Genomic DNA, 56,645 nt, shown 5'->3' on the forward strand with positions numbered 1-56,645 from the left:
AATCTCAGTGCTCACGTCCCCACCTCCGGCTTCCCAGTTTTGCAGGCCGGCCGGGTCGGGTCCACCACGGCCCTCCGGCGGGCGGCCCGTACCGTAACGGAAGTGACCAACTTTCGCATCAGTCTCGGCGGTGAGGTGGCCGACGCCCTGCGCGCCGGGCGGCCGGTCGTGGCGCTGGAGAGCACCATCGTGTCGCACGGTCTCCCCCGGCCGGACAACCTGCGCGTGGCGCGGCAGATCGAGCAGGCGGTCCGGGACGCGGGCGCGGTCCCGGCCACCATCGGCATGGTCGGCGGCGAGCTGCGGGTCGGGCTCGACGACGCCCAGCTCACCCGGCTCGCCACGGTCGACGGCGTGAGCAAGCTCTCGGTCCGCGACCTGGCGCCGGCGGCGGCGACCGGCGCGGACGGCGCCACCACGGTGGCGGCCACCAGCGCGGTGGCGGCGGCGGCCGGGATCGGTGTGTTCGCCACCGGCGGGCTGGGCGGGGTGCACCGGGAGGCGGCGCACACGTTCGACGAGTCGGCGGACCTGGTCACGTTGGCCCGTACGCCGATCGCGGTGGTCTGCGCCGGCGTGAAGTCGATCCTGGACGTGGGCGCCACGCTGGAGCGGCTGGAGACGCTGGGGGTGGGCGTGGTGGGGTACCGCACCCGCCGGTTCCCCGGCTTCTACCTCACCGACGCCGGCTTCGACCTGGACTGGTCGGTGGACTCGCCGGAGCGGGTGGCCGACGTGCTGGCCGCCCGCGCCGAACAGGGTGTGCACACAGGTGGGCTGATCGTGGCCAACCCGCTGCCGGCCGACGAGCAGCTCGACCCGGCGCTGCACGACCGCACACTCGCCGACGGGTTGGCGGCGCTGGCCCGGGAGGGGATCACCGGCAAGGCGGTGACCCCGTTCCTGCTGGCCCACTTCCACGCCGCCACCGAGGGCGCCAGCCTGGCGGTGAACGTCCGGATCATCCTGCGCAACGCCGACCTGGCGGCGCGCATCGCGGTCGCCGCGGCGACCCGACCCGCCGCCGGCCCGGCATGAGCGAACGCACCGAGCGCAGCGAGGGCCGTGAGCACATGCCCAGCCAGCACCGCATGAGCGAACGCACCGAGCGCAGCGAGGGCCGTGAGCGCATGCCCAGCCAGCACCGCATGAGCGAACGCACCGAGCGCAGCGAGGGCATGTCCGGAGGGCCCGGTACGAGCGGAGCGCCCGGCATCGCCGTCGTCGGCGACGTGATCACGGACGTGGTCGCGATGCTGTCCGGGCCGCTCGCGACCGGCTCGGACACCGCGGCCGGGATCCGGTTCAGCGGCGGTGGGCAGGCGGCCAACACCGCGGCCTGGCTCGCCGGCCAGGGCGCGGCCGTGACGCTGGTGGCCGCCGTGGGCGACGACGAGACCGGCCGCGACCGGGTCGCCGAGCTGACCCGGATCGGGGTGGACTGCGCGGTCGAGCGGCACGAGGGTTACCCGACCGGCACGGTGATCGTGCTCACCCACGGCGGGGAGCGCACCATGGTCAGTCAGCGCGGCGCGAACCTACGGCTGACCGCGCGGCACGTCGAGGCCGCCTTGGCGGCGGCGCCCGACGTCGGGCACCTGCACCTGTCCGCGTACACCCTGTTGGACGTCGGGTCGCGCGGCGCCGGCCTGCGCGCGTTGGCCGTCGCCCGCGAGCGCGGGTTGACGGTCAGCGTCGACGCGGCCTCCGCGGCGCCGCTGCGGCGCGTCGGCGGGTCGTTCCTGACCTGGGTACGCGACGTCGACCTGCTGCTGGTCAACACGGACGAGGCGACCGTGCTGGCCGGTGGCCTGGATCCGGCGGCGCAGGGCCGGGCGCTGACCTCGGTGGCGCACCGGGTGGTGGTGAAGCGCGGCGCGGCGGGGGCGGTCTGGGTGGAGCGCGGCGGCCGGGTGGAGACGGCCCCGGCGCCCGGGGTGGCCGTGGTGGACGTCACCGGCGCCGGGGACGCGTTCGCGGCCGGCCTGCTCACCGCCTGGCTGGCCGGGGCCGGCCCCCGGGCGGCGCTGGCCCGGGCCGGTGACCTCGGCGCCCTGGCCGTGACCACGGTCGGCGCCCGGCCGGGCGCGTGACGGCCGGGCGCGCGCTGATCGGGTGCCGGCTCGGAACCGGGTGTGCCTGACGGCCGATATGCCTTCTGGTCATGTTTATGCCTGAGAGGTATATCGGTTCGTCGGCGAACTCTCCGGTCCGGCGTCCCGGAGCGTGGTGACGACCGGTCAGGGCTCGGCGTCGATGACCTTGTGCGGGCGTTCCTCCGCGGCGAGCGCCATCGGCGGGGTCTCGTCGCGGCCCCGGGGCTGGAAACGGTTGGCCAGCCGGTGCTCCTCCTTGGGCGGGCGGTCGTTCGCCAGCAGCACCGCGAGCCACGGGATGAGCACCATGCCGAGCGCGCACAGCGGCAACCACAGCCAGAGCAGCGGCGCCTTGACGCCGACCAGGACGGCACCCACGACGATGCAGGCGACCCGGATGCCCATCATCAGCACGTAGCGTTTCTGCCGGCTGCTGAGCTGGTCGTCCTGGCTGCGCCGGGCGTCGGTGATCAGGATCGGCTGGTAGGCCTGACGCTTCACCACGGACCTCCTACGAGGGGATACCGCCCATCCTGTCACTCGGGGCAGGTGATCGGCGACAATCCGGTTACGTGTTACGCGCGTGGTACGCTCCGCTCGTGGCCAACCGGTTCAGCTTCACCGACGAGGCGCTGGCGAACCTGCGGGTCTACGACGTCACACCCGGGGAAGTCTGGGAGGCCCTGCACAGCAACCGCCGGGTCATCCGGCACCTGGGCGACGACGTGATGGTGGTCTACGCCACCGACCACCGCGGCCGGCGCCTCGCCGTGCTGCTGGCCGAGGCAGACGGCACCGACAACGACTGGGACATCCTCTCCGCCCGCGAGCTGAGCGACGTCGAGGCCAAGCGCTACGACGAGGCGGTGCGGAGGGCACGCCGACGAGGAGGCGGTCACCATGCACCGTGACGAGGCGACCAAGCGGTTCCACGCCGGCGGCGACGCGTTCGCCGACCTGATCGACGAGACGTCGCCGGCGCAACTGCCCACCCCCGACACCGACGTGCCGATGGTCAGCCGGTCGGTACGCCTGCCGCTGGAGACGTACGAACGGGTCCGGGCCGCCGCCGACGCGCGCGGCATCGGGGTGACCACGCTGATGCGGCAGTGGATCGAGGCGGGCCTGGCCGACCTGGACGACTCGGCCACGGTCTCGCTGGCCGACGTCCGCCGCGCGCTGGCCTCACTGTCCCGCCCGACCGCCGCCTGAGCCCGCACGCGTCACCTCGGTTCGCGACCGCGGGCCTCGCGGGCCCGGTTCACGCCTCGGGGCCGGCCTTGCCGAGCGCCTCCCGCCCGACCGGCGATGCCGACGACTCCGGCGGCCCACCCCGGGCGCGCCACATGTCGGCGAGCGCGACAAGCGCCAGCATGCCGGCCACCACGGCGAGCGCCAGCAGGACCGGCCCGGCCGTCAGCGCCGGCGCGAGCAGCAGCAGGCCCGCCAGCCCGACCAGCCGGGAGCGGGACACCCGGCCGAAGATCTCGTACTCGAAGCGGGACCGGGCGGCCAGGAACAGCGCCGGGCCGCCCACCACGAAGACCAGCCAGCGGGCATCCGCCGCGTCGTACGGGTGGGCGATGACCAGTTCGTAGCCGACCGCCGAGACGAGCACCCCGAGCACCATGAACAGGTGGGTCTGGGCGGCCGACTCAGCCAGCCGCCCGGGCGTGCCGGCCAGCCGCAACGCCTCCACGAGCAGGTGCCCGGCCCGGTGGAAGTAGATCCGCCAGAGCAACGCGGTGACCAGGAACGCCAGCGCGAACGCGGCGGCCGACCGCCCGGAGAACTGCTCCCCGCTGTAGGACACGCCGATCACCAGGATCGACTCGCCGAGCGCGATGAGGAAGATCTGTTGGTAGCGCTCGGCCAGATGCTCCCCGGCGACCAGCCAGCTCCGGATGCGGGACGAACCGAGCCGGGGCAGCGGCCACCCCAGGAACGTGCCCAGGTAGTCCACCGCCAGCGCGACCGCCCACAGCGGCAGGCGCAGGTCGGGCACCAGCGCGCCGGCCAGCCAGAGCGGGGCGGTCGCCACGGCCCAGCCGACCAGCCGCACCGGCACCATTCGCCGCGGATGCTCGCGCAGCGCCACCACCAGCACCAGCGGACGCGCGACCATCATCACCACGTACGCGAGCGCGAACGCCAACGCCCGCTCCTCCAGCGCGCGGGGGAGCGTCACCCCGAGCACCAGACTGCCGAACATCACACCGACCACGACCGCCTGGATGACCGCCCGCTCCGGCTCGTACCGGCTGGTCACCCAGGTGGTGATGGTCCAGACGTGCCAGAGCACCAGGAAGAGCAGCAGCGTCCGGGCGACACCGGCCGCCAGGTGCCCGCTGTCGACGTCGGCCACCAGCCGCTGCGACACCCGGGTCAGCGCGAACACGAACACCAGGTCGAAGAAGAGTTCCAGGAAGGTCGCCCGGCCGGGGCTGGACATGGTGCGCAGCAGCCCCCCGCCCCGCTGCTCGCTCACGCGTCAGCCCTTCGCGGCCTTCGCCTCCGCCTTCATCCGCTGCTTGAACTCGCGCACCCGGCCCAGCGACTCCGGGTCGGTCACGTCGGCGACCGACCGGTACGCCTCCGCCTCGCCGTAGGCGCCGGCCGCCTCGCGCCAGCCCGCCGGGGTGACCCCGAACCGCTTGCCGAGCAGCGCCACGAAGATCTGCGCCTTCTGCCGGCCGAAACCGGGCAGCTCGCCGACCCGGCGCAGCAGCTCCGCGCCGTCCGTCGCCTCCGACCAGAGCCGCGCCGGGTCGCCGTCGTAGCGCTCGACGAGCGCCCGGCAGACCTCCTGCACCCGGGCCGCCATCGCCTTCGGGAACCGGTGCAGCGCCGGCGGCCGGGCGAACAGCGCCACCAGCGCGTCCGGGTCGTACCCGGCCAGCTCCCGGGCGTCCGGCTCGTGGCCGAGCCGCTGCGCCAGCACGTACGGCGAGGAGAACGCCTTCTCCATCGGCACCTGCTGGTCCAGCACCATCCCGAGCAGCAGGGCCAGCGGGTCGCGCCGCAGCATCTCGTTGGCCTGCGGGTCGATGGGTAGGGAGAGCGTCATGCCCCCATCCTGCCGCCCCGGCCGCCGCTCCCGCCGCCGACTCTCCGACACCCGGCACGACGCGGCCCGGTGGACTCCACTCGAATCCACCGGGCCGCGGTCAGCCGACAGGTGTCAGTTGACGACGAAGAGCAGCCGGTTCGGCGAGCCCGTGCCCGGGCTGGTCACCTTGCCGGTGGTGGCGTTGCTGGTCAGGTAGCTGGCCACCTGCGCCGGGGTGTAGGACGGGTTCGCCGACAGCACCAGCGCCGCGGCGCCCGCCACGTGCGGCGACGCCATCGAGGTGCCGCTGATGGTGTTGGTCGCGCTGTCGCTGCTGTTCCACGACGACGTGATCGACGAGCCCGGCGCGAAGATGTCCACGCAGGTGCCGTAGTTCGAGAAGGACGAGCGGGCGTCGGTGCTGGTGGTGGAGCCCACCGTGATCGCCGAGGCGACCCGGGCCGGCGAGGAGTTGCAGGCGTTGGCGTTGGAGTTGCCGGCCGCGAGCGCGTACGTGATGCCGGAGCTGATCGAGTTGGCCACCGCGTTGTCCAGCGTGGTGCTGACGCCGCCGCCGAGGCTCATGTTGGCCACGGCCGGCTTGACCGCGTTCGAGGTGACCCAGTTGACGCCGTTGACCACGCCGGCGGTGCTGCCGCTGCCGGAGCAGTTGAGCACCTTGACCGCGATCAGGCGGACGCCCTTGGCCACGCCGTAGGTGCTGCCGCCGACCGTGCCGGCGACGTGCGTGCCGTGGCCGTTGCAGTCGGTGTTGTTGCTGTCCACCGTGTTGGTGCCCCAGGTGGCCCGGCCGCCGAACTGGCTGTGCGTGGTCCGGATGCCGGTGTCGATGATGTACGCGCGCACGTTGGTGGCGGTGTTCGGGTAGGTGTAGGTGCTGTTGAGCGGCAGGCTGCGCTGGTCGATGCGGTCCAGCCCCCAGGTGGCGCCGGTCTGGGTGCCCTGGACGGTCACCCGGCGGTCCTGCTCGACGTACGCGACGGCCGGGTCGGCGGCCAGCCGGCGCGCCTGCCCGATGCTCATCTTCGCGTTGTAGCCGGTGAGCGCGGCGCTCCACACCGTGGCGACACTGCCGCCGTAGCGCTTCGCCAGGCCGGCGGCCCGCTCCGGCACGGCGGTGCGCGCGGTGCGGCTGTTCGCGGCGCCGACCGCGTCGCCCTTGAGCACGACCAGGTAGCTGCCGCTGACGGCGTCGGCGGCGCCGGCGAACCGGACCTGACCGGTCGGCGCGGCGAGGGCCGGGGTGGAGGCGGCGGCGGTGAGGGCCGCGGCGGCGGCCGTGACGGCGAGCGCGTGCAGCACGCGACGCCGGGGAACGGACACGTCGGGCATCGTCTGGCTCCCTACCGGGCGGGCCGGTTCGTGGCCGGCGGGCCGCCCATCGACGGATGTTGACGGGAATGCTAACCACACATCGATGCTCGTGAAAGAGATAGTTGCCGGGTAATACCGTCTGCCGGCCGGATCCGGCGGGTGCGCGCCGCGCCGGGCGGCGGCCGGGGCAGGATGGCCACGTGGACCGTCACGACATGCTGCTCTCCCCCGCCGGGGTCGACGCGCTGCGCACCGCGCTGACGCTTGCCGATTTCACCGCCAACGGCATCGCCGGGCGGCTCGGCTCGCAGGCCACCGGCGGCGTCGCCCGCAACGACTACCGGGCCGCGCTGCGCGCCACCGAGGACCGCGACCGGCTGGGCACGCTGATCCGGGTGTTCATCTGCGACCGCACCGAGCCGGAGCCGGTGGTGGCCGCCGCGTTGGCGCCGCTGACCGTGGACGAGGCGCTCGCCGGCGGCATCGTCGAGCGGCACGGCGACGGCCTGCGCGCCGGCGTCGACCTGGAGCCGTACGCCGACGACTGGTGGGTGCTCGCCGACGTGCCGGCCAGCGCCCGACCCGGCCGGCCGCTGCACGCCGAGCACGTGCTGGGCATCGGCGGGGCCACCCAGACGCTGATCGGCGCCGCCGTACGCCGCCCGGTGGAGACCGCGCTGGACCTCGGCACCGGCTCCGGCGTGCAGGCGCTGCACCTGGGCACCCACGCCCGCCGGGTCACCGCCACCGACGTCTCGGAGCGGGCGCTGCGCTTCGCCGCCACCACCGCCGCGCTCAACGGGCAGGACTGGGAGCTGCTCCACGGCGACCTGGTCGCCCCGGTCGCCGGACGCCGCTTCGACCTGGTGGTCAGCAACCCGCCGTTCGTGGTCGGCCCCGGCACCACCACCCACGTCTACCGCGACTCCGGGCGGGTCGGCGACGCGATCGGCGCCGAGCTGGCCGCCGCCGCGCCGCACCTGCTCACCGACGGCGGCACCATGCAGTACCTGGCGAACTGGGTGCACGTCACCGGCGAGGACTGGGCCGACCGGGTCACCGGCTGGTTCGCCGGCACCGGGCTGGACGCCTGGGTCATCCAGCGCGAGGTGGCCGACCCGATGGCGTACGTGAACCTCTGGCTCACCGACGTCGGGGAGAGCGCCGACCCGCAGCGGATGGAAGCCTGGCTGGACTGGTTCGACGCGCACAAGGTGGAGGCGATCGGCTTCGGCCTCGTGTCGCTGCGCCGGGCCGGCCACGACCAGCCGATCGTCCGGGTCGAGGACCTGCGCCAGCGGGTCGAACCACCGCTCGGCGACCGGATCGCCGAATGGTTCGACAGGCAGGACTGGCTGCGTGCCCGGGACACCGACGGGCTGCTGGCCGCCCGCTACCGCGCCGCCGACGGGCTCCAGCTCCGTCAGGAGGCCACCATGGGCGACGACGGCTGGGCGGTGGACCGGCAGGTCCTCGCCGCGCCGCGCGGACTGCGCTGGTCCGAGGAGATCGACCCGCTGGTGCTCGCCCTGGTCGGCGGCGCGGACGGCCGGCTGCCGCTGCGCGACCAGCTCGCCCTGCTCGCCGCCGCGCACGACGTGGCCCCGGACGAGCTGGCCGAGGCGGCCGGCCCGATCGTGGCGCACCTGGTCGAGCGCGGTCTCGTCGAGCCGGTGACGGACTGATGCGGGCGTTGGTGCAGACCGTCGCCCGGGCCTCCGTCACGGTCGACGGCGCGGTGGTCGGCGAGATCACCGACGGGCTGCTGGTGCTGGTCGGCGTCACCCACGCCGACACCCGGCAGGTGGCCGCCACCATGGCCCGCAAGCTGCACGAGCTACGCATCCTGGACGACGAGCGCAGCGCCGCGGACACCGGGGCGCCGCTGCTCGTGGTCAGTCAGTTCACGCTCTACGGCGACGCCCGCAAGGGTCGGCGGCCGAGCTGGACCGCCGCTGCCCCGGCGGACGTCGCCGAGCCGCTTGTCGACGCGGTGGTCGAGGAGCTGCGCGCCCGCGGCGCGACGGTGGCGACCGGTCGGTTCCGCACCCACATGCTGGTGGAGAGCGTCAACGTCGGCCCCCGCTCGCTCCTGCTGGACCTGTGAGCGCCCGCGTCGCCGCCTAGAAGAACAGGCCCCGCTGGGACAACGACTGGCGGAGCCAGCCGTCGAGCTGGGCGGCCCAGTCGGTGCGGTCCGCCGTGGCGTGGTCCACGGTGAACCGGCCGAACGCGTCCCGGCCCTCGGTGAACAGGCCGCCCCGCTTGTCCATCTCCAGCACCACCTGCACCTGCTGCGGGTCGGTGACGAAGGTGACCTCGAGCTGGTTCATCGCGCCGGCGTACTGCGGCGCCGGATAGAACTCGATCTCCTGGTAGAACGGCAACTGCTGGCGTACGCCGTAGATGTGGCCCCGCTCGACGTCGGCGCGGGCGAACCGGAAGCCCAACCGCAGCAGCGCCTCCAGCAGCCGCTCCTGGGCCGGCAGCGGGTGCACCGCGACCGCGTCCAGGTCACCGGAGTCCACCGCCCGGGCCACCTCCAGCTCGGTCCGCAGCCCCATGGTCATGCCGTGCAGGTGCTGGCCGTACAGGTCGGTGAGCGGCGTCTCCCAGGGCACCTGGAAGCGGAACGGCACGTCGTGGCGCTGCCCCGGCGCCAGCTGGAACGCGCCGGTGAGCTGGATCCGGCCGAACTCCTGGTTGGTGTTGTACTCCGAGTCGCCGCTCTCCACCTCCACCCGGGTGAGCAGGCCGAGCGAGATCCAGCTCACGTCCGCCGGGTGCTCGCCGCCGACCACCTGGACCCGGCCCTCCAGCTGACCGCCGGGACGGCAGTTCGGGTTGGCCAGCACCGTCTGCACCGACGGCCCGCCCACCCCCATCGCCTGCATGAGCCGCTTGAAGACCACCTGAGTTCTCCGATCGCCGGTTCGTCCCCGGCCCTGCCGGCCGGTTCGCTGGCACGGTAGCCGGACGGGACAAGCGACACCCCACGTTCCCCCCGGATTCGTGTCGGGTCCCCGATCGCCTCACTCCCGTCTCACGCCCCGGTTGCGAAGCTGTTTGTCACCGGCCCCCACCGCGCCGGCGGCACGGGCCGGTACGGCACGTAGGACACGGGGAGAGACAGAGATGACCCAGCAGATGATCGAGCACCAGGACATGGACGTCACCCTCACGGACCTGGACGCCACCGACGACCGCGGCGTCTCCACCGACCTGGTCCGGGCCTACCTGAACGGCATCGGCCGCACCAAGCTGCTCACCGCGGCGCAGGAGGTCGAGCTGAGCAGGCGGATCGAGGCCGGCCTCTTCGCCGAGGAGAAGCTCGCCACCTGCACGCCGGTCTCCGCCGACCTGCGCGCGGACCTGGCGCTGGTCGCGGCCGAGGGACGCGCCGCCAAGGACCACCTGCTGGAGGCGAACCTCCGCCTGGTGGTGAGCATCGCCAAGCGCTACACCGGGCGCGGGATGGCCTTCCTCGACCTGATCCAGGAGGGCAACCTCGGCCTCATCCGCGCGGTCGAGAAGTTCGACTACACCAAGGGCTTCAAGTTCTCCACGTACGCCACCTGGTGGATCCGCCAGGCCATCACCCGCGCCATGGCCGACCAGGCCCGCACCATCCGTATCCCGGTGCACATGGTCGAGCAGGTCAACCGGATGGTCCGGGTGCGCCGCGAGCTGTCCGTGACGCTGGGTCGCGAGCCCACCGTCGCCGAGGTCGCCACCGCGCTGGAGGTCCCCGAGTACCAGGTGATCGAGCTGATCTCGTTCGACCGGGAGCCGGTGAGCCTGGACCAGGCGGTCGGCGAGGACGGCGAGAGCGCGCTCGGGGACTTCGTCGCCGCCGTCGACCCGCGTACCGAGCCGGGCGACGCCGCCGCCAACGGCGAGCTGCGCAACGAGGTCCGGATCGTGCTGGCCACCCTCTCCCAGCGGGAGCAGGCCGTGATCCGGCTGCGCTTCGGCCTGGACGACGGCCGGCAGCGCACCCTGGACGAGGTGGGCCGCGAGTTCGGGCTGTCCCGGGAGCGGATCCGGCAGATCGAGAAGGTGACGCTGCTCAAGCTGCGCGACCCGGAGCGGGCGAACCGGCTGGAGGCGTACGCCTGCTGACCCGAGCACCAAGCCCCGACAGGCCCCGGCGGTTCGCCGGGGCCTGTCGCGCGTGATCGCCGGTGAGAAGGGGCCCCTTCTCTACCGGAGGCGTTAACAAGGGGCCCCTCCTTACAGGCGGCGGGGGCCGGTGTCGGGGCGCGGTGAATCCGGGCCGGTGCGGATGGTGGCGTGCAGCACCGAGATGCCGTCCGGACGGGCCAGCACCGGGTTGAGCCGCAGCGCACGCACCCGGGGCTGCTCGTCGGCCAGCCGCCCGACCCGCAGCAGCAGGTCGACGAGCGCCGCCCGGTCCACCGGGGCGGCGCCCCGGTGCCCGTGCAGCAGCGGCGCGGCGCGCGGCTCGTCGACCAGCTCGGCGGCGTCCCGGTCGGTCAGCGGCACCGCCCGCCAGGCCCGGTCGCCGAGCAGCTCGGTCGCCACCCCGCCCAACCCGAACCCGACCACCGGGCCGAACGCCGGATCCTCCACCAGCTCCACCACGCACGCCACACCCGGCGGCACCATCGGCTGCACCAGCACCTCCGCGCCGAACCCCGAAGACATCTCGGCGTACGCGCGGCGCACCGCCCCGGCGTCGGCCAGGTCGAGCCGGACCGCGCCCAGGTCCAGGCGGTGGCGCAGCCCCGGGGCGGCTGCCTTGAGCGCCACCGGCCAGCCGAGCCGCTCCCCCGCCGCCACCGCCTCCTCGGCCGAACCGGCCGGCACGGACGCCACCACGTCGATCCCGTACGCGGCGAGCAGCGTCGCCGGATCCGCCCCGTCCGGGCCCCACGCCGCCTGCCCGGCCGCCCGGTCGACCCGGGCCAGCTCGGGCAGCACGCCCGGCGGCCGACGCAGCCAGTCCGCGTACCGGGTGACCCGGGCCAGCGCCCGCACCGCCTCCTCCACGCTCGGGTACGTCGGCACCCCGGTCGGCGCCTGCCCGGCGAGGAACGTCGCCACCACCGGCTTGCCGGTGGCCCGCGCGTCCGGCAGCGCCGCCGCGAAGTCCGCCTCCGGATCGGTGAGCTGACCGGGCAGCGGCGGCGCGAACACCGCCACCACGGCGTCCACCCGGTCGTCCGCCGCCGCCGCGGCGAGCGCGGCGGCGTACGCGGCGGCGCCGCCGGTCGGCCCGACGTCGTGCGGGTACCCGTCGACGACGGTCAGCCCCTGCCCGGCGCCGGCGGTCGCGGCCAGCCCGGTCAACGCCGACGAGTTGCCGACCACGGCGACCCGCCGGCCGGCCGGCAGCGGCTGGTGGGCCAGCAGCACGCCCACGTCGAGCAGCTCCGCGACCGTGTCCACCCGGAGCACGCCGGACTGCGCGAACAGCGCGCTCACCGCGGCGGCGTCCAGCGCCGGCGCCTCGCCCACCCCGGGCGACCGGGCCAGCGACGCCAGCGCCACCACCGGCTTGCGCCGGCCGATGTGCCGGGCCAGCCGGGCGAACTTGCGCGGATTGCCGAACGTCTCCAGGTAGAGCGTGATCACGTCGGTGCCCGGGTCGTCCTGCCAGTACTGCAACAGGTCGTTGCCGGACACGTCGGCCCGGTTGCCGGCCGAGACGAAACTCGACACCCCGAGCCCGCGCCGGGACGCCTCGGCCAGCAACGCCACCCCGAACGCGCCGGACTGGCTGAACACGCCCACCCGCCCGGGCGCCGGCAGCGCCGGCGCGAGCGTGGCGTTCATGCGTACCGCCGGGTCGGTGTTGGCGACGCCGAGACAGTTCGGGCCGACCACCCGCATGCCGGCCAGGTGCGCGGCCCGGACCAGGGCCCGCTGCGCCGCCGCCCCGGCCGGGCCGGCCTCGGCGAACCCGGCCGAGATCACCACCAGCCCGTGCGCGCCCGCGTGGGCGGCGTCCCGCACCACGTCGTGCACCGCGTCCGGCGCGACCACCACCACGGCCAGGTCGACGGCGAGCCCGGCGTCGGCCGCCGACCGGTACGCCGGCAGCCCGGCCACCGTCGCCGCGCTCGGGTGCACCGGGACGATCGCGCCGGTGAACCCGCCGTCCCGCAGGTGCCCGAGCAGCGCCGCGCCGACGCCCTGGCCGGTGGTGCTGGCGCCGTAGACGGCGATGCCGCGCGGGGCGAGCAGCCGGGCGATGGACCGCGCCTCGGTGCGGTGCTCCCGGCCACGCTGCACCGCGAGCGTCGCCTCGGTGGCCGCGATCGGGAAGCTCAGGTGCACCACGCCGTCGGCGTACTGGCGCTGCACCTGGTAGCCGAAGTCGGCGAAGACCCGCAGCATCGTCCCGTTCGCCGGCAGCACCTCGGCGACGAAGTGCCCGATGCCGTGCCGGCCGGCCGCGTCCGCGAGGTGCTCCAGCAGCACCGAGCCGATGCCTCGCCCCTGGTAGGCGTCCTCCACCACGAACGCCACCTCGGCCTCCGGCGAGGCGGGACCGAGCCGCTCGTACCGGCCGACGGCCACGATCCGCTCGCCGGCCAGCACCACGAACGCCTCCCGGTCGCGGTGGTCCACCGTGACGAACCGCTTCAGGTCCCGCTCCGGGATGCGCGGATACGGTGAGAAGTACCGCAGGTAGCGGGTGCGCTCGGAGAACCGGGCGTGCATCGCCACGATCGCCGCCGCGTCGTCCGGGCGGATCTGCCGTAGCTGGACGGTGGTGCCGTCGCTGAGCAGCACGTCCACCGGTTGTTCGACTGTGGTCACCGGTCGGTCCTCCCCACCGCCGCTCAGTCGCGCGGGTCGTGCGGGTCGAGCCCGAGCAGCGGGAAGACGGCCTTGCGGGTGGCCGCGACCGCCCGGTCCACCGCGTTCGGCTCGCCGCTGGGCTGCCAGGGCTGGAACTCCGGATCGACGTCGTCGGTCATCCGCAGCGGGATGTCGTGCCCGGGCCGCCGGCGCGCGGCCAGCTCCCGCCACCCCGGCGGGGTGAGCGTGGCCGGGTCCAGCGGCTCACCGGTGGCCACCGCGAGCAGGTGCGTCCAGGCCCGGGGTACCACCTCGACCAGCGCGTACCCGCCACCGCCGGTGGCCACCCAGCGGCCCTCGCACAGCTCGTCGGCGAGCGTCCGCAACGCCCGGTAGGTGGCCCGCTGCCCGTCCACGGACAGGTGCAGGTCGGCCAGCGGGTCGGCCCGGTGTCCGTCCGCCCCGCACTGGGTGACGAGCACCTGCGGCCGGAACGCGCGCAGCACCGACGGCACCACCGCGTGGAACGCGCGCTGCCAGCCGGCGTCGCCGACCCCCGGCGGCAACGGCACGTTGACCGCGCTGCCCTCCGCGCCGGGCCCGCCGGTCTCGTCCGGGAAACCGGTGCCGGGGAAGAGCGCCAGCGGGGTCTCGTGCAGGCTGACCGTGAGCACCCGCGGGTCCCGGTAGAAGATCTCCTGCACCCCGTCGCCGTGGTGCACGTCCACGTCGACGTACGCGATCCGTTCCGCGCCCAGGTCGAGCAGGCGGGCGATGGCCACCGCCGGATCGTTGTAGACGCAGAAGCCGGCCGCCCGGGCCGGCATGGCGTGGTGCAGGCCGCCGGCCACGTTCACCGCGCGCCGCGCCTCGCCCCGCCAGACCGCCTCGGCGGCGGCCACGGTGGCGCCGGCGATCAGCGCGCTGGACTCGTGCATCCCGTCGAAGACCGGATTGTCCGAGGTGCCGAGCCCGAAGCCGGCGAAGAGCGGGTCACGCGGCGCGGCCCGGACCGCGTCCAGATAGGCCGGATCGTGCACCCGGGTGAGCAGCGCGTCGTCGGCCGGCTCCGGCCTGACCAGGCGCACGCCCGGTCGGTCGAGCACGCCCAGCTCGCGGGCGAGCGCCATGGTCAGCTCGACGCGGACCGGGTCGAGGGGGTGGTCCCCCATGTCGTAGGCGAGGAGGGCGGAGTCCCACACCACCACCGTGTCGTCGGCCATGCGGCCATCGTCGCACGTGAGCGCGGACACGCCCACCAACTGCGCACTCACCGACCGGCGGCGCCCCCGGTCGCCACCGGACGGTCCGGGTCGGCCACCCAGCCGCTCCACGAGCCCACGTACAGCGCCGCGTCCGGCCGGCCGGCCAGGTGCAGCGCCAGCACCGTCTGCGCGGCGGTCACCCCGGAGCCGCAGTACGCCCCGACCGGCGCGTCCCCGCGCACCCCCGCCTCGGCGAACCGCGCGCGCAGCGCCTCCGCGGCCGGGAACCGGCCCTGGGTCACGTACTCCGGGGCGGGCAGGTTCACCGCGCCCGGAACGTGCCCGGCGACCGGATCCACCGGCTCGTGCTCGCCCCGGTAGCGCGGCGCGGCCCGCACGTCGAGCAGCACCGCATCGTCGGCGGCGGCGAGCCGGGCGGCCTGCCCGGCGTCGAGCACCGGCAACGCGCCCGGGGTGACGGTCACGTCGCCGGGCGTGGGCTCGGGCGTCGCGGTGTCCACCGGCAGGCCGGCGGCGACCCAGGCCGGGAAGCCGCCGTGCAGCACCCGCACCGGTCGGTGCCCCGCCCAACGCAGCGTCCACCAGGCCCGGGCGGCGGACATCCCGTCGCCGCCGTCGTACACCACCACGGGGTGACCGGCGCGGACGCCGGCCGCCCGCAGCGCGGCCTGCAACGCGGCGGGGTCGGGCAGCGGGTGCCGCCCGGCGGCGCCCGGACGCCCGCACAGCTCGGTGTCCAGGTCGACGAAGACGGCGCCGGGCAGGTGGCCGGCGGCGTGGTCGTCGCGGCCGGGCGGGCCGGTCAGCCGCCAGCGGACGTCGAGCAGGACGGGCGGGTCGGCGCGGTCGAGTTCGGCGGCGAGCCGGTCCGGCTCGACCAGCAACTCTGCGGTTCCGGACATGCGACCCAGTCAACACCATCCGGGGCGGGGGCCGGTCGTGGTGTTGGCAGCTCAGGGGCGGCTCGTGAGACACTGGAGATTCCGGTTCGTTCCTCGCTTACGGGTGATAAAGATAAACGCTCACTCACTGGTCGATACGACCGAAATGTACCTGCGCACCATCCTCGAGCTGGAGGAAGAGGGTGTGCCGCCGCTGCGCGCCCGCATCGCCGAGCGACTGCGGCAGAGCGGCCCGACCGTCAGCCAGACCGTCGCCCGGATGGAGCGCGACGGCCTGCTCACCGTCGAGGGCGACCGACACCTGGCCCTCACCGAGCTGGGCCGCAGCACCGCGGTCTCGGTGATGCGCAAGCACCGGCTGGCCGAGCTGCTGCTGGTCAACGTGATCGGGATGCCCTACGAGGAGGCCCACGAGGAGGCCTGCCGCTGGGAGCACGTGATGAGCGACGCGGTGGAGAAGCGGGTCTACGACCTGCTCAACCGCCCGACCCGGTCGCCGTACGGCAACCCGATCCCGGGGCTGGAGGAACTGGGCGACCCCGGCCAGCCGCCGGCCGAGACCGTCGAGAGCGAGCGGAACCTGGCCTTCCCGGGCCTGTCCGGCTCGGTGGTGGTGCGGCGGATCTGCGAGAGCGTGCAGACCGACGCGGACGTGCTCCGGCAGTTGCACGCGGCGGGCGTCGACCCGGGCGCGACCGTCACCGTGGCGCAGGAGCGCGACGGTGTCTCCATCGACCGTTCCGGCGACCGGGTGCGGCTGCCCCGCGAGGTGGCCTCCCGCGTCTTCGTCGCGGCCCGCTGACCGGCCTGGTCACGGCCCGCCGACCAGGCGGGTCGTGGCCCACCGACTCGCCCGCTGGGCTCACAACTGCCGGGTGTCGATCACCTTGGCCAGCGCGACCAGCTTTCCGGTCGCCTGCGCCACCTCCGCCGCGGCGGTCCCCTCGGGGCTGGTCCAGCGCAGGCTGGCGAGCCGGTCCTCGGCGGCCAGCCAGCCCACCTCCGCGGCCGGGCCGCTGTTCGCGGTCCTCGGCAGCGTCCGCCGGTAAGCGATCTTGCCGAGCTTGGTGACCTTCGTCGCCCCGCTCGGCTGCACGTCGGCGGTGAACGTCGCCGCGTCGATCGACGTGTCCGTCACCGCGAGCGTCAGCTCCGGCAGCACCGCGCCCTGGGCACGGACCACGCAGGTGTGCGTGTCGCCCTGGTCGGTGGCGGCGGCCACGTCGAACGTGCCGCCGGTGTGCTCGGCGATCACCCCGAAGTCGAGCAGCCGGCACGCCCCGCCGGAGGAGGCGGCGGCGACCTCGGCCGCCGGCGGCGGGGGCGCCGGCACGGCCACCGGGGACCTGTCGTCGGCGCAGCCGGCGGCGAGCAGGACGGCCGAGGCGGCCAGCCAGGTACTACGGGCGCGCACGGGAAGACCTCCGCGGTCGGCGGCGGGGCCGGCCCGCCGGAGTTCCGTCGGACACCGTACGGGTCGGTCGGCGGGGACGGAAGGCCCCGGCTAGGTGCCCTTGCGGAGGATTCGGGTCACGACCTCCCCGTCGCCGGGCGTGAAGCATCCGTCGACCGGATGCCCGAGCGCGACCGCGAGCGCGGACGCGTGCAGGTCGACCGTGGCCTCGACGAGCTGCGCGAGGTTCTCCATCGACATCCGACCGCGCCACCATCCCACCGCCCACACGCCGGCGCCCACCACGGCCGCCGGCCACCACCGCAGGCCGAGGAGGAGATAGAGACCGCCCCAACCGGCCAGCCGGCCGGCGGCGGCGAACTCGGCCTGGGCCCGGACGAGGGCATTCCGAACCTCGTCCGGGACGGTCAGCCAGAGCCGGGGCCACGCGGAGGCGAGATCCAGGTCGTACACGGTCCGGATCCGCTCGTCCACCGCGTGCATCCGATCACCCATCCAGGTGGGCAGCCGCGGCTCGACCATCGAGATCCGGTCGCGGGCGGCGGCCAGCGCCGCGGTGTCCGGCACCTCCGGCGGCGGATCCGCGGGGCGCACGCCGCGCAGCACGCGGGCCTTCTCGATCAGCGCCTGCTCGTACCGGGTGACCACGCGCCGCCACCGGCGGCGACGCCGGTGCACGAAGGGCCGCCCGACCGGGCCCCAGGTGGCGGTCCAGGCGTAGGTCACCACCTGTCCCAACCCCTGCGCGAGCGCGGCGGCAGCCACCGCGCCGGTCACCACCGCGACGGCGAGGAGCGCAACCGCGCCGTTGCCGCGCCTGGTGGCCGACTCACCGAGCTGGTCGACGGCGGCGGCCAGCATGTCGACGTCCGACCACCGGCCGTGCCCGAGTCGGCCGGCCACCGCCACCGCGCCGACGAAGACCATCCCGGGCAGCAGGAGAGCCTGCAGCCACCGTTCGGCGAGCTTGCCCCCGAGTGAGGTGACGAACGCCGTCATCGGTCCAGCCGGAACAGCAGGAGCGGACGCGCCCAGACCGCGCACGACGGCGCGGCCGTGGCCCCGGGACGCCGGATCTCCGTCCGGTCACACAGGTTCCCCGGGCAGACGTACACCTCTTCGAGCGGTCGACCGGTGCCGATGGCGGGCAGGCCGGTGAACCCGTCCGGCGGGACCTCCCCGCCGCGCGCGGCGCCGAGCACACCGGTCAGGCCGTGCCGACGCAGGAGATCCGCCACCTCGTCCAGCGCCACCCGGACCGCTTCCTCGGTGGCGTCGTCGGCGCGTAACCGGGCCAGGACCGGCTCCGCCTCCGGACCGGTGAGGTCGACGAGGTCGGCGACGTCGACCATGTCCGCGCAGACACGTGCCACGTCCGCGGCCGTCGGGTCGCTGATCCGGCGACCTGGTGGCCGCTGCACGTGGCTCATCCGCATCCGTTCCCGTCCCGCCGCAGGTGGGTCGACCGCCCGTCTGACCTTCGCCCGGGCGTACGACAGAACCGACAGTAGTGCTCGGCGCCAACGGCTGCGACGATCGACATCGGTGAGTCGCGACGTCAACGGGGAGGGGCATGACATCCGACCACGATCTGGTGGCCGCGCGTCTGTGGGAGGGGGTCCGCCTGCTCCAGGCGTACCCGGACGACCATGATCCCGGCCGGCTGGACCGCGCCGAGTCGCTGCTGCGTTGGGTCCTGCGACACGGGTCCCGCGAGTCCCGCCCGGGCGTCGCGCAGAACCTCGCGGTCGTCGCCGTGCTGAGGTGGGGGAACGATCGGCGGCGACGCCACCTGGACGAGGCCGTCGACCTGCTCCGGTTCGCGCTCGCCGCCACCGACGAGCCGGGCCTCGAATCGCTGTGCCGCTACCAGCTCGCCACGACTCTGCGGCGGTACGACGGCCCGGACGAGTTGGACGAGTCGATCGACCTCTTCCGCCGGCTCGTGCGGTCCCCCACCGACAGGCAACCCGACCTCGACCATCTCGTCGGTGCCGCGGAGGCCCTCCAGGGCCGCTACCGGTCCGGCCGGCGGCGGTCCACCGACCTGGCCGAGGCCGTCGACCTGTACGGGCGGGTGCTCGCCGTGGCCGCGCCGGAGCACCCGCGCCGGGCCGCCTGGCTGCGTGCCTGGTCGGACGGACTGGCGATCCGGTGGGAGGCCGGGGGTTCCGAGACGCTGGTCGACGAGATGGTGGAGGCCTGGCGGGCGATGCTCGACCTGCACCCCGCCGGCGTCCCCGACCACGCCTTCTGTCAGTTCGGCCTGGGTGAGACCCTGCTGCGGCGGTTTCGGCTCGGCCACGATCCGGTGGATCTGGAGGAGGCCGTGGTCCTGCTCCACCAGGCCGTCCGGGCGACCGCGGCGGATGACGGCGACGCCGTGCCGATCAGGGTGGTGATGTCCGAGGCGTTGATGGCCCGGGCCGGCCTGACCGGCGACACCGCGAATCTCGACGCCGCGTCGGCCGTGCTGGAGGCCACCGACGCGGTCGACGACCCCGACCACCCCCACCACGTCGCCGTACTGCTCCAGTCGGCTGGGGTGCGGCTGCTGGCGTACCAGCTCAACGGCGCTCTCCCGGCCCTGGACGAGGCGATCGGCTACGGACGACGGGCCCTCGCGGCGGCCGGGGACGACGACACCATGAACCTGACGGCTGCCGGCGGGCGGCTCGCCGAGGCGCTGCGGCACCGTTACGAGGTGGCCGGCACACCCGCCGACCTGGACGAGGCGATCGACGCGCTGCGCGCGGTGCTGACCCGGCTCCCCGACGGCAACCGCACGTCGGCGGTGGCCCAGCTCGCGGTCTGCCTGCTCACCCGGGCCGAGACCACCCGGCACACCGCGGACTGCGAGTACGCGGTCGAACTCCTCCGTGGCGAGCTGGCCCGCCTGGAGCGGGACGGGACGCCGAACCACCACCGGCGGCTGACCCTGCGCCATCTCGGTGCCGCCCTGACGCAGCTCTACCACCGTCGGCACGAGCCGGAGCTCCTCGCCCAAGCCGCCGACGCCTACCTGGCCATTCCGGCGGACGTCGACGAGGGGCATCCCGACTCGATCGCGGCCGTCGTCGACACGGCCGACCTGGCCCAGATCATCCACCGGGAGACCGGTGACGTGGATTCGCTGGACCTGGCGGTCGGCCTCCTCCGGCGCGTGCTCACCCTCGCCGGGCGGGCCGATCCGCAGCGCCGGGTGCTCGTCGACAAGCTCGGCTACGCGCTCCGCAAGCGCTACGACGCCCGGGGCGAACCCGCCGACCTGCACGAGTGCATCGAGCTGATGCGGGAGGCGACGGCTCTGTTCCCGGCCCGGCATCCCGGTCAGATGGCGTCCCGGTTCTCGCTCGTCCAGGCGCTGCGCGCCGAGCACCTGCGCACCGGCGAGCCGGGCCCGTTGCGGGAGGCGGAACGGGTGGCGACTGTCGCCACCGGCGTCGAGGCGGCACCGGTTTCCCGGCGGGTCGAGGCGCAGGCGGCGCTCGGCTACGTACGCGCCTCACTCGGTCGTTGGGAGGATGCGACCGACGCGCTGGCCACGGCGGTGGCGCTGCTGCCCCGGCTCGCCTCCCGCGACCGCCTGCGGGTCGACCAACACCACGACCTGGCCGAGACCGCCGGGGTCGCCGGCGGGGCCGCCGCGCTCGCGCTCACCGCCGGACGACCGGAGCGCGCCCTCGAACTCCTGGAGCAGGCGCGCGGGGTGCTGTTGGGTCGGCGTCTCGCCGCCCGGGGCGGCCTGGCGGCGCTGTGGCTCGCCGATCCCGATCTGGCCCGGGAGTACGTGCGGCTACGCCGGGAGATGGACGCCCCGGAGCCGGGCGGGCGGGGCGCGGAGCTCGGCAGGTACGACGGCGGCCGGGATCGGGAGGCGGAGTGGACGGCGCTGGTGCGGCGGGTCCGCGCCCTGCCCGGCCTGGCGGACTTCCTGCGTCCGGCCACCGCCGCCGAGCTGCTGGCCGGGGTCGGCGAAGAGCCCGTGGTGGTGATCACGCCGAGCCTGTACCGCTGTGACGCACTCGTCCTGCGCCGCGGCCACCTGGCGGTGCTGCCGCTGCCCGAACTGAGCCTACGGACGGCCACCGAGAACGTCGACCGGCTGCGGACGGCGACCGGGCGGGCCCACGACCCCGGTGTGCGGGCCCGCGACCGGCTGGCGGCCCAGCAGGTCGTACGGGAGATCCTGGACTGGCTGTGGCGGGTCGCCGTGCGGCCGGTCCTCGACCACCTGGGGCTCGCCGCCGTCGTGGGCGAATCCGCCGTCCGCCCCCGGCTGTGGTGGTGCCCCACCGGCCCGATGGCGTTCTTTCCGCTGCACGCGGCCGAGCCGGCTCCGCCGGCCGGAACGGCACGGGACGGCGCGTTGGATCGGGTGGTCTCCTCCTACACCCCGACGGTCGAGGCGCTCCGCCGACTGCGTTCGGCCCAGCCGGACGGCCGGGGCGGGACCCGCACCTACGTGGTGGCCATGCCCGAGACCCCTGGGGGTTTCCCGCCGTTGCCCGCCGCGCTGCGGGAGGCGGAGGCGGTCGCCGCCGCCCGGGGAGACGTGGAGATCGACACAGGCGCGGCGGCGACCCGCGAGCGGGTGCTCCACGGCCTGTCCACCGCCACCCACGTCCACCTCGCCTGCCACGCGCTCGGCGATCCGTACGACCCGGCGACGGGCCGGCTGCTCAGCCACGACCACGCCGAGCATCCGCTGACCGTCGGCGACATCGCCAACCTCGGGCTGGAGCACAGCCAGCTCGCGTTCCTGGCCGCCTGCTCCACCGCACGGTCCACCCCGGAACTCGCCGACGAGGCGGTGCACATCACCGGGGCGTTCCAGATCGCCGGCTTCCGGCACGTGATCGGCACGCTGTGGGAGACCGACGACGACGCCTCGCTGGAGATCGCCCGGCGCTTCTACCCGGCGGCGGCGGCCCGGCCCCCGGCGTACGCGCTGCACGAGGCGGCCCGCGCGCTACGCGACCGGTATCGGCTCAGCCCCACGCTGTGGGCCACGCACGTGCACGTGGGCCCGTGACCGCGCCCGGGTCGACCGTGGGCCGCTCGCGTCCCGGGGTGCCGTCATCGGCCGCCGGTCGTCGCGACCAGTGCCCGCACCTGCTGGGTCTGCGGATGCCCGGGCCCGAGGGCCCGCTCGCAGGCGGCGAGGCACTCGCGGGCCTCCCGCCTGGCCCGTGTCCGCTGCCCGTCGGCAACGAGCGCCTCCACCAGCCCGACCCGGGCCGCGAGCGTCAGCGGATGCTCGGCGCCGAACGTCCGGGTGAAGTCGGGTACGGCTGCGTCCAGCGTTCGTACCGCCTTGTCGGTCCGGCCGCTGCGGCTCAGGGCGTTCGCCAGCCCGTGCCGGGCGTGCAGGGTCACCGGGTCACGCCGGCCGAGTGCCTCCTCGGCGTCGGCCACCACCGCCGTGACGACGCGCAGCGCGTCACGGACGCGGTCGAGACTCATCAGCAACGTGGCGTGGTTGCTGCGGGCCTGGAGCGTGACCCGGGCCCGCTGCCCCTCGCTACGGCGGAGCCCGGCCACCACCTCGGTGCACAGCCGCTCGGCCTCGTGCAGGTCGCCCAACGAGTGCACCGCGCTCATCAGGCTCATCTTGCTGAGCAGGGTGCGCGAGGCGGTGGGTCCCTCCGAGCGCACCAGGCTCTCGGTGACCGCACGGTGCGTCCGTTCCGCCTCCTGGAGCCGGCCGAGCCGGTGCAACATCTCCCCCAGGTTGGTGCCGCTGGTGAGCGTGTCGGAGTGGTCGGGACCGAGGACCCGCCGCCGTCGGTCGTACACCTCCTGTTGCACCTTCGCCGCGTCGGCGTCCCGGCCCAGCGTCTGCAGGGCGAATCCGAGGCTGTGCTGGGTGGCCAGGGTGTCGGGGTGGTTCGGCCCGAGCGACGCCCGCTGCGCGCCGAGGACGGACCGGTACGTCGAGACGGCCTCCGCCACCTCGCCCTGTTTCATCAGGGTCTGCGCGTGGGCGCGGCCGGCCGCGATGGTGCGGGGGTCGGTGTCGCCGTACTCCTCGGCGGCGTAGTCCCGTCGCAGAGCCGAACTCATCGTCGGGCCGAGTGTGACCTCGATGATGGGATGTCCGTCCGGCGCTGTCCGGGACGTGACCGTGAACGGCGCGTCGGGGTCGTCGCCGACACGGGTTGGCCGCTGCTCCGCCGGCTTGCCGGACCGCCACAGCCGCTTCCAGAACCCGCTCATGGACGCATCCTCCGATAGCCTGTGGGTCTCGGCGCACCACAATGGTCGCACCCGAGCGCAACCCTGCGTGTCGGCCCGGGCACGCGCCGAACGTGCCTCAGTCGGTCAGGTACGGACAGTGCCGGCAGCCCCGCCCGCAGCACGTGCCCCGGCGGGCCAGGAAACCGGCGCTGAGCACGAAGAGACCGGTCTCCGGGTCCGGGTAGCCGGCCTCCCCGGCGGCCAGCGCGGCGGCGTGCGCCGCCAGGATCCGCTCCCGCCCCGGGTGCGCCGGCGGCAGCCGCGACGGGTGCGGCTCGGTCAACGGCCGGTCAGCCAGCTCCTCACTCACCGCTGGAGTGTAAGGAGGGGCCCCCGGTTAACGTCTCCCGCATAGGCGGGGCCCCTTCTTAACGGCAGGTGTTAAGAGGGGGCCCCGCCTTACACCTCAGCCGTGCCGCGCGAACGCCTCGGCGATGGCGCCGGAGTCCGCGCCGGCGGCGAGCAGCAGCCGCAGCAGCACCTTCGCCTTGTACGGGTGGAGCAGCCCGCCGTCGACCAGCCCGCGCCGCCGCAGGTCCCGCTCCGAGCCGACCGCGCCGTAGGTGTCCCGCAGCACCGACCCGGCCCCGGTGCGCGAGGTCAGCACCACCGGCATCCGTCCGGCCAGCGCGCCCAGCGCCGGGGCGAACGCCGGCGGCACGTGCCCCACCCCGAACCCGGCCACCACCAGCCCGTCCCGACCGGCGGCGAGCGCGTCGAGCAGCGCCACGTCGTCGTCCAGCGTGACCGTGTGCAGCGCCACCCGGACGGCGGCCAGCCGGTCGCGGCCCACCGCCGGCAGCGGCGCGTGCCGGGGCGGCCGGGTGAGCACGCGTACCCGCCCCTCGATCACGTGCCCGAGCGGCCCGGCGTCCGGCGAGGCGAACGTGGCCGTACCGGTGCTGTGGCTCTTGCGGACGAACCGCGCGGCGTGGATCTCGTCGTTCATCGCCACCAGCACGCCGAGGTCCCGCGCGGCCGGCGCGGCGGCGACCCGGACCGCCGCGAGCAGGTTCGCCGGCCCGTCCGGGCCGGCGAGTGTCGGGTTGCGCATCGCGCCGGTGAACACCAGCGGCGCGGCGCGCGCCCAGACCAGGTCGGCCAGGAACGCGGTCTCCTCCAGCGTGTCGGTGCCCTGGGTGACCACCACGCCGGTCGCCCCGCCGTCGACCGCCGCAGCCGCCGCGTCCACCAGGTCGAGGATCTGCCGGTACGCGAGCGCGGCGCTGGGCACCGCCTCGACGTCACGCACGTCGAGTGGGATGTCGGCGAGCCCGGGTACGGCGGCGGTGAGGTCGGCGCCGGTGAGCCGGGTGACCACTCCCCCGGCGCCGGTGCCGGCCATCGCGATGGTCCCGCCGAGCGTGAACAGTGCGACGCTCATCCGCCGGCCCGCCGCGCGAACAGGAACGCCTGGGGCTGGCGCTCCGCGCCGACCGGCGCCCGGAGCAGCGTGGCCGTGACCGTGAGTCCGGCGGCGGTGAGCTGCTCGGTGAGCCGCTCCGGTGACAGCCAGTGCACGTCGTACGCGACCGCGTGCCCGTAGGCCCGAGCCCGCCGGTCGACCCGGTCGCCGGCCTTCACCGCGAGCAGCAGGTGGCCGCCCGGGACGAGCGCCCGGTGGAAGCCGGCAAAGACCTCGGGCAGCAGCTCCGGCGGGAGGTGGATGATCGAGTACCAGGCGACGAGCCCGGCCAGGGACGCGTCGGTCGCGACCGACTCCGTCATCGAGCCGACGTCGAAGCGCAGCTCCGGGTGGGCCCGGCGGGCCACCGCCACCATGCCGGGCGACAGGTCGACGCCGGCCACGTCGAGGCCGAGACGGCGCAGGTGGGCGGTGACCCGGCCGGTGCCGCAGCCGACCTCCAGCACCGGTCGATCCGGCCCCACCGTTTCGGCGAACGCGGTCAGTACGGCCCGGTCCAGCGGCGGCTCCGCCACGTCGGGCAGCAGCCGCGCGTAGTCCTCGGCGACGGTGTCGTAGGTGTCCCGGGTCTCGGCCAGCCAGCGCGGTTCGGCCACCCCGCGACCCTACCGGCCCGCTCCGCCCCACCCCATCCCTCCACCCCCACGCTCGCTTTCCCGGAAAGCGTGGCCATTCGGGCCCGGATGACCACGCTTTCCGCGAAACAGGGCGGACGGGTGGTGGGTGGGGTCGGGATGTGGACGGGGCGGACCGCGAGATCCGGGGTGGCGTGGCGCTGTTACCGTCGCCGCGACCGTCCAAGGAGGACAGATGACGAGATCGGCCGCGACGATCGTGGTCGCCGGCGCGCTGTTGGCCGTCGCCGGCTGCGGCACCGACGAGACGGCGACGCCTGACGAACTGCGCGACCCCTGCGCGCTGCTCCCGGCCGACCTGCTGACCCGGCTCGCGCCGGGCGCGTCGCCCAGCGCCTCGGCGAACCTCGGTGACCGCAGCGGCTCCCGGGAGTGCGCGGTCGACCTGACCAGCGGCACCACCATGCGCGGCGACCTGGTCGTCACCGTGGCCGTCGACGCCGAGGGCATGTACGACGACCGGTGGCGGCGGGACCGGTGCGCCCGGATCGGAAGCGACCTGACCGGCGGCGGACCGGGCGACAACTCCTGCGTGGCGGTGCGCCCGTGGGACGGCGGGGAGACCCGGTTCGACGGCTGGGCCTGGCGGGGTGACAGGTACGAGGTGCGCGTCGCGTACCAGGTGGTCGAGCCGAAGACGTTGCCGGCCGGCGCGGAGGCCGACCTGCGCGGGGTGCTGGCCGCCGCGATCGACTCGTTGCCCGCGGACTGACCGTCGGGCCGGCCGCGGCGGCCGTCAGCCGAACCAGGTGGCCGCCTGCCCGTGGCCCCGCGTCCAGGCCAGCGGTCGGCCGTCGAGCGCGAGCAGGTTGTGGAACCCGCCGTCCGGCGGGTCGGGGACGCCCGCCCCCGGCAGCAGGGTCGGGTCCTCGTTGGCGAGCCAGTGCCCGGGCAGCGTCCGGACCAACTCGGTGAAGGCCGTCCGGCGGGCCGGCGGCACCTGGTAGAGCACCGAACTGTGGAAGATCACCAGCGTCGCGCCGGCCGGGGCGCGGGCCGCCAGCGCCGGCAGGTCGTCGACCAGGTCACCGCGGACCAGCAGCGGTGGGTCGGCCCCAGCGACCGCCGCCGCCGCGCGCAGCCGTTGGCGCCGGTGCGTGTGTTCGGGCCAGATCAACGCGTCCAGCCAGGCCAGGTCCGCCGGGTCGGTGACGTCGAGCGGGTTCATGTCGAGCCCGGCCCGCCACACCACCTCCGGCCGCCGGTCCGGCGGGGCGACGCCGGTGAGCATGCAGTCGAGCACCGGCTCGCCGTCGCCGATCCGTCGGTCGCCGTAGCGGTACGCGTACCGGTCCGGGTAGAGGCACAGGCCGGCGGAGGCGCCCACCTCCAGCAGCGCCAGCGGCTGCGGCAACGCGGCGAGCACCGGCAGCAGCACCGCGCAGCGGCCGGCCTCGTTGGTCTGCGTGGCCCGGGCCCGCATCTGCGCCGCGATCTCCGGCCAGTGCGCCAGCACGTGCGCGCGGAACGCCGCCGGGTCGTCCACCGGGCCGCCGCGCAACCGGACCACACCGAAGAGCAGGTTCGGCTGACGCTTCGCCGGCGGCAACGTGTCGAGCATCGCGAGCAGTTCCGGGTCGCGCGCCACGGCCCGCGACAACCGTTCGTACGCCGGGGACAGGCCGTGTGCCTCGCGGTCGGCGAACGCCTGATAGATGTCGGCCGTGCTCATCGCCTGAGCATCGCAGCTCCTCGCGTACTCGGGTCTGTGACCGTGCACACCTAACGTGCGTCGGGCCGACGTCGGCGGAGACCGCGAGAGATCTCCTCCAGATGGCATTGCTGGTGCTGACGGACCATCGCCTCCCAGACCTCCTGGTCGAAGTCCGGGTCGGGCGGGATCCAACGGTGGGAGCCATCGCAGTAGTGGAAGCGTTCGTCGCCCCGGCTGATGGCACTCATCGCACCCACCCGAGGAAGCGGCGGTGCAACAGCCCGGCCGAGACCCAGGTCAGATCCTCGGTCGCCCAGACCAGATAGGACCCCATGTAGAGGGCCAGCGACAGGGGCACTCCGGCGAACTCCACCCGCAGCTCATGGCGTCGGGTCGCGCAGGGCCAGGGTGCGCCGCATCCACCGCAGCTCCAAGCCGGCAATACCGGCACGTGGGCAGTCACGTCTCTTCCTCCCCAGGCCAGTGACCACTACGGATCGGGATGCGGTGACGGGCGCGGCATGGCAGGTCGGCACCGCATCGACAGATACGCCGCCACCGCTGCCATGACCAGACCGGACGGTGTCGCCGGGCGAGGGTCAACGCGACCGCCACCAGGTACTCCTCGTACGACACCCGGTTACGCAAGAGGTCTCCTGCCGTAGCCCACCGCTGCCATGCACGGCTAATTTTGCGCGCGCATTTTCGGATGGTCAACCATCTACGCGCATGCAAATTGGCGTGTCGCGTTCCCCACGGCCACTCTGAGCGGAACAATCACCGCCATGGAAAGCCCGACGTTCGTTCGCTTCCAACTTGGCTCGCAGTTGCGCCAGGCCAGAGAGCAGGCTGATGTCACCGCCGAGCAGGCCGCCGACATCATCGAGGTCACCGCGAGCACACTTCGACGGATCGAGGCAGGCCGTGTCGGCATCAAGGGGCCGGCGCTGAACGCTCTGCTGGACCGTTACGGCGTGACCGACATCGAGTTGCGCGAGACGTTGCTGTCGATGGCACGCACCGGCAAGCAACGCGGCTGGTGGGCGAAGTACGGAGACCTGCCCTCGTCGTACCGGCAATACATCGGCCTGGAATCCGCAGCCGAGGAGGTACAGAACTTCGAGACGCTTGTCGTACCCGGCCTGCTCCAGACGCCGGCATACACGCGGGCGATGATGGCGGAGGACGCCTTCGAGCCATCACCCGACGCGGTCGAGAGGCGAGTTGCCGTCCGAACGCACCGCCAAGAGCTGATCTCCTCTGGCAAGCTCCGCCTCGTGGCCGTACTGGATGAAGCTGTCCTCCAACGCCAGATCGGCGGGGCTGCCGTCATGGCCGACCAGCTCACCGCCTTGCTCGATGCGAGCAGCCGGTGGAACGTCACGATTCAGGTGATCCCGTTCCGGGAAGGCGCGTACGCCTCCATGCTGTCCAGCTTCCACATCCTCAACTTCGCCGACGGCCCGAGCGTGGTCTACATCGAGGGCCTGACGGGTGACCTCTATGCGGAGGGCGAGGATGTACGCCGCTGTACGGTGGTGTTCAACAGCCTGCGCGCAGCGGCCTTGTCACCCACTGACTCGGCCGCGATGATCGAGGAAATCCGAGGCGCGCGGCTCACCGAGTAGGAGGCGGACGTGGACTCGCAGTGGCGCAAGAGCAGCCGGAGCGGCAGCAACGGAGCCTGCGTCGAAGCTAGGTACGTCAACATGACGGTTGAAGTCCGCGACAGCAAGAACCCCTCGGCCCCCAACCTCGGGCTCCCCCGCCAGAGCTGGGTGGCCTTCATCGCTGGGCTGAAAGCCAGCCGGTAGGACCCAGAAAGGCAAGCGGGGCGCACGCCTTCGCGTACGCCCCGGCCCTTCAACTAGCGTGCGTCGCGGGGCGGATTCGGATCGTTGCCGTAGCTGTCTCGCTCACGGATCTGACCGTCTCTGCCGTGAAGGTAGAACTCCGTCTGGTCCGCCCGAGCCGCCGGTCGCCCCGCCCTCTCGGCTTCCGCCTGGGTAGCGTGCACCGACGATGCCCGCTGATTTCCCTCTCGAACCACAGCCCAGTCGCCCGTCCCGAGGGACGACGTGCACTGGCTTCGCCTTACCAGGCATAACTCCTCCGTTCCTACTCGATCAACTTGCCTGACCGAGCCGGGAGGAGCGAAGATCTGTCTCTGCAAGGAACAGGTCGGGCTCCGTCCCGGCTCACGAGCCCCGGGCGTTGGAGCGCCCGGGGCTCGTTGCTTTTGTCAGCTGCAACCGCTGGTGGAGCCGCAGCCCTCGCAGACGTAGCAGCTACCGGCCGGGCGCATCTTGGTGCCGCAGGTGAAGCAGAGCGGCGCGTCCGCGGCCTTGCCGATCACGGCTTCCAGCAGTTCGGTGCTGGAACCCACCGCCGGCGCCGGCTTGGCGGCGGCGACATTCGCCGTCTCCTGTGCCGGCTGGGCCACCGGGCCGGTCTTCGGCTCGGGCGCCTCGACCGGGGCGGAGGCGGCCATCGCGGTGAGGTCCGCACCGCTCGCCTCCGCCTCCGCCTCGGCCCGGAGCTGGGCGGCCCGCTCCTTGGCGGTGAAGATGCCCAGCTCCGCGCGGCGCTCGTACGGCAGGAAGTCCAGCGCCAGGCGACGGAAGATGTAGTCCATCACCGAGGCGGCCATCCGCACGTCCGGGTCGTCGGTCATGCCGGCCGGCTCGAAGCGCATGTTGGTGAACTTGCTGACGTACGTCTCCAGCGGGACGCCGTACTGGAGACCGATGGAGATGGCCACCGAGAAGGCGTCCATCACGCCGGCCAGGGTCGAGCCCTGCTTCGACATCTTGAGGAAGACCTCGCCGAGGCCGTCGTCCGGGTAGGACGAGGCGGTGAGGTAGCCCTCGGCGCCGCCGACCGAGAACGAGACCGTCTGCGACGGGCGCTTCTTCGGCAGCCGCTTGCGCACCGGGCGGTACTCGACGACCTTCTCCACGACCTTCTCGGCCTCGGCCACCGGGGCCGGGGTCTCGGCGGCGCCCTTGTTCGGCTTGGCGACCGACAGCGGCTGACCCACCTTGCAGTTGTCCCGGTAGATCGCCAGCGCCTTGAGGCCGAGCTTCCAGCCCTCGAAGTAGATCTTCTCGACGTCCGCGACGGTGGCCTGCTCCGGCATGTTGACCGTCTTGGAGATGGCGCCGGAGATGAACGGCTGGACCGCCGCCATCATCCGCACGTGCCCCATCGGCGCGATGGACCGCTCGCCCATGGCGCAGTCGAAGACCGGGTAGTGCTCCGGCTTCAGGCCGGGGGCGTCCACCACGTGCCCGTGGTCGGCGATGTGCTCGACGATCGCCTCGACCTGCTCCTCGGGGTAGCCGAGGCTGCGCAGCGCGCGCGGGACGGTCTGGTTGACGATCTGCATCGAGCCGCCGCCGACCAGCTTCTTGAACTTGACAAGCGCCAGGTCCGGCTCGACGCCGGTGGTGTCGCAGTCCATCATCAGGCCGATGGTGCCGGTCGGGGCGAGCACGCTGGCCTGCGAGTTGCGCCAGCCGTTCCGGTCGCCGAGCTTGTTGCCGAGCGTCCACTGCTTCGTCGCCTCGCGCTGCACGGCGGTGCCCACGGTGCCGGTCGGCTTGATGCTGTCGTTGGCGGCGGCGTGCTTGCGCATGACGCGCTTGTGCGGCTCGGCGTTGCGGGCGTAGCCGTCGTACGGGCCGACGATGCCGGCCAGCTCGGCGGAGCGGCGGTAGGCGGTGCCGGTCATCAGCGAGGTGATCGCCGCGGACACCTCCCGCCCCTGCTCCGAGTCGTACGGCAGGCCGGAGGCCATCAGCAGCGCGCCCAGGTTGGCGTACCCGATGCCGAGCTGCCGGTAGGCGCGGGTGGTCTCCCCGATCTTCTCGGTCGGGAAGTCGGCGAAGCAGATCGAGATGTCCATCGCGGTGATGACGAACTCGACCGACCGGACGAACTTCTCCACCTCGAAGCCGCCGTCGGCGCGGAGGAACTTCATCAGGTTCAGCGAGGCCAGGTTGCACGAGGAGTTGTCCAGGTGCAGGTACTCCGAGCACGGGTTCGACGCGGTGATCCGCCCGGTCTCCGGGCAGGTGTGCCAGTCGTTGATGGTGTCGTCGTACTGCAGGCCCGGGTCGGCGCACTCCCAGGCGGCCTGGGAGATGGTGTGGAACAGCTTCTTGGCGTCGATCGTCTCGATGGTCTGCCCGTCGAGCCGGCCGCGCAGGTCGAAGCCGCCGCCGTTCTCCACCGCGGTCATGAACTCGTCGGAGACGCGGACCGAGTTGTTGGCGTTCTGGTACTGCACGCTGACGATGTCGGCGCCGCCCAGGTCCATGTCGAACCCGGCGTCCCGCAGCGCGCGGATCTTGTCCTCCTCGCGCGCCTTGGTCGCCACGAACTCCTCGATGTCCGGGTGGTCCACGTCGAGGATGACCATCTTGGCCGCGCGCCGGGTGGCGCCACCGGACTTGATGGTGCCGGCGGAGGCGTCCGCGCCGCGCATGAAGCTGACCGGACCGGAGGCGGTGCCGCCGGAGGAGAGCAGCTCCTTCGAGGACCGGATGCGGGAGAGGTTCACCCCGGCGCCCGAGCCGCCCTGGAAGATCCGCCCCTCCTCCTTGTACCAGTCGAGGATCGAGTCCATCGAGTCGTCGACGGCCAGGATGAAGCAGGCGCTGACCTGCTGCGGCGACGGCGTGCCGACGTTGAACCAGACCGGCGAGTTGAAGCTGAACACCTGGTGCAGCAGCATCCAGGTCAGCTCGTGCGCGAACACCTCGGCGTCGGCCGGGGAGGCGAAGTAGCCGTACTCCTCACCGGCGGTGCGGTAGGTGTCGACCACCCGGTCGATCAGCTGCTTGAGCGACCACTCCCGCTCCGGGGTCCCCACCGCGCCCCGGAAGTACTTCGTGGTCACGATGTTGGCCGCGTTGACCGACCAGGACTCGGGGAACTCCACCCCGCGCTGCTCGAAGTTGATCGAGCCGTCCCGCCAGTTCGTCATGACGACGTCGCGGCGCTCCCAGGCGACCTCGTCGTAGGGATGCACCCCCTCGGTCGTCCAGACGCGCTCGGTCTTCAGCCCCGCCCCGGCCTTGTTCCGTGACTTGCTGGTCGTCACGCCCTCGCCCCCTCGTCGGCACGGTCACCCACCGCGCCTGGTCGAACCTGTCAGAATCAGAGATGTCAGTTGATCGCGCCGGCGGTGTCGCCCGCCGGCGTGTCCGCGCCCCCCCGGGCGCGCGCGGCGGCCCGCAGCGTCTCGATCTCCCGCTCGAAGTCGGCGAGCGAGTCGAACGACCGGTAGACGCTGGCGAACCGCAGGTAGGCCACCTCGTCGAGGTCACGCAGCGGGCCGAGGATGGCCAGCCCCACGTCGTGGCTGGGAATCTCCGCCGCCCCCTTGGCGCGTACGGTCTCCTCGACCTTCTGTGCCAGCAGCGCGATCGAGTCGTCGTCGACCGGCCGGCCCTGGCACGCCTTGCGCACCCCACCGATGATCTTGGTGCGGCTGAACGGTTCGGTCACCCCGCTGCGCTTGACCACCGCGAGCACCGCCTCCTCGACGGTGGTGAACCGCTTGCCGCACTCCGGGCAGGACCGCCGCCGCCGGATGAGCTGGCCGTCGTCGGCCTCCCGCGAGTCGACGACCCGGGAGTCGGCGTGCCGGCAGTACGGACACCGCATCGCCCGACCTCCTTCATCGACCACGGGCACACCTACCGACTCCCGGGCACGCGTCGACCCGGCGGAGCCATCGTGGATGACCGTCGCCGGATGTGCGGTGCGGGAGTGCGTTCGGTAGTGGAAACCCAACCTGTAGGCAACTTACGCCCATGTGACTACTACATCTAGGGGTTGACCGTATGCCGTCCCCCAAGCGAGGTCAAGTTGGTCGGCGTGTCCGGCGCGTCACCCGTCGAGGAGCCCAACGCCGACCCGGCACCCTCGGTCACGGGGCGTCGGGATGGAACACCCGTTCGAGTGCGGCGTACCATTTATCAGAACAAGCGTTCGGAAATCCAGGATTTCGGCGCGACACGCCGACAGCAGGTCGTACAGATGTTTGAAAATGGCCGATCTCACCTATACGGTCGGACCACACGCACCACGAGCCGACGAGGCACCCAGCGCCGACCAGGGAGGACGGACGTGACCGAGGACCGGGCCAGCCGGCAGAAGAACCCGCAGCCGATCGACGGGGCGGGGCCGCCGGCGACCCGCCGACCCCGCGCCGCGCGCAGTCGGGCCGCCCAGCCCGCCGTGCGTCCGGTCACACCGGTGGTCAGCGCCTTCCCCGAACCGGCCACGGTCGACCTCACCGCCCGGCAGCGCCGGATCCTGGAGTTCATCCGCACCTGGGTCGAGCGCCACGGCTACCCGCCGAGCGTCCGCGAGATCGGCGAGGCGGTCGGCCTGGTCTCCCCGTCCAGCGTCGCCTACCAGCTCAAGGAGCTGGAGAAGAAGGGCTTCCTGCGCCGCGACCCGAACCGCCCGCGCGCGGTCGACGTCCGGGCCCCGAGCGACGTCGACGACGAGGCCGCCCGCGCGCAGCGTCCCGCCCCGGCGTACGTGCCGATGCTGGGCCGGATCGCCGCCGGTGGACCGATCCTCGCCGAGCAGGCCGTGGAGGACATCTTCCCGCTGCCCCGCGAGCTGGTCGGTGAGGGCGAGGTCTTCATGCTCCAGGTCAAGGGCGACTCGATGCTCGACGCGGCGATCTGCGACGGCGACTGGGTGGTCGTCCGGCAGCAGCCCAACGCCGAGGTCGGCGACATCGTGGCGGCCATGCTCGACGGCGAGGCGACCGTGAAGACCTACCGCCGCCGCGACGGGCACGTCTGGCTGATGCCGCAGAACCCGGCCTTCGACCCGATCCCGGGCGACGACGCCACCATCATGGGCCGCGTGGTGGCGGTGCTGCGCCGGATCTGACCCCGGCCGACTGACGCACGAGGGGTGACCGGTGGCCGGTCACCCCTCGTTCGCGTCGTGCTCAGTAGCGGTCGCCCCGGGGCTCCCGGCCACCGGGGACCGGCCCGTACTGACCGCGCTCGCCGTAACCGTCGTCGCGGCGCTCGCCGCGCGGGTCCCGGGGATCGCGCCGCGGCGGCTCGGCCCGGCCGCCGTCACCCCGCCGGCCACCACCGGGCTGCCCGCGGTGACCCGCGCCACCCGGACCGCCACCCCGGCCGCCCGGACGCGCACCACCCTGGCCGCCGCCTCCCCCGCCGCCGTAGACGCCGCCGCCCGAACCGCCCCGCTCGCCGGTGCCACCGCCACCGCCCGCGCCGCCGCCGTAGACGCCACCGCCCGGGGCACCGCCACCGCCCTGCGGCCGGCCACCCTGGGGACGGCCCCCGCCCGACCGGCCGCCGCCGCCCTGGGAAGCACCACCCGGTCGGCCGCCGCCCGGGGAGGCGCCGCCGCCCTGCGGACCGCCGCCCTGGGGACCGCCGACCTGGGGAACGCCGACCTGGCCACGACCGCCGCCCTGCGCAGCGCCGCCGCTCGGAGGCCGACCGCCGCCCTGGGCACCCCCTCCGTACACGGCGCCGCCCGGGGGCCGGCCCCCGCCGTACACCCCGCCGGCCGGGCGCTCCCCGGCTGCGGCACCGCCGTAGACGCCACCGCCCTGGGCGCCGCCGTAGACCCCGCCGCGTGGCGGTGCGTCCGGCCGGTTGCCGGGCGGGACGCCGCCGTTCACCGGGAACTCGTCGCTGCGCTCGGACTCGTCAGCCGGCGCGACGGGCGCCGGCCTGCGCCGGGCCCGCAGGATGCCGAAGACGCCGGCGCCGACGAGCAGCGCACCGAGCACCCCGACCGCGGCGATCAGGTACGTGATCTCGTCGAGCGACAGCCCTTCCAGCCAGGACTTCTCGGCGGCCGGCCGGGTCTCGACCTTGCCGCCGTTGGGCAACGCCTCCACACCTGTGGTGGCCGGTGTGTAGCCGAGGATGTCGATCGGGTCGGTCGGGTCGAGCGAGCCGCCGTCGGAGACGGTGACGAACGACTTGCCGTCGGAGGTGTAGGAGATCGCCTCGCCGAACGGGTCGGCCAACGGCGTCACCCGGGGCTTACCGCTGGTCAACGCCTTGAGGATGTCACCGTCGGCCACGTCGAACTCGAACGCGTCGGCGTACGTGCGCAGCACGACCTTGGCGCCGTCCGGCGAGCGAGCGGCGCCGGTGACCAGCAACCGTCCCGTTCCGCCGTACTTGTTCTCGGTGTTGGTCTTCGGCAGCGTGACCTCGCCGACCTTCTTCATCGGGATCGGCTCGGGGTCGCCGCCGGCCTTCAGCTTCGCGGTCGGGGTGAAGACCTCCGACTTGCCGGAGAGCTCCTTCGTGATCACCAGCGGCAGGTTGTCGTCGCCGACCAGCAGCGCCTCGGCGTCGTGCGGCTCCTTGCCCGGGTAGGCGAGCCGGTGCAGCACCGGTTCCTTCGACCCGGACAGCGGCATCGTCCAGACCGCGACGCGTTCCCGCCGGGTCTTCTTCTCGATGTTGTCGCCGGTGTCGGCGACCCAGAGCGTCTTGCGGTCCGGACCGAGCGCCAGGTCCTCGGTGTCGAGCGGGCCGTCCCCGGAGTAGCGGATCTCCTTGTCGACCTTGCACTTGGCGTCCAGGTAGAAGACGCGCTTGCGACTCGGGTCGTCGGAGCCGTCGTTGATGACGACGTACCCGTCGCCGGTGGCGACCAGGCCGGACAGCTCGCGGAGCCGGTCGTCGGCGACCGTGCACTTCTTCTTGGGAGCCGCGGCCAGCACCGGGGCCGCGGCGGGGGCCGCCGGGGCCGGCCCGGCCGGCGCCACGACCGCGCCGACCAGGCCGAGCGCGAGCGTGACCGAGGAGACAACGTGCCGCATGGCGCTCAGTGTCGCACGAGCCGGGTTTCGGGCGGGTGACGCCGGACGGTCACCGCCCGGCGCCCACCCGATCGTCATTGGTGAGCCGGTCACCCGCGCGGTAGGGCGCCAGCTCGGCGGCGAGCGCCTGACCCACCCGCACGTGCAGCAGCGTGCCCTCGGGCAGGTGCGCGGTGCTCAGCACCTCACCCTGACGGTGCACCCGGGCCACCAGGTCACCCCGGTCGTACGGGAGCACCGCGCGGACCTCGACCGCCGGCCGGGGCAGCCGACGCTCGACCGCCTCGCGCAGCTCGTCGACCCCGCGCCCACTGTGCGCGGAGACGAAGACCGCCTCCGGCCAGAGCCGCTTGAGACGCAGCATCGTCTCCTCGTCGGTGGCGTCGGTCTTGTTGACCACCAGCAGCTCGGGCAGCCGGTCGGCGCCCACCTCGGCGAGCACCTCGCGGACCGCCCGGACCTGCTCCTCCGGATCCGGGTGCGTGCCGTCGACCACGTGCACCACCAGGTCGGCGTCGCCGACCTCCTCCAGCGTCGAGCGGAACGCCTCGACGATCTGGTGCGGCAGGTGCCGGACGAAGCCCACCGTGTCGGAGAGCGTGTAGAGCCGCCCGTCGGAGGTGGTGGCCCGGCGGGTGGTCGGGTCCAGCGTGGCGAACAGCGCGTTCTCCACCAGCACGCCCGCCCCGGTGAGGCGGTTGAGCAGGCTGGACTTACCGGCGTTGGTGTAGCCGGCGATGGCCACCGCGGGCACCGCGTTGCGGGAGCGCCGGGCGCGCTTCGTCTGGCGTACCGTGGTCATGCCCTTGATCTCGCGGCGCAGCCGCGCGATGCGGTGCCGGATCCGACGGCGGTCGGTCTCCAGCTTGGTCTCACCCGGGCCGCGCAGGCCCACGCCGCCGCCGGCGCCACCGCCGCGACCGCTACCACCGGTCTGCCGGGAGAGCGTCTCACCCCAACCGCGCAGGCGCGGCAGCAGGTATTCGAGCTGGGCCAGCTCGACCTGCGCCTTGCCCTCCTTGCTCTTGGCGTGCTGGGCGAAGATGTCGAGGATCAGCGCGGTGCGGTCGACCACCTTGACCTTGGTGCGCTGCTCCAGGTTGCGCAGCTGCGACGGGGACAGCTCACCGTCGCAGATCACCGTGTCGGCGCCGGTGGAGAGCACCACCGCGCCCAGGTCGTCGACCTTGCCCCGACCGATGTACGTCGCCGGGTCCGGTCGGTTGCGGCGCTGGATCAGCCCTTCGAGCACCTGCGAGCCGGCCGTCTCGGCCAGCGCCGCCAGCTCGGTGAGGCTGTTGTCCGCGTCGGACTGGTTCCCCTCCGTCCAGACGCCCACCAGGACGACCCGCTCCAGCCGGAGCTGGCGGTACTCGACCTCGGTGATGTCGGTCAGCTCGGTGGAGAGGCCAGGGACCCGCCGCAGTGCCTGCCGCTCCGACAGCTCGTACTCACCGGTGGTGGTGTCGAGCTCGTCGTCCTCGTAGGGGTGGAAGGTCTCCTGCTCGCGCAAACCGCGTCTCCTGTCCGTTATGTGCATCACCGAGAATTTTCGGCGCGTGACAGCAATCCTGACACGTGTCAACGCCGGGCGCACCCGCGTTATGCCCGTGGCGCTACCCACCGGTAGTGGGGCCGGATGCCGGTCGGCCCGGGTGGGCGGGTAGAAATGCCAGTCGAGCCGCTCAGCGTCGACGGAGGAGTTGTTTTCTCGTGGCCATCACCCGACTGCCGAGTGCCGGATTCTCGATCACGATCCGGATCGCGGTGCCCGCCGACGCCTCCTCCATCGGTCGACTGACCACCGCGGCGGGCGAGGCCGGCGCCATCGTCACCGCGCTGGACGTGGTCGACTCCGACCCGACCAACGTGATCGTCGACCTCACCTGCGACACCGCCGACGCCGGCCACGCCGACCAGGTGGTCGACGCGCTCACCGCGCTCGACGGGGTGGACGTGCGCAAGGTCTCCGACCGGACGTTCCTGCTGCACCTGGGCGGCAAGATCGAGGTGACCCCGAAGGTCGCGCTGCGCACCCGCGACGAGTTGTCCCGGGCGTACACCCCGGGGGTGGCCCGGGTCTGCATGGCGATCGCGGAGAACCCGGCCGACGCCCGGCGGCTCACCATCAAGCGCAACACGGTCGCCGTGGTCAGCGACGGCTCGGCCGTGCTCGGCCTGGGCAACCTCGGGCCGGCCGCCTCACTGCCGGTGATGGAGGGCAAGGCGGCGCTGTTCAAGCGCTTCGGCGGCGTGGACGCCTGGCCGGTGGTGCTGGACACCCAGGACACCGACGAGATCGTGGCGATCGTCAAGGCGATCGCGCCGGCGTACGGCGGGATCAACCTGGAGGACATCGCCGCGCCGCGCTGCTTCGAGATCGAGGCCCGGCTGCGCGAGGCGCTGGACATCCCGGTCTTCCACGACGACCAGCACGGCACCGCGATCTGCGTGCTGGCCGCGCTGACCAATGCGCTGCGCGTGGTGGGCAAGCAGCTCGCGGACGTCCGGGTCGTGGTCTCCGGCGCCGGCGCGGCCGGCACCGCGATCATGAAGCTGCTGCTGCGTCAGGGCGTGGGCGACATCATCGCGTACGACCGGCAGGGCGCGCTGCACCGCGGGCTGCCCGACCTGAACCCGGCCTGGCAGTGGCTGGCCGAGAACACCAACCGGGAGAACTACACCGGCGACCTGGCCGGTGCGGTGCGCGGCGCGGACGTGTTCATCGGGGTGAGCGCGCCCAACCTGCTCACCGGCGACGACGTGGCCGCGATGGCGAAGGACGCGATCGTCTTCGCGCTGGCCAACCCGGACCCGGAGGTGGACCCGCGGGAGGCGCGCAAGCACGCCGCCGTGGTCGCCACCGGCCGCTCGGACCAGCCGAACCAGATCAACAACGTGCTCGCCTTCCCGGGCGTGTTCCGCGGCATGCTCGACGCGCACGCCGAGGAGTTCACCGAGGAGATGGCGATCGCGGCGGCCCGCGCCATCGCCGACGTGGTCGGCGAGGACAAGATCAACCCCACCGTGATCGTGCCGAGCGTGTTCGACTCGCGGGTCGCCCCGGCGGTGGCCGCCGCGGTGCGCGCCGCCGCGCAGAACCCGGCCGTCACGCCGCCGCCCGCCGCCGACCCGGGCCCGGCCGACCTTCCCGAGATCGCCGCCAACGCCAGCGCCACCCCCTGACGGCGCCACCCCGACCGCGGCCCCACCGCCCGCCTGAGCTGCCACCCCACCCCTTGGCCGCCCGCCTTCGCCGCCGCCCCCACTACCTGGCCACCCGCCTTCGCTGCATGCCGCGCCGTCCGGCCGCCCGCCTTCGCTGCATGCCGCGCCGTCCGGCCGCTTACCTAAGCTGCCGCCGGCGTGTCGCGGGCCGGCGTGTCGCGGCCGGCAGAGGTGCGACTGTGTAGCGATATACCGCAGCGTCATAAATATGACCAGGCGGTATATCGCTCCCGAACCCATCCGTCTCCCAGGCCGTTACCCGGCGTCACCAATGCCCCCGGCGGGCGACGCAGCCGGGCGGGCGACGCACCCGGGTGGGGCGACGCACCCGGCGCGGGCGACGCACCCGGCGCGGGCGACGCACCCGGCGCGGGCGACGCACCCGGGCGAGACCAACGCTCCCGGCTGGGCAACGCCTCGTGCGAGGCAAACGCCCCCGGCTGGGGCAACGCTCCCCGTGCGGAGTCACGCCCGGTGCGACCGGCGCCGGACGGGGAAGCGCTGGTCAGGGGCGCAGGGCGGCGCGGGTCAGGGTGCCGGTGGCGACCAGTACGGCAGGGCCGGCCAGCCAGCAGGAGTCGGCGGTCACGGTGACCGTCAGACGGCCACCCGGGACGTCCACGGCCACGACGCCGTGCTCCCGGCCCATGTCCCGCAACGCCACCGCCGCGACCGCGCACGCGCCGGTGCCGCAGGAGAGCGTCTCGGCGGAGCCCCGCTCGTGGACCCGCATCAGCACGTGCCCGTCGGTGCCGCCGACCGGCTCGCCGGGCGTGGTGAACTCGACGTTGACGCCGGCCGGGAACGTCGCGGCATCGACCTCGGGGGCGCGGGTGAGGTCGAGGGCGGCCAGGTCAAGCGCGGCGGGCAGCGCACACACCAGATGCGGGTTTCCGACGTCCACCGCCGCGCCGGTCAGGGTCAGCCCGCCCAGTGTGGCGGTGGCCGCGTCGTGCAGGCGGGGCCGGCGCATCTCGACCGCCACGTCCGCGCCCTCGACGCGGGCCCGGACCAGACCGGCCCGGGTGGCGATCGGCAGCGTCCCGCCCGACGGGGCGACAAGTGACCGCTCCAGCAGGTAGCGCACGAAGACCCGGGCCCCGTTGCCGCACATCTCCGCGAACGAGCCGTCGGAGTTCCAGTAGTCCATGAACCACTCGGCCTCGCCGGCAAGCGCGGCGCCGTCGGGGTGCTTCGCGGCGCGCACCACCCGCAGCACGCCGTCGCCGCCCAGCCCGCGCCGGCGGTCGCAGAGCGCGGTGACCAGGCCGGGCGTCAGATCGAGCGTGCCGTCCGGGTCGGGCAGGATGACGAAGTCGTTGCCGGTGCCGTGCCCCTTGCTGAACTCCACGGTCCCATCATCCCCGATGCCCGACGGCGATCCGCAGCGCCGTGTCGACGAACCCGGGGGCGGCCGAGTCGAGCCAGTGCACGCGCGGATCGCGCCGGAACCACGAGCGTTGCCGGCGGACGAAGCGGCGGGTGGCCCGGATCGTCTCCTCGTACGCCTGCGTCTCGGTCAGCTCACCGGCCAGGAACCGCAGCACCTGCTGGTAGCCGAGGGCTCGGCTGGCCGTCCGGCCCGCCGGCAGCCCCGCGCCGACCAACGTGCGCACCTCGTCGACCAGGCCGTCGGCCCACATCCGGTCCACCCGCAGCGCGATCCGCTCGTCCAGCGTCGCGGTGTCCAGGTCCACGCCGAGCTGCACGGACGGGTAGTACGGCGTGGGCGCCGGCAGCGACGCGGTGAACGGCGCGCCGGTCAGCTCGATCACCTCCAGCGCCCGGACGATCCGCCGGCCGTTGCCGGGCAGGATGCCGGCCGCCGCCACCGGGTCCGCGGCGGCGAGCCGGGCGTGCAGCGGGGCCGGGCCGACCTCGGCCAGCTCCGCCTCCAGCCGCTCCCGCAGCGTCGGGTCGGTGCCGGGGAACTCGAACTGCTCCAGCACCGCCCGCACGTAGAGCCCGGAGCCGCCGACCAGCAACGGCACCCGCCCCCGGGCGAGGATGTCGTCGACCGCCGCGCGGGCCAGCTTCTGGTACTCGGCGACGCTGGCCGGCTCCGTCACCGGCCAGATGTCCAGCAGGTGGTGCGGCACGCCCTCCCGCTCGGCCGGGGTCAGCTTGGCGGTGCCGACGTCCATGCCCCGGTAGAGCTGCATCGAGTCGGCGTTGACCACCTCGCCGTCGAGCGCGTGCGCCAACGCGATGCTCAGCGCCGACTTGCCGGCCGCGGTCGGCCCGACCACCGCGACGACGGTCATGACAGCTCCCAGTTCGCCACGAAGTAGGCGACGCCGTAGGGCGCCCGGTGGTAGCTCAGCTCGCCCCGCCAGTCGCCGCCCGCCGCGCCCACCGCGCCGGCCAGCGTCTGCCATGGCGCCCGCCCGGCGACCCGCAGCTCGGCGGAGAGCACCGGGTCCAGGCCGCGCAGGGCGTCGGCGTCCGCGCCGGCCAGGGCCGCGGCGACCACCTCGTCGTACGCGGGCGCGCGCGGGTCGTCGTACCCCGGCGCGGTGACGCCCCGGCAGGCGGACCCGTCGCCGAGCACGAGCAGCGCGACCCGCGGATCGTCGTCGGCGATCAGGCTCGCGCCGAACGCCGCGCACTCCGCCGGTGCGGCGTCGTGGGCCACCGACCGGGCCAGGCGGGGCAGCCCGGTGCCGGAGCGGTTCAGCAGCCAGGCGCCGATGGTCAGGCTCAGCGGCAGGACCTCTCCGCCCGAGCAGGAGATCTTCCACAGCCGCACCGGCCGGTCGAGCCCGAAGCCGCGCAGAGAGCCCGAGTCGGCGGCGTTGAACCGGACGGTCTCCGGTCCCCCGCCGACGAGCAGGATCGCGTCGGGCTCGGCGGCGAGCAGCCGGGCGACCGCCGCGTCGGCGGCGGCCCGCAGGTCGTCCAGCTCGGGTGCGGCGGCGCCGGCCAGCTCGGGCACGAGCAGCGGCGGATGGGGGCAGACGGCGGCGGCGACCAGGGGCACGACCCCAACCTAGCGGGACACCCCGGTGCGTCCCGCGCCGATCCGGTCATCGAGGGCGTACGACACCGTATGGTCACGGTCGACGACAGGCGCTCGACACGGACGGGGGCGGACCTGTGACAATGCCGGGAGAAAGTTTGCTGCGCCGTGGCGGCGACCGAGGGCTGTTCCCTCGGCGCCGGGAGAACGAGGATGGGCACATGAGCGACTGGACTGCCTTCGGACGGGTCGACGAGGACGGCACCGTCTACGTCAAGACCGCCGAGGGCGAGCGGGTGGTCGGATCCTGGCAGGCGGGGGCCCCGGAGGAAGGGCTCGCCCACTTCGCCCGGCGCTTCGCCGACCTGGTGACCGAGGTGGACCTCACCGAGGCCCGGCTCAACTCGGGCGCGGCCGATGCCGGCCACTCGCTGACCACGATCCGCCGGATCCGCGCGTCACTGGCCGAGGCGCACGTGGTCGGGGACATCGATGCCCTGGCCGCCCGGCTGGACAAGCTGGCCGCCGTCGCCGAGGAGAAGGCCGGCGAGGCCAAGGCGGCCCGGGAGGCCGCCCGGGGCGAGGCGCTGACCCGCAAGACCGCCCTGGTCGAGGAGGCCGAGAAGCTGGCCGCCGAGTCGACCGGCTGGAAGACCGCGGGCGACCGGCTCAAGGAGATCCTCGACGAGTGGAAGACCATCCGCGGCGTCGACAAGAAGACCGACGGTGAGCTGTGGAAGCGGTTCGCCGCCGCGCGGGACGGCTTCACCCGGCGCCGGGGCGCCCACTTCGCCTCCCTCGACCAGCAGCGCAAGCAGGCGCAGACGGTCAAGGAGGAGCTGGTCGCCGAGGCCGAGAAGCTCAAGGAGTCCACCGACTGGGGCGTCACCGCCGGCCAGCTCAAGGACCTGATGGCTCAGTGGAAGGCCGCGCCGCGCGCCGCCAAGGAGGCCGAGCAGAAGCTCTGGGAACGGTTCCGGGCCGCGCAGGACGAGTTCTTCACCCGCCGCAGCGAGGTCTTCTCGGCGCGGGACAACGAGCAGAAGGTCAACCTGGAGCGCAAGCAGGCGCTGCTGGTCGAGGCCGAGGCGCTCGACGTCGACGGCGACCCGAAGGGCGCCCAGGCGAAGCTGCGGGAGATCCAGGCGCAGTGGCACGAGGCCGGCCGGGTGCCCCGCGAGGCGGCCGCCGGCCTGGAGCGCCGGCTGCGGACGGTGGACGAGAAGGTCCGCCAGGTGATGGACTCGGCGTGGCGGCGCACCTCCAAGGAGGACAATCCGCTGCTGGCGCAGATGCGCGCCCAGGTGGCCGAGGCCGAGGAGCGGCTGGCCCGGGCCCAGGCGGCCGGCGACTCCCGCCGCATCAAGGAGGCCGAGCAGGCGCTGGCGTCCAAGCGCCAGTTCCTCCAGCTCGCCGAGCAGGCCGGCTGACGGACGCGTTCGGAAGCCCCGGTCCCTGGCGGGCCGGGGCTTCCGTCTGTCCGGGCGGCGGTTGACGCATCGAGGTGGGCTGATCAGAATGGGCGGCGGAGTCAGGTTGTGACGCCGGCGCAGGGCGTCGACGGGTGATCGTGCCGTCGAGGATCGCCGGTGTTCCCCCGCGGTTGGCCGTCCACGTGACCGGCCCGGCGGACGCTGTCCGCGTACTCGATGACGAGCGGGTCGGGCCTCCTGGTCCTGCCGCCCGCGGCGCCCGAGCGGCGCGGGCATCCGAAGTGGAGCTCCCATGCACCGACGCACCGCCCTCGGCGGCGCCCTGACGGCGCTCGCCACCGCCGCGGCCGGCATCCTCGTCGCCGCGGCCGTCAGCACCACCCCGGCCGTCGCCGCGGCCGGCGGCACCGGCACCGGTTACCTGCACACCAACGGCAACAAGATCGTCGACAGCACGGGCGCGACCGTCCGGCTGACCGGCATCAACTGGTTCGGCATGGAGACCGACAACAAGACGTTCCACGGCCTGTGGTCGAGCAACCCGTGGCGCGGCCAACTCGACACCATGGCCCGGTTGGGCTACAACACGCTGCGCATCCCGTTCTCGAACGACTCCATCAAGCCCGGCGCGACGGCGACCGGGATCAACGACTTCGTCAACCCGGACCTGATCGGGCTCTCCCCGTTGCAGATCCTGGACAAGGTCATCGGCTACGCGGGCAGCAAGGGGATGCGGGTCATCCTGGACCGGCACCGGCCGACCTCGGCCGGGCAGTCGCCGCTCTGGTACACCTCGGGCGTGTCCGAGGCGACCTGGATCGCCGACTGGAAGACGATGGCCCAGCGGTACGCGAACAACCCCACGGTGATCGGCGCGGACCTGCACAACGAGCCGCACGCCGAGGGCACCAACCCGGCCGCCACCGGCGCCTGCTGGGGCTGCGGCGACACCGCCCGGGACTGGCGGCTCGCCGCCGAGCGGGCCGGCAACGCGATCCTCGGCGTGCAGCCCAACTGGCTGATCTTCGTGGAGGGGGTGAGCTGCCCGAGCGGCGGTCTGTCGAACGTCTGGGACAACGACCCCAGCAACGACGAGGACTGCGGCTGGTGGGGCGGCAACCTGTCCAAGGCCGGGCAGTTCCCGGTGCGGCTGAACGTGGCGAACCGGCTGGTCTACTCGCCGCACGAGTACGCCACCTCGGTCTACCGGCAGGCCTGGTTCGACGACCCGAGCTACCCGGCGAACATGCCGGCGATCTGGGACAAGTACTGGGGTTACCTCTACAAGCAGAACATCGCGCCGATCATGATGGGCGAGTTCGGCACCACGCTCCAGGACCCGAAGGACAAGGTCTGGCTGGAGAACCTGATGGCCTACACCGGCACCGGGGTCAACGGCATGTCGTTCACCTACTGGTCGTGGAACCCGAACTCGGGTGACACCGGCGGCATCGCCAACGACGACTGGACCACCGTCAACCAGGCCAAGCAGGCCATCCTCCAGCCGTACCTGATCCCGCCGACGGGTGGCGGCAGCACCAGCAGCCCGTCCCCGACCGGCACCCCGAACACCTCACCGGCGCCGACCACGCCGGCACCGACGACGCCGGCGCCCAGCGGCGGCTGCACCGCCAGCTACAAGCAGACCAACGCCTGGGCCGGCGGGTTCCAGGGCGAGCTGACCGTGAAGAACACCGGCACCGCCGCGCTGAACCCGTGGTCGGCCACCTGGACGTGGCCGTCCGGGGTGACGCTGGCCAGCGGCTGGAACGCCACCGTCACGCAGTCCGGCACGACGGTCACGGCCGCCGCGCCGAACTGGGCGTCGTCGCTGGCGCCGGGCGCCTCGGTGACCGTCGGCTTCACCGCCAACGGCACCGCCGCCGCCCCCGCCACCGTCAAGCTCAACGGCACCGCCTGCTGATGGTGTAAGGAGGGGCCCCCTCCTAACGCATTCGGTAGAGGAGGGGCCCCTTCTTAACACTCGGTGTTAAGAAGGGGCCCCTCCTTCAGCGCGGGCGGGTCAGTGGGCGGCGCAGCCGCCGGTGGGGGCGGGCGACTCGGCCGGCGCGCCCACCGTCGGCAGCCCGAGCAGCACCCCGGGCGTACGCGGGGCGCGTCCCGCCTCGGCCGCGTCGCCGGCCCGGGTACGCCGGTGCGCCACCGGTGCCCCGTCCGCGTTGAGGTGGTGCGGGGCGGCGTACGTGACAGTGGTGTGCACGATGTCGCCGGGGCGGATCCGCCCGGCCAGGTCACCGGTGGCGAAGTGCACGAGCCGGCCGTCGCGGGCCCGGCCGGACATCCGGCCGGTGCGCTCGTCCTTGCGCCCCTCGCCGACGGCGACCAGCACCTCGACGGTCTCCCCGACCAGCTTCTTGTTCTCCGCCCAGGTGATCTCCTCGACACAGGCGATCAACCGCTCGTAGCGCTCCTGCACGACCTGCTTGGGGAGCTGGTCGGCCATGGTGGCGGCCGGGGTGCCGGGGCGCTTGGAGTACTGGAACGTGAACGCCGACGAGAACCGGGCCTCCCGGACCACGTCGAGGGTCTGCTGGAAGTCCGCCTCGGTCTCGCCGGGGAAGCCGACGATGATGTCGGTGGTGATCGCCGCGTCCGGCATCGCCGCCCGGACCTTGGAGATGATCCCCAGGTACTTCTCCGACCGGTACGAGCGGCGCATCGCCCGCAGCACGTCGTCGGAGCCGGACTGCAACGGCATGTGCAGCGAGTGGCAGACGTTCGGTGTCTCGGCCATCGCGGCGATCACGTCGTCGGTGAAGTCCTTCGGGTGCGGGCTGGTGAAGCGGACCCGCTCCAGCCCGTCGACGTCGCCGCAGGCGCGCAGCAGCTTGCCGAACGCGTACCGGTCGCCGAACTCCACGCCGTAGGAGTTGACGTTCTGCCCGAGCAGCGTCACCTCCAGCACGCCCTCGGCGACCAGCGCGCGCACCTCGGAGAGCACGTCGCCGGGGCGGCGGTCCTTCTCCTTGCCGCGCAGCGACGGCACGATGCAGAACGTGCAGGTGTTGTTGCAGCCGACGGAGATGGAGACCCAGCCCGCGTACGTCGACTCGCGCCGGGTCGGCAGCGTGGACGGGAAGACCTCCAGCGACTCGAGGATCTCCACCTCGGCCGCCGCGTTGTGCCGGGCCCGGTCCAGCAGCGCCGGCAGCGAGCCGATGTTGTGCGTGCCGAAGACGACGTCCACCCAGGGCGCCTTGCGGACGATCTCGCCGCGGTCCTTCTGGGCCAGGCAGCCGCCGACCGCGATCTGCATGCCGGGGTGCTTCGTCTTGACCGGGCGGAGGTGGCCGAGGTTGCCGTAGAGCCGGTTGTCGGCGTTCTCCCGGACCGCGCAGGTGTTGAACACCACCACGTCGGGCTGCTCGACGGACTCGGCGGCGCGCACGTAGCCGGCGTCTTCGAGCAGGCCGGAGATGCGCTCGGAGTCGTGCACGTTCATCTGGCAGCCGTACGTGCGCACCTGGTAGGTGCGCGGGCTGCCCGCGGCTGCGGTAGTCATGACCCGGACAGCGTATCCGGGCCACCCGGACCGCCCCACCCCCGTGTCCCGCCCGGCGGGTGGGGGGTGGGGGCCGGTCAGGCGGCGGCCAGCGCGGGGGCGACCGAGTCGGGGGCCCAGCGGGAGCGGTGGCACTGCGACCAGCCCCGGCAGCCGGGGTCGGCAAGCGTGCAGAGCCGCTGGTCGCTGAGCGCCTCGCCGTCGTCGGTCTCGACCACGTCGAAGTGCACCGGGCGGATCGTGCCGTCCGGGGCGACCAGCAGGTGCCGGCCGGCGTCGAGCGTGTCGTCGCGCATCAGGCAGTTGCGGCCGAGCACCCGGGCCAGGGCCGCGATGGCGGGCAGCTCGGGCAGGCGTTCGGGCACGCCGTAACAGTCGACCACGGTGCCGTACGCCCCGGGCGCCTCCCACACGTCGCAGACCACCGCGTACGCGGGCAGCCGGACCGGGTCGGCGACGGCGAGCGGCATCACCACCCGGCCGAGCGCCTCGGCCAACGCCGGGTAGACCTCCACCGGCGCGCCGCCGTCGATTCTCCAGTTCCACAGCTCGGTCATGCCGCCTCCTCGCTGCGCTCGTCCCACCGGCCTCCGGATCGGGCCTTACTGACGATGGTGGGGGGCATTTGACCTCGACCGGGGGCAAGTTACCGGTCTGTGACCATTCCGGGCAAAATTTCCCCTGGGCGACGTTGCCCTGAGTAGCGGGAAGATGACAGTTTATCGGGTACGGTGTCGCGTCCGCACCGCTGCCACGCCGGTCAGCGCAGCCGGATCAACGTGTCGGAGGCGGGCAGCAACTCACCGACCACCGTGCCGCCCGGCACCTCGCCGGCCACCAGCAGCCCGCCCGACGTCTGCGCGTCGGCCAGCAGCAGCCGCTCGGCCTCGTCGACGTCGCCGAAGTCGGTCCACGGCGTCACCCACTCCAGGTTGCGCCGGGTGCCGCCGCTGACGTACCCGTCGCGCAGCGCCTCCCGCGCGCCCTCCAGGTACGGCACCGCGGCGGTGTCGATCACCACCGTGAGCCGGCTGGCGCGGGCCAGCTTCGAGGCGTGCCCGAGCAGCCCGAAGCCGGTCACGTCGGTGCCGCAGCGGATGCCGGCGGCCACCGCGCCGCGGGCGGCGTCCCGGTTGAGCCGGGTCATCGAGTCGACCGCCGCAGCGTTGCGCTCCCCGGTCTGCTTGTGCCGGGTGTTGAGCACGCCCACGCCGAGCGGCTTGGTCAGCGACAGCGGCAGCCCGGCCCGACCGGCGTCCAGGGTGATCAACTCGTCCGGGCGGACCAACCCGGTGACCGCCAGGCCGTACTTCGGGCCGTCGTCGTCCACACTGTGCCCGCCGGCCAGGTGGCAGCCCGCCTCGCGGGCCACGTCCTGCCCGCCGCGCAGCACCTCCCGGGCCAGTTCCAGCGGCAGCACCTCCCGCGGCCAGCACAGCAGGTTGAGCGCGACGAGCGGGGTGCCGCCCATGGCGTACACGTCGGAGAGCGCGTTGACGGCGGCGATGCGGCCCCAGTCGTACGCGTCGTCGACGACCGGGGTGAAGAAGTCGGCGGTGGTCACCAGGCCGGTGCGCTCGTCCAGCCGGACCACCGCGGCGTCGTCGCCGTTCTCCAGGCCGACCAGCAGTTCGGCGGCGCCGCCGCTCGGGCCCAACCCGGCGACCATCGCCTCCAGCTCACCGGGCGGGATCTTGCAGGCGCAGCCGCCGCCACGGGCGTACTCGGTGAGCCGGAACGTCATCGCTCCATGATCTCCGCGAGACGGCGGCGTCGCCACTCGGGCGCCCCGGCCAGGGACGGAATTGGGACCCGCCGGCACACCGGTGACCGGTGTTACCGCTCCGTGACCAACTGAGTTGCGTTCCGCCACGTCACCCCGCCTACAGTTGCCCAACCGGGGGTCGACCGACCCTCTGTTCCGGCACGGACGACAGGGACGGTGGACGATCGTGACGACGGGCGACCCGCTGATCGTGCTCGACGGGGTCAACAAGTGGTTCGGGCCGCTGCACGTGCTCGACGACGTGTCCCTCTCCGTCGGCAGGGGCGAGGTGGTCGTGGTCATCGGCCCGTCCGGCTCCGGCAAGTCGACGCTGTGCCGCGCCATCAACCGGCTGGAGCCGATCGACAACGGCACCATCACGTTCGACGGGCAGCCGCTGCCGGCCGAGGGCAAGCCGCTGGCCAAGCTGCGCAGCGAGGTCGGCATGGTGTTCCAGTCGTTCAACCTCTTCGCGCACAAGAGCATCCTGGAGAACGTCACGCTCGGGCCGGTCAAGGTCCGCAAGGAGAAGCCGGCCGCCGCCCGCGAGCGCGGCCTGGCCCTGCTCGACCGCGTCGGCATCGCCAACCAGGCGGACAAGTACCCGGCCCAGCTCTCCGGCGGCCAGCAGCAGCGGGCGGCGATCGCCCGCGCGCTGGCCATGCAGCCCAAGGCGATGCTCTTCGACGAGCCGACCAGCGCGCTCGACCCGGAGATGGTCGGCGAGGTGCTCGACGTGATGACCTCGCTGGCGCGCGACGGCATGACCATGGTGGTGGTCACGCACGAGATGGGCTTCGCCCGGCACGCGGCCAACCGGGTCATCTTCATGGCCGACGGCAAACTGGTCGAGGACGCCCCGCCGAACGAGTTCTTCGCGAACCCGCGCAGCGAGCGGGCCAAGGACTTCCTCTCCAAAATCCTCACGCACTGAGCGTCCGTAGTGGAGTCGTCCCCGGCGGCTCCGTCGAAGAAGGAGATGAGTATGCGTATGAAGCGCGTGGCGGCGGTAGCCGCGGCGGCGACCTTGGCGCTCGGCATGAGCGCCTGCGGCGGCGACGGGGACAGCGGCTCCGGCAGCGGCGGGGCCAAGGGCATCATCGGCAAGGCCCAGAGCCAGAAGAAGCTGGTCATCGGCGTGAAGGCCGACCAGCCGGGTCTCGGCATCCAGACCGGCAGCCAGTACGAGGGCTTCGACATCGAGATCGCCAAGATCGTGGCCAAGGGCCTCGGTGTGGACGCGAACAACATCGAGTGGAAGACCACCGTCTCGGCCAACCGCGAGCCCTTCATCCAGCAGGGCACCGTCGACCTGGTGGTGGCGACCTACACCATCAACGACGAGCGCAAGCAGAAGGTCAACTTCGCCGGCCCGTACTTCATCGCCGGCCAGGACCTGCTGGTCAAGGCCGACTCCACGATCACCGGCCCGGAGGGTCTGGACGGCAAGAAGGTCTGCTCGGCGCAGGGCTCCACCCCGGCCAAGCGGATCCAGACCGACTACCCGAAGGCCAGCCTCCAGCAGTTCGACGCGTACTCGAAGTGCATCACCGCGCTTGAGGGCGGCAAGGTCGACGCGGTGACCACCGACGACATCATCCTCGCCGGCTACGCCGCGCAGCCCCAGTACGCCGGCAAGTTCAAGGTGGTCGGCAAGACCTTCTCGACCGAGCCCTACGGCATCGGCCTGAAGAAGGACGACAAGGACGGCTGCGAGAAGGTCAACGAGATCCTCAAGACCGCCGCCTCGGACGGCACGTACAAGGCCGCCTGGGACGCCACCCTGGGCAAGAGCGGCAAGGCCGCGCCCGAGCTGGACACCACGAAGCTGACCAACTGCGGCAGCGTCTGACCTGTTCCAGGGCCGGCACCCCGCGGGGTGCCGGCCCTGGGCTGTCACGACGCCGACGACGTGCCCCGGGAGTCGACGCATGCACGTATTCGCTGATCCGACCAACCTCGACGCGTACCTGTCGGGCTTTCTCTGGATCCTCAAGCTGACCGGCGCGTCGGCGGTCCTCGCGCTGGTGCTCGGCGTGCTCCTCGCCGCCTTCCGGGTGTCCCCGGTGCCGGTGCTGCGGGGCTTCGGCACGGCCTGGGTCAACATCTTCCGCAACACACCGCTGACGCTGATCATCTTCTTCTGCTACTTCGGCCTCTACTCGACGCTGGGCGTGAGCCTCTCCGACGACCTGGACCTGAACAACTTCTGGCTCGGGGTGGTCGGCCTGTCGGTCTACACCGCCGCGTTCGTCTGCGAGGCGATCCGCTCCGGCGTCAACACCGTCCCGGCCGGCCAGGCGGAGGCCGCCCGCGCGATCGGCCTGACCTTCTTCCAGACCCTGCGGATCGTGATCCTGCCGCAGGCCGGGCGGGCCGTGGTGGCCCCGCTGGGCAGCGTGCTCATCGCGCTGTGCAAGAACGCCACGATCGTCGGCACGATCGGCGTGATCGAGGCGTCCAGCGTGATGAAGCAGCTCATCAACGACAACGGCGACGCCGTGATCCCGATCTTCCTGGTGTTCGCCGGCACCTTCGCCGCGATCCTCGTCCCCACCGGCTACTTCTTCGGCTGGCTGGCCAACCGACTGGCGGTGAAGCGCTGATGAGCACCAGTTCCGTCCTCTACGACCACCCCGGGCCCCGGGCCCGCATCCGTAACGTGGCGCTCAGCGTCGTCTTCGGTGTCGGACTGGTGGCGTTGCTCTGGTGGGTCTACGCCAAGTTCGACCAGGCCGGGCAGTGGGAGGGCAGCCTCTGGCAGCCCTTCACCGAGGCGCCCACCTGGACCCAGTTCATCTGGCCCGGCCTGCGGCAGACCCTGCTCGCCGCCGCCACCGGCATGGTGCTGTCGCTGGCCTTCGGCGTCCTGTTCGCGGTCGGCCGGCTCTCCGACCACTGGTGGGTCCGGATTCCGGCCGGCGCGATCGTGGAGTTCTTCCGCGCCGTCCCGCTGCTCCTCATGATCTTCTTCATCTTCTACGGTGTGCCGTTCCTGATCCAGGGACCGGTGTCGGCCTTCTGGTCCGTGGTCGTCGGCCTCACGCTCTACAACGGGTCGGTGCTCGCCGAGGCGTTCCGCGCCGGCATCCGCTCGATCCCGGCGGGCCAGGCCGAGGCGGCGTACGCCGTCGGCATGCGGAAGAGCCAGGTGATGCAGTTGATCCTGGTGCCGCAGGCGGCCCGGGCCATGCTGCCCGTGATCGTCAGTCAGCTCGTGGTGCTGCTCAAGGACACCGCGCTCGGCTACATCGTGGCCTTCCCCGAACTGCTCCAGCGGGGCGTCAACGACCTGTCCGCGAACCGCGGGAACGTGGTCGCCGCGGCGATCGTGGTGGCCGCCATCTACATCGCGATCAACTCGATGTTGACCACCTTCGCCAACTGGTTGGACCGGCGCACCAGGCGACGCGGATTCCGGGTCCCGAAACAGGCGACGGCGCCACGGGACGACGCCCCGGCGACCGAACCACAGGGTTGAGCGGCGGCGTCTACAGGCACCGAAAACAGCGTGGGGATGGCGGCCGGCACCGGCCACCATCCCCACGCGTCCGTCAGCGGGCGATCTCGGTGACCCGGGACTCGCGCACCACGGTCACCCGGATCTGCCCCGGATAGGTCAGCTCCTCCTCGATCTGCTTGGCCACGTCGCGGGCCAGCACGGCCGCGCCGATGTCGTCCACGTCGTCCGGCTTGACCATCACCCGGATCTCCCGGCCCGCCTGCATGGCGAACACCTTCTCCACACCGAGCTTGCCGGCCGCGATCTCCTCGATCCGCTCCAGCCGCTTGACGTACGCCTCCAGGCTCTCCCGCCGGGCCCCGGGCCGCCCGCCCGAGCAGGCGTCCGACGCCTGGGTCAGCACCGCCTCGATGGTCTGCGGCGGCACCTCGTTGTGGTGCGCCTCGATGGCGTGCACCACGTCCTCGGCCTCGCCGTACTTGCGGGCCAGGTCGGCGCCGATGATGGCGTGGCTGCCCTCCACCTCGTGGGTGAGCGCCTTGCCGATGTCGTGCAGGAACGCGCAGCGCTTGATGGTCGCCACGTCCAGGCGCAGCTCCGCGGCCATGGTGCCGGCGATGTGCGCGGTCTCCACCAGGTGCTTGAGCACGTTCTGCCCGTACGACGTCCGGTAGCGCAGCCGGCCCAGCAGGGTGACCAGCTCCGGGTGGATCTCGGTGATGCCCACCTCGACCAGGGCGTCCTCGGCGGCCCGGTGACACAGCTCCTCCACCTCGTGGCGGGCCAGGTCGTAGACCTCCTCGATCCGGTGCGGATGGATCCGACCGTCCAGCACCAGCTTCTCCAGCGTCAGCCGGCCGACCTCCCGGCGGACCGGGTCGAAACAGGAGAGCAGCACCGCCTCGGGCGTGTCGTCGATGATCAGGTTGACGCCGGTGACCGACTCGAAGGCGCGGATGTTGCGCCCCTCCCGGCCGATGATCCGGCCCTTCATCTCGTCGCCGGGCAGGTGCAGCACGCTGACCACGCTCTCCGCGGTCTGCTCGCTGGCCACCCGCTGGATGGCGTCCACCACGATGTGCCGGGCGCGCTGCTCGGCGGTGCCCCGCGCGTCCGACTCGATCTCCCGGACCAGCAGCGCGGCCTCCCGCTTCGCCTGTCCCTCGATCGACTCGACCAGCTCGGCCCGCGCGGCGTCGGCGGTCAGCCCGGCCACCCGCTCCAGTTCGCGGCGGCGCTTCTCCTCCACCTCGGTCAGCGCCCGCTCGCGCTCGGCCAGCGCGGCCTCCCGGGCGGCGAGCGCGGCGGTCGCGGCGGTGAGCTGCCGCTCCCGTTCGGCGAGCCGCTCCACCTCCTCGGTGTGCAGCCGCTCCCGCTCGTCCATCCGGGCGGCCCGGCGCTCCACCTCGGCGGCCTGCTCTCGGGTGGTGGCGGCGAGCACCGCGACCTCCCGCTCGCCGCTGCGCCGGGCGGTGGTACGCAGTTGCTCGGCGTCCGCCTCGGCCTGCTTGTGCGCCCGCTCCAGCACCGTGTCGGCCTCGGTGCGGGCGTCGTCGAGCACCCGTCGCGCCTCGGCGCGGGCGGCCTTCGCCTCGGCCTTCGCGGCGGCTGCCTCGGCCCGGGCCGCGGAGGCCGCCGACTTCGCCACGTCGATGGTGCTGTTGACCTCGTCGGCGGCGGTACGCAACGCGGCCAGGGACTGTTCCTGCCGGTCCTTCTCCGCGATGAAGGCCGGGTCCTCCGGTGCCGGAGCCAGGCTGAGCCGCTGGAGCGCCCGCACACCGAACAGCACGGCGCCGACCACCACCACGACCAGCAGCAGCACCACCACGAGGAGGACGACGTCGAAGGCGCTCATCGCAGACCGCCGGTGAACCTGTGCCGCCGCGCCATGGCCGCCTCCCCTGAACGTCGGCGCCGCAGGACACGCGCCGACGGGCACGCGCCTGCGACTCTGGACGCCCGACCGGAGCGGCTGGCTGTGGGCAGCTTTCCGTCGGCGGTGCCCCTTCGGGGGGAACCGCCGACGGCCGGTTGCAGTTGTCGGACGCTCCGGACCGGGTCCGGAGCTGCCGTCAAGGGCCGGTGAAGCTGGCCAAAGTGATGCTGTTCTGTTACGCGATCTATGTTGTGCGCTTAGCCTGCGCTGGTCGGGCAAAGTGAGCCTGTATGGCGAGGCTAGGTCGCGAGGACCCGTTCGGTCAAGGAGTCATGATCAAACCACCCGGACGGAGAGAAGTTGAGCCGTCACGGATTGCTGAGAATATGCCGGACAGGGCCGGACAAACCTCGCCGCCTGTCATCCTAGCGTGACGTTTCCCGGCTGCTCAGACCCATCCCCGGGGTATGATGCCGGGCGGCGGCGACCAGGGCGGTGTTGTCCGGCGCGCGGCTGCCGTCCGGGAGCAGCAGCGTGTCCTCCAGGCCGATGCGGGTGTGCAGGCCTCGACGGACCGCCTCGACGAACACCGGCCAGGTGGCCGGCCCCTCGCCGTGCAGCAGCACCGGCGGGCACCCGGTCGGCAGCGCGGCGAGCATCGCCACCGCGTCGGCGAGCGCCGCCTCCGCCGGTTCGGCCATGCACTCCACCAGGACCCGGCCGGTCGGAGTCGGCCAGCGACGCCACGCGTCGACCGCCGCCACCGTCCAGAGGCCGGCCTCGACCATGACGCCGCGCTCGTGCAGGGCCGCCGCGACCGCCGCCGCGCCCGGTTCGTGGGCGTTGACCGAGGCGAAGTCGGGCCGCACCGTCCAGGCGCGCACCGCGGCCACCCGCTCGGGCGGGTCGGGCACGATCCAGGCGCCGGTGCTGACCCCGACCGGCAGGCCGGGGCAGGCGGCCCGGACGGCGTCGACCGCAGCGGCGATCACGGCCGGGTCGAGGGACTCGACGCCGCTGTCGTCACGCGGGTGCACGTGCACCGCGGCCACCCCGGCGGCCACGCAGCGGGCGGCGTCGGCGGCCAACTCGGCCGGGGTGAGCGGGACGGCGGGGTGCTCGTCCCGTCGCCGCCCGCCGTTCAGACACGCCTTCAGCACCGGTGTGCCCCCTTCTGCCATGGCGCCCGCGACGCAGATCACCACGTCCTCGGCGCGCAGTCCGCCGCCGGTCTCGCGGGCGAACCACCGGCGCCGGACCGTCGCGCCCGGGCCCGGACGGTCAGTCGTGCCGGCGGGCGTCGAGGTCGTTCTCCGCGTCGGCCAGGGCGTCGGCGTCGATGTGCTCGGCGAACTCCGCCGCCTCGGCGCTCTGCGCGGCCAGCGCGTCCTTCACCGCGCGGATCGCCACGCCGGCCGGGTAGCCCTTACGCGCCAGCATGCCGACCAGACGCCGGAACACCGCGTCGGGCTCGCCCCGGGCGGTGCGCAGCTTCCGGTCCACCAGGGCGCGGGCGGTCTCCGCCTCGGCCTCCTCGTCGATCCCGTCCAGCGCCGCGCCGGCCAACTCGTCGTCGACGCCCTTCCGGCGCAGCTCGTTGGCGAGCGCCCGGCGGGCCAGCCCACGGCCGGTGTGCCGGCTGCTCACCCAGGCCTGGGCGAAGGCCGCGTCGTCGACGATGCCGACCTCGTCGTAACGGTCGAGGACCCGCTCGGCCACCTCTTCGGAGATGCCGCGCCGGGCGAGCGCGCCGGCCAGCTCGGCCCGGGTGCGCGGTCGGGTGGCGAGCTGCCGCAGGCAGATCTCACGGGCCAGCTCGGCCTCGTCGCGCGGCGGAGCCGGAGCCTCCCCCGGATCGGACTCCACCGCGCGACCACGGCGGCCACGGCGGGGCTGCGGCGCGCCGGTGGCGTCACCCGTACGGGGTGGGCTGGCATCCCAGCCCCGTCCCGTACGGGCGCGTCGTCCTGCCACTGGTCAGCGGATCAGAAGTCGACCGGCGGCAACTCCGGGCCGCCGGCGGCATCGCCCGCACCACCGGTGCCGACGCCGAGCTTCTCCAGGATCTTCTTCTCGATCTCGGCCGCGACGTCCGGGTTCTCGCGGAGGAACTCGCGGGCCTTCTCCTTGCCCTGGCCGAGCTGGTCGCCGTCGTAGGTGTACCAGGCGCCGGACTTGCGGATGATCGCCTGCTCCACACCGACGTCGATCAGGGAGCCCTCACGGGAGATGCCCTTGCCGTACATGATGTCGAACTCGGCCTGCTTGAACGGCGCGGCGACCTTGTTCTTCACGACCTTGACCCGGGTGCGGTTACCGACCACGTCGGTGCCGTCCTTGAGGCTCTCGATGCGGCGCACGTCGAGCCGGACCGAGGCGTAGAACTTCAGCGCCCGACCACCGGTGGTGGTCTCCGGGCTGCCGAACATCACGCCGATCTTCTCGCGGAGCTGGTTGATGAAGATCGCGGTGGTGCCGGTGTTGTTGAGGATGCCGGTGATCTTCCGGAGCGCCTGGCTCATCAGCCGGGCCTGGAGGCCGACGTGGCTGTCGCCCATCTCACCCTCGATCTCGGCGCGCGGCACCAGGGCCGCGACCGAGTCGATCACGATGATGTCGATCGCGCCGGAGCGGACCAGCATGTCGGTGATCTCCAGCGCCTGCTCGCCGGTGTCCGGCTGGGAGACCAGCAGGGCGTCGGTGTCGACGCCGAGCGCCTTCGCGTACTCCGGGTCGAGCGCGTGCTCGGCGTCGATGAACGCGGCGATGCCACCGGCCCGCTGGGCGTTGGCC

General features: G+C 73.3%; 53 protein-coding genes (2 of these 53 only partly in view). 20 read left to right on the forward strand and 33 right to left on the reverse strand.

Annotation, left to right across the window (positions count from 1 at the left end; all coding sequences use genetic code 11):
- Positions 1-15: the 5' end (the start) of a DUF3039 domain-containing protein gene (locus tag AB0B02_RS04680; protein WP_107159174.1), read on the reverse strand. 204 nt of this gene lie to the left of the window's left edge; 15 of the gene's 219 nt are visible here — the first part of the coding sequence; its start codon is at positions 13-15; its stop codon lies off the left edge, out of view.
- An 87-nt stretch (positions 16-102) separates the two neighbouring features.
- On the opposite strand from AB0B02_RS04680, the gene AB0B02_RS04685 reads away from it, so the two are divergent.
- Together AB0B02_RS04685 and AB0B02_RS04690 are read left to right on the forward strand one after the other, a co-directional pair.
- Entirely contained in the window at positions 103-1,038 is a 936-nt protein-coding gene (locus AB0B02_RS04685) for a pseudouridine-5'-phosphate glycosidase (RefSeq protein ID WP_357296772.1), read from the forward strand.
- Positions 1,039-1,178: 140 nt separating this feature from the next.
- A complete protein-coding gene (locus AB0B02_RS04690) occupies positions 1,179-2,093 on the forward strand; it encodes a sugar kinase (RefSeq protein ID WP_357296954.1) in 915 nt (304 codons plus the stop codon).
- Between the two features lie 147 nt (positions 2,094-2,240).
- Here the strand turns inward: AB0B02_RS04690 and AB0B02_RS04695 are convergent, their stop codons facing one another.
- Positions 2,241-2,597, reverse strand: coding sequence for a DUF3099 domain-containing protein (locus AB0B02_RS04695; protein WP_281935345.1), 357 nt, complete (start codon positions 2,595-2,597; stop codon positions 2,241-2,243).
- Positions 2,598-2,695: 98 nt separating this feature from the next.
- Between AB0B02_RS04695 and AB0B02_RS04700 the strand changes: the two genes are divergently transcribed.
- Positions 2,696-3,007, forward strand: a complete 312-nt coding sequence (locus AB0B02_RS04700; protein ID WP_233219766.1) for a hypothetical protein — start codon at positions 2,696-2,698, stop codon at positions 3,005-3,007.
- Complete coding sequence (locus tag AB0B02_RS04705) at positions 2,997-3,308, forward strand: hypothetical protein (protein ID WP_107159166.1); 312 nt, start codon at positions 2,997-2,999, stop codon at positions 3,306-3,308. The genes AB0B02_RS04700 and AB0B02_RS04705 overlap by 11 nt, the downstream gene beginning before the upstream one ends.
- Before the next feature lie 49 nt (positions 3,309-3,357).
- On the opposite strand, the gene AB0B02_RS04710 is transcribed toward AB0B02_RS04705, so the two are convergent.
- The 3 genes from AB0B02_RS04710 to AB0B02_RS04720 all read right to left on the reverse strand — a co-directional run bounded on the left by AB0B02_RS04710 (position 3,358) and on the right by AB0B02_RS04720 (position 6,498).
- Positions 3,358-4,584: a low temperature requirement protein A gene (locus AB0B02_RS04710; RefSeq protein WP_281935351.1), complete on the reverse strand. Its 1,227-nt coding sequence runs from the start codon at positions 4,582-4,584 to the stop codon at positions 3,358-3,360.
- A gap of 3 nt (positions 4,585-4,587) precedes the next feature.
- On the reverse strand, positions 4,588-5,163 hold the full coding sequence (locus AB0B02_RS04715; RefSeq protein WP_357296777.1) for an HhH-GPD-type base excision DNA repair protein: 576 nt from the start codon (positions 5,161-5,163) through the stop codon (positions 4,588-4,590).
- Between the two features lie 114 nt (positions 5,164-5,277).
- Entirely contained in the window at positions 5,278-6,498 is a 1,221-nt protein-coding gene (locus tag AB0B02_RS04720) for a S8 family serine peptidase (RefSeq protein WP_357296779.1), read from the reverse strand.
- A gap of 182 nt (positions 6,499-6,680) precedes the next feature.
- Between AB0B02_RS04720 and AB0B02_RS04725 the strand changes: the two genes are divergently transcribed.
- Together AB0B02_RS04725 and dtd are read left to right on the forward strand one after the other, a co-directional pair.
- Positions 6,681-8,165, forward strand: a complete 1,485-nt coding sequence (locus AB0B02_RS04725) for a methyltransferase (RefSeq protein ID WP_281935356.1) — start codon at positions 6,681-6,683, stop codon at positions 8,163-8,165.
- Positions 8,165-8,587 carry a D-aminoacyl-tRNA deacylase gene (gene dtd, locus AB0B02_RS04730; RefSeq protein ID WP_281935358.1) on the forward strand — a complete coding sequence of 141 codons (423 nt, stop codon included), beginning with the start codon at positions 8,165-8,167 and terminating at the stop codon, positions 8,585-8,587. Before AB0B02_RS04725 ends, dtd begins: the two co-directional genes overlap by 1 nt.
- Positions 8,588-8,603: 16 nt before the next feature.
- Here the strand turns inward: dtd and AB0B02_RS04735 are convergent, their stop codons facing one another.
- Positions 8,604-9,392, reverse strand: a complete 789-nt coding sequence (locus AB0B02_RS04735; protein ID WP_281935360.1) for a sporulation protein — start codon at positions 9,390-9,392, stop codon at positions 8,604-8,606.
- A gap of 223 nt (positions 9,393-9,615) precedes the next feature.
- Between AB0B02_RS04735 and sigB the strand changes: the two genes are divergently transcribed.
- Positions 9,616-10,602 (forward strand): RNA polymerase sigma factor SigB, encoded by a 987-nt coding sequence (gene sigB, locus AB0B02_RS04740; RefSeq protein WP_281935362.1) that lies wholly within the window; start codon positions 9,616-9,618, stop codon positions 10,600-10,602.
- Positions 10,603-10,713: 111 nt separating this feature from the next.
- Here the strand turns inward: sigB and AB0B02_RS04745 are convergent, their stop codons facing one another.
- Genes AB0B02_RS04745 through AB0B02_RS04755 form a run of 3 tightly spaced genes read right to left on the reverse strand, consistent with a single transcriptional unit; the run spans position 10,714 to position 15,379 of the window.
- Positions 10,714-13,269 (reverse strand): GNAT family N-acetyltransferase, encoded by a 2,556-nt coding sequence (locus AB0B02_RS04745; protein WP_357296784.1) that lies wholly within the window; start codon positions 13,267-13,269, stop codon positions 10,714-10,716.
- A gap of 23 nt (positions 13,270-13,292) precedes the next feature.
- Positions 13,293-14,474 carry an acetoin utilization protein AcuC gene (locus AB0B02_RS04750; protein ID WP_281935366.1) on the reverse strand — a complete coding sequence of 394 codons (1,182 nt, stop codon included), beginning with the start codon at positions 14,472-14,474 and terminating at the stop codon, positions 13,293-13,295.
- A 47-nt stretch (positions 14,475-14,521) separates the two neighbouring features.
- Positions 14,522-15,379: a sulfurtransferase gene (locus tag AB0B02_RS04755; protein ID WP_357296787.1), complete on the reverse strand. Its 858-nt coding sequence runs from the start codon at positions 15,377-15,379 to the stop codon at positions 14,522-14,524.
- 103 nt (positions 15,380-15,482) lie between these two features.
- Here AB0B02_RS04755 and AB0B02_RS04760 point away from each other — a divergent pair, with 103 nt between their 5' ends.
- Positions 15,483-16,181 carry a metal-dependent transcriptional regulator gene (locus AB0B02_RS04760; RefSeq protein WP_357296789.1) on the forward strand — a complete coding sequence of 233 codons (699 nt, stop codon included), beginning with the start codon at positions 15,483-15,485 and terminating at the stop codon, positions 16,179-16,181.
- Between the two features lie 60 nt (positions 16,182-16,241).
- Here AB0B02_RS04760 and AB0B02_RS04765 read toward each other — a convergent pair whose 3' ends face one another.
- The 3 genes from AB0B02_RS04765 to AB0B02_RS04775 all read right to left on the reverse strand — a co-directional run bounded on the left by AB0B02_RS04765 (position 16,242) and on the right by AB0B02_RS04775 (position 18,223).
- Positions 16,242-16,793 (reverse strand): hypothetical protein, encoded by a 552-nt coding sequence (locus tag AB0B02_RS04765; RefSeq protein ID WP_281935371.1) that lies wholly within the window; start codon positions 16,791-16,793, stop codon positions 16,242-16,244.
- Positions 16,794-16,883: 90 nt separating this feature from the next.
- Positions 16,884-17,792, reverse strand: a complete 909-nt coding sequence (locus AB0B02_RS04770; protein ID WP_357296792.1) for a hypothetical protein — start codon at positions 17,790-17,792, stop codon at positions 16,884-16,886.
- Positions 17,789-18,223, reverse strand: a complete 435-nt coding sequence (locus AB0B02_RS04775) for a hypothetical protein (protein WP_357296794.1) — start codon at positions 18,221-18,223, stop codon at positions 17,789-17,791. The genes AB0B02_RS04770 and AB0B02_RS04775 overlap by 4 nt, the downstream gene beginning before the upstream one ends.
- A gap of 143 nt (positions 18,224-18,366) precedes the next feature.
- On the opposite strand from AB0B02_RS04775, the gene AB0B02_RS04780 reads away from it, so the two are divergent.
- Positions 18,367-21,828 (forward strand): CHAT domain-containing protein, encoded by a 3,462-nt coding sequence (locus AB0B02_RS04780; protein WP_357296796.1) that lies wholly within the window; start codon positions 18,367-18,369, stop codon positions 21,826-21,828.
- Between the two features lie 44 nt (positions 21,829-21,872).
- On the opposite strand, the gene AB0B02_RS04785 is transcribed toward AB0B02_RS04780, so the two are convergent.
- The 4 genes from AB0B02_RS04785 to AB0B02_RS04800 all read right to left on the reverse strand — a co-directional run bounded on the left by AB0B02_RS04785 (position 21,873) and on the right by AB0B02_RS04800 (position 25,055).
- Positions 21,873-23,012: a tetratricopeptide repeat protein gene (locus AB0B02_RS04785; RefSeq protein ID WP_281935379.1), complete on the reverse strand. Its 1,140-nt coding sequence runs from the start codon at positions 23,010-23,012 to the stop codon at positions 21,873-21,875.
- A gap of 97 nt (positions 23,013-23,109) precedes the next feature.
- Positions 23,110-23,343: a DUF5522 domain-containing protein gene (locus AB0B02_RS04790; protein WP_281935381.1), complete on the reverse strand. Its 234-nt coding sequence runs from the start codon at positions 23,341-23,343 to the stop codon at positions 23,110-23,112.
- 96 nt (positions 23,344-23,439) lie between these two features.
- Positions 23,440-24,417, reverse strand: coding sequence for an asparaginase (locus tag AB0B02_RS04795; RefSeq protein ID WP_357296799.1), 978 nt, complete (start codon positions 24,415-24,417; stop codon positions 23,440-23,442).
- Positions 24,414-25,055 carry a class I SAM-dependent methyltransferase gene (locus tag AB0B02_RS04800; protein ID WP_357296802.1) on the reverse strand — a complete coding sequence of 214 codons (642 nt, stop codon included), beginning with the start codon at positions 25,053-25,055 and terminating at the stop codon, positions 24,414-24,416. The genes AB0B02_RS04795 and AB0B02_RS04800 overlap by 4 nt, the downstream gene beginning before the upstream one ends.
- 214 nt (positions 25,056-25,269) lie before the next feature.
- Here AB0B02_RS04800 and AB0B02_RS04805 point away from each other — a divergent pair, with 214 nt between their 5' ends.
- On the forward strand, positions 25,270-25,806 hold the full coding sequence (locus AB0B02_RS04805; protein ID WP_281935388.1) for a hypothetical protein: 537 nt from the start codon (positions 25,270-25,272) through the stop codon (positions 25,804-25,806).
- 24 nt (positions 25,807-25,830) lie between these two features.
- Here AB0B02_RS04805 and AB0B02_RS04810 read toward each other — a convergent pair whose 3' ends face one another.
- Positions 25,831-26,766 carry a DUF2332 domain-containing protein gene (locus tag AB0B02_RS04810; protein WP_357296805.1) on the reverse strand — a complete coding sequence of 312 codons (936 nt, stop codon included), beginning with the start codon at positions 26,764-26,766 and terminating at the stop codon, positions 25,831-25,833.
- A 226-nt stretch (positions 26,767-26,992) separates the two neighbouring features.
- Entirely contained in the window at positions 26,993-27,121 is a 129-nt protein-coding gene (locus tag AB0B02_RS04815) for a hypothetical protein (protein ID WP_281935391.1), read from the reverse strand.
- 412 nt (positions 27,122-27,533) lie between these two features.
- Between AB0B02_RS04815 and AB0B02_RS04820 the strand changes: the two genes are divergently transcribed.
- Both AB0B02_RS04820 and AB0B02_RS04825 read left to right on the forward strand, forming a co-directional pair.
- A complete protein-coding gene (locus AB0B02_RS04820) occupies positions 27,534-28,376 on the forward strand; it encodes a helix-turn-helix transcriptional regulator (protein WP_281935393.1) in 843 nt (280 codons plus the stop codon).
- A 9-nt stretch (positions 28,377-28,385) separates the two neighbouring features.
- Positions 28,386-28,562, forward strand: a complete 177-nt coding sequence (locus AB0B02_RS04825) for a DUF397 domain-containing protein (protein ID WP_281935395.1) — start codon at positions 28,386-28,388, stop codon at positions 28,560-28,562.
- Positions 28,563-28,615: 53 nt separating this feature from the next.
- Here the strand turns inward: AB0B02_RS04825 and AB0B02_RS04830 are convergent, their stop codons facing one another.
- The 3 genes from AB0B02_RS04830 to nrdR all read right to left on the reverse strand — a co-directional run bounded on the left by AB0B02_RS04830 (position 28,616) and on the right by nrdR (position 32,421).
- A complete protein-coding gene (locus AB0B02_RS04830; protein WP_357296809.1) occupies positions 28,616-28,798 on the reverse strand; it encodes a DUF2188 domain-containing protein in 183 nt (60 codons plus the stop codon).
- 192 nt (positions 28,799-28,990) lie between these two features.
- Complete coding sequence (locus AB0B02_RS04835) at positions 28,991-31,855, reverse strand: vitamin B12-dependent ribonucleotide reductase (RefSeq protein WP_357296812.1); 2,865 nt, start codon at positions 31,853-31,855, stop codon at positions 28,991-28,993.
- Positions 31,856-31,920: 65 nt separating this feature from the next.
- Positions 31,921-32,421, reverse strand: a complete 501-nt coding sequence (gene nrdR / locus AB0B02_RS04840) for a transcriptional regulator NrdR (RefSeq protein ID WP_107159129.1) — start codon at positions 32,419-32,421, stop codon at positions 31,921-31,923.
- A 465-nt stretch (positions 32,422-32,886) separates the two neighbouring features.
- Here nrdR and lexA point away from each other — a divergent pair, with 465 nt between their 5' ends.
- Positions 32,887-33,669 carry a transcriptional repressor LexA gene (gene lexA, locus AB0B02_RS04845; protein WP_281935403.1) on the forward strand — a complete coding sequence of 261 codons (783 nt, stop codon included), beginning with the start codon at positions 32,887-32,889 and terminating at the stop codon, positions 33,667-33,669.
- 61 nt (positions 33,670-33,730) lie between these two features.
- On the opposite strand, the gene AB0B02_RS04850 is transcribed toward lexA, so the two are convergent.
- The gene (locus AB0B02_RS04850) at positions 33,731-35,602 is read right to left on the reverse strand and encodes a hypothetical protein (protein WP_357296816.1); all 1,872 of its coding nucleotides are present in this window, start codon (positions 35,600-35,602) and stop codon (positions 33,731-33,733) included.
- A gap of 49 nt (positions 35,603-35,651) precedes the next feature.
- Complete coding sequence (gene hflX, locus AB0B02_RS04855; protein ID WP_281935405.1) at positions 35,652-37,142, reverse strand: GTPase HflX; 1,491 nt, start codon at positions 37,140-37,142, stop codon at positions 35,652-35,654.
- A gap of 173 nt (positions 37,143-37,315) precedes the next feature.
- Here hflX and AB0B02_RS04860 point away from each other — a divergent pair, with 173 nt between their 5' ends.
- On the forward strand, positions 37,316-38,788 hold the full coding sequence (locus AB0B02_RS04860) for an NAD-dependent malic enzyme (RefSeq protein WP_281935408.1): 1,473 nt from the start codon (positions 37,316-37,318) through the stop codon (positions 38,786-38,788).
- Positions 38,789-39,335: 547 nt separating this feature from the next.
- On the opposite strand, the gene dapF is transcribed toward AB0B02_RS04860, so the two are convergent.
- From dapF to AB0B02_RS04875, 3 genes are read right to left on the reverse strand one after another with little or no spacing between them, the layout of a single operon-like run.
- On the reverse strand, positions 39,336-40,181 hold the full coding sequence (dapF, locus tag AB0B02_RS04865) for a diaminopimelate epimerase (protein WP_357296821.1): 846 nt from the start codon (positions 40,179-40,181) through the stop codon (positions 39,336-39,338).
- A 7-nt stretch (positions 40,182-40,188) separates the two neighbouring features.
- A complete protein-coding gene (gene miaA / locus AB0B02_RS04870; protein WP_281935412.1) occupies positions 40,189-41,094 on the reverse strand; it encodes a tRNA (adenosine(37)-N6)-dimethylallyltransferase MiaA in 906 nt (301 codons plus the stop codon).
- On the reverse strand, positions 41,091-41,810 hold the full coding sequence (locus AB0B02_RS04875) for a hypothetical protein (protein ID WP_357296824.1): 720 nt from the start codon (positions 41,808-41,810) through the stop codon (positions 41,091-41,093). Before AB0B02_RS04875 ends, miaA begins: the two co-directional genes overlap by 4 nt.
- Before the next feature lie 200 nt (positions 41,811-42,010).
- Between AB0B02_RS04875 and AB0B02_RS04880 the strand changes: the two genes are divergently transcribed.
- Both AB0B02_RS04880 and AB0B02_RS04885 read left to right on the forward strand, forming a co-directional pair.
- Positions 42,011-43,219, forward strand: a complete 1,209-nt coding sequence (locus tag AB0B02_RS04880) for a DUF349 domain-containing protein (RefSeq protein WP_357296826.1) — start codon at positions 42,011-42,013, stop codon at positions 43,217-43,219.
- 295 nt (positions 43,220-43,514) lie between these two features.
- Complete coding sequence (locus tag AB0B02_RS04885) at positions 43,515-45,146, forward strand: cellulase family glycosylhydrolase (protein WP_281935417.1); 1,632 nt, start codon at positions 43,515-43,517, stop codon at positions 45,144-45,146.
- A gap of 99 nt (positions 45,147-45,245) precedes the next feature.
- On the opposite strand, the gene miaB is transcribed toward AB0B02_RS04885, so the two are convergent.
- From miaB to selD, 3 genes are all read right to left on the reverse strand, one after another.
- Positions 45,246-46,745 (reverse strand): tRNA (N6-isopentenyl adenosine(37)-C2)-methylthiotransferase MiaB, encoded by a 1,500-nt coding sequence (gene miaB, locus AB0B02_RS04890; RefSeq protein WP_357296830.1) that lies wholly within the window; start codon positions 46,743-46,745, stop codon positions 45,246-45,248.
- 77 nt (positions 46,746-46,822) lie between these two features.
- A complete protein-coding gene (locus tag AB0B02_RS04895) occupies positions 46,823-47,302 on the reverse strand; it encodes a hypothetical protein (protein WP_281935421.1) in 480 nt (159 codons plus the stop codon).
- A 203-nt stretch (positions 47,303-47,505) separates the two neighbouring features.
- Positions 47,506-48,489 carry a selenide, water dikinase SelD gene (selD, locus tag AB0B02_RS04900; protein WP_357296834.1) on the reverse strand — a complete coding sequence of 328 codons (984 nt, stop codon included), beginning with the start codon at positions 48,487-48,489 and terminating at the stop codon, positions 47,506-47,508.
- A 208-nt stretch (positions 48,490-48,697) separates the two neighbouring features.
- Between selD and AB0B02_RS04905 the strand changes: the two genes are divergently transcribed.
- The 4 genes from AB0B02_RS04905 to AB0B02_RS04920 all read left to right on the forward strand — a co-directional run bounded on the left by AB0B02_RS04905 (position 48,698) and on the right by AB0B02_RS04920 (position 51,991).
- Positions 48,698-49,444 (forward strand): amino acid ABC transporter ATP-binding protein, encoded by a 747-nt coding sequence (locus AB0B02_RS04905; RefSeq protein WP_281935423.1) that lies wholly within the window; start codon positions 48,698-48,700, stop codon positions 49,442-49,444.
- Between the two features lie 51 nt (positions 49,445-49,495).
- Entirely contained in the window at positions 49,496-50,362 is an 867-nt protein-coding gene (locus tag AB0B02_RS04910; RefSeq protein ID WP_357296836.1) for a glutamate ABC transporter substrate-binding protein, read from the forward strand.
- Between the two features lie 79 nt (positions 50,363-50,441).
- Positions 50,442-51,116, forward strand: coding sequence for an amino acid ABC transporter permease (locus tag AB0B02_RS04915; protein WP_357296837.1), 675 nt, complete (start codon positions 50,442-50,444; stop codon positions 51,114-51,116).
- Positions 51,116-51,991 (forward strand): amino acid ABC transporter permease, encoded by an 876-nt coding sequence (locus AB0B02_RS04920; protein ID WP_357296839.1) that lies wholly within the window; start codon positions 51,116-51,118, stop codon positions 51,989-51,991. The genes AB0B02_RS04915 and AB0B02_RS04920 overlap by 1 nt, the downstream gene beginning before the upstream one ends.
- A gap of 73 nt (positions 51,992-52,064) precedes the next feature.
- Here AB0B02_RS04920 and rny read toward each other — a convergent pair whose 3' ends face one another.
- The 4 genes from rny to recA all read right to left on the reverse strand — a co-directional run.
- A complete protein-coding gene (gene rny, locus AB0B02_RS04925; protein ID WP_357296841.1) occupies positions 52,065-53,831 on the reverse strand; it encodes a ribonuclease Y in 1,767 nt (588 codons plus the stop codon).
- 446 nt (positions 53,832-54,277) lie between these two features.
- The gene (locus AB0B02_RS04930; protein WP_357296842.1) at positions 54,278-55,012 is read right to left on the reverse strand and encodes a 3-keto-5-aminohexanoate cleavage protein; all 735 of its coding nucleotides are present in this window, start codon (positions 55,010-55,012) and stop codon (positions 54,278-54,280) included.
- Between the two features lie 121 nt (positions 55,013-55,133).
- Entirely contained in the window at positions 55,134-55,826 is a 693-nt protein-coding gene (locus AB0B02_RS04935) for a regulatory protein RecX (RefSeq protein WP_357296845.1), read from the reverse strand.
- A gap of 11 nt (positions 55,827-55,837) precedes the next feature.
- Positions 55,838-56,645: the 3' portion of a recombinase RecA gene (gene recA, locus AB0B02_RS04940; protein WP_107159085.1), read on the reverse strand. Its footprint extends 242 nt past the window's final position; the window shows 808 of its 1,050 coding nt (coding positions 243-1,050); its start codon lies off the right edge, out of view; the stop codon is at positions 55,838-55,840.

Source organism: Micromonospora sp. NPDC049240 (genome assembly GCF_040647835.1).
Taxonomy (GTDB): domain Bacteria; phylum Actinomycetota; class Actinomycetes; order Mycobacteriales; family Micromonosporaceae; genus Micromonospora.

Coding starts and splice junctions, on each gene's coding strand:
- AB0B02_RS04690 (WP_357296954.1), top strand. CDS start 1,179: ATGTCCGGAGGGCCCGGTACGAGCGGAGCGCCCGGCATCGCCGTCGTC.
- AB0B02_RS04705 (WP_107159166.1), top strand. CDS start 2,997: ATGCACCGTGACGAGGCGACCAAGCGGTTCCACGCCGGCGGCGACGCG.
- AB0B02_RS04715 (WP_357296777.1), bottom strand. CDS start 5,163: ATGACGCTCTCCCTACCCATCGACCCGCAGGCCAACGAGATGCTGCGG.
- AB0B02_RS04720 (WP_357296779.1), bottom strand. CDS start 6,498: ATGCCCGACGTGTCCGTTCCCCGGCGTCGCGTGCTGCACGCGCTCGCC.
- dtd (WP_281935358.1), top strand. CDS start 8,165: ATGCGGGCGTTGGTGCAGACCGTCGCCCGGGCCTCCGTCACGGTCGAC.
- sigB (WP_281935362.1), top strand. CDS start 9,616: ATGACCCAGCAGATGATCGAGCACCAGGACATGGACGTCACCCTCACG.
- AB0B02_RS04750 (WP_281935366.1), bottom strand. CDS start 14,474: ATGGCCGACGACACGGTGGTGGTGTGGGACTCCGCCCTCCTCGCCTAC.
- AB0B02_RS04755 (WP_357296787.1), bottom strand. CDS start 15,379: ATGTCCGGAACCGCAGAGTTGCTGGTCGAGCCGGACCGGCTCGCCGCC.
- AB0B02_RS04770 (WP_357296792.1), bottom strand. CDS start 17,792: ATGACGGCGTTCGTCACCTCACTCGGGGGCAAGCTCGCCGAACGGTGG.
- AB0B02_RS04775 (WP_357296794.1), bottom strand. CDS start 18,223: ATGAGCCACGTGCAGCGGCCACCAGGTCGCCGGATCAGCGACCCGACG.
- AB0B02_RS04780 (WP_357296796.1), top strand. CDS start 18,367: ATGACATCCGACCACGATCTGGTGGCCGCGCGTCTGTGGGAGGGGGTC.
- AB0B02_RS04785 (WP_281935379.1), bottom strand. CDS start 23,012: ATGAGCGGGTTCTGGAAGCGGCTGTGGCGGTCCGGCAAGCCGGCGGAG.
- AB0B02_RS04795 (WP_357296799.1), bottom strand. CDS start 24,417: ATGAGCGTCGCACTGTTCACGCTCGGCGGGACCATCGCGATGGCCGGC.
- AB0B02_RS04805 (WP_281935388.1), top strand. CDS start 25,270: ATGACGAGATCGGCCGCGACGATCGTGGTCGCCGGCGCGCTGTTGGCC.
- AB0B02_RS04810 (WP_357296805.1), bottom strand. CDS start 26,766: ATGAGCACGGCCGACATCTATCAGGCGTTCGCCGACCGCGAGGCACAC.
- AB0B02_RS04820 (WP_281935393.1), top strand. CDS start 27,534: ATGGAAAGCCCGACGTTCGTTCGCTTCCAACTTGGCTCGCAGTTGCGC.
- nrdR (WP_107159129.1), bottom strand. CDS start 32,421: ATGCGGTGTCCGTACTGCCGGCACGCCGACTCCCGGGTCGTCGACTCG.
- AB0B02_RS04850 (WP_357296816.1), bottom strand. CDS start 35,602: ATGCGGCACGTTGTCTCCTCGGTCACGCTCGCGCTCGGCCTGGTCGGC.
- hflX (WP_281935405.1), bottom strand. CDS start 37,142: ATGCACATAACGGACAGGAGACGCGGTTTGCGCGAGCAGGAGACCTTC.
- miaA (WP_281935412.1), bottom strand. CDS start 41,094: ATGACCGTCGTCGCGGTGGTCGGGCCGACCGCGGCCGGCAAGTCGGCG.
- AB0B02_RS04880 (WP_357296826.1), top strand. CDS start 42,011: ATGAGCGACTGGACTGCCTTCGGACGGGTCGACGAGGACGGCACCGTC.
- AB0B02_RS04885 (WP_281935417.1), top strand. CDS start 43,515: ATGCACCGACGCACCGCCCTCGGCGGCGCCCTGACGGCGCTCGCCACC.
- miaB (WP_357296830.1), bottom strand. CDS start 46,745: ATGACTACCGCAGCCGCGGGCAGCCCGCGCACCTACCAGGTGCGCACG.
- AB0B02_RS04895 (WP_281935421.1), bottom strand. CDS start 47,302: ATGACCGAGCTGTGGAACTGGAGAATCGACGGCGGCGCGCCGGTGGAG.
- selD (WP_357296834.1), bottom strand. CDS start 48,489: ATGACGTTCCGGCTCACCGAGTACGCCCGTGGCGGCGGCTGCGCCTGC.
- AB0B02_RS04910 (WP_357296836.1), top strand. CDS start 49,496: ATGCGTATGAAGCGCGTGGCGGCGGTAGCCGCGGCGGCGACCTTGGCG.
- AB0B02_RS04915 (WP_357296837.1), top strand. CDS start 50,442: ATGCACGTATTCGCTGATCCGACCAACCTCGACGCGTACCTGTCGGGC.
- AB0B02_RS04920 (WP_357296839.1), top strand. CDS start 51,116: ATGAGCACCAGTTCCGTCCTCTACGACCACCCCGGGCCCCGGGCCCGC.
- rny (WP_357296841.1), bottom strand. CDS start 53,831: ATGAGCGCCTTCGACGTCGTCCTCCTCGTGGTGGTGCTGCTGCTGGTC.